The 49403-nt window shown below is 71.0% G+C and carries 44 protein-coding genes and 1 tRNA gene (1 of these 45 running past the window's edge); 20 read left to right on the forward strand and 25 right to left on the reverse strand.

The window, feature by feature from the left end; all coding sequences use genetic code 11:
- The 3 genes from lptE to IC63_RS01630 all read right to left on the reverse strand — a co-directional run.
- Positions 1-115, reverse strand: partial view of an LPS assembly lipoprotein LptE gene (gene lptE, locus IC63_RS01620; RefSeq protein WP_036716302.1) — the 5' end (the start) only. Its footprint begins 356 nt before the window's first position; only the first 115 of its 471 coding nucleotides appear in the window; its start codon is at positions 113-115; the stop codon falls past the left edge of the window.
- Positions 102-2645, reverse strand: coding sequence for a leucine--tRNA ligase (leuS, locus tag IC63_RS01625; RefSeq protein ID WP_036716303.1), 2544 nt, complete (start codon positions 2643-2645; stop codon positions 102-104). Before leuS ends, lptE begins: the two co-directional genes overlap by 14 nt.
- Positions 2646-2744: 99 nt before the next feature.
- Positions 2745-3278 carry a DUF3576 domain-containing protein gene (locus IC63_RS01630; RefSeq protein ID WP_052041780.1) on the reverse strand — a complete coding sequence of 178 codons (534 nt, stop codon included), beginning with the start codon at positions 3276-3278 and terminating at the stop codon, positions 2745-2747.
- 318 nt (positions 3279-3596) lie between these two features.
- Between IC63_RS01630 and IC63_RS01635 the strand changes: the two genes are divergently transcribed.
- From IC63_RS01635 to IC63_RS18335, 6 genes are all read left to right on the forward strand, one after another.
- Positions 3597-4682 (forward strand): porin, encoded by a 1086-nt coding sequence (locus IC63_RS01635; protein WP_036716304.1) that lies wholly within the window; start codon positions 3597-3599, stop codon positions 4680-4682.
- A 110-nt stretch (positions 4683-4792) separates the two neighbouring features.
- Positions 4793-5368 (forward strand): cupredoxin domain-containing protein, encoded by a 576-nt coding sequence (locus IC63_RS17815; protein ID WP_036716305.1) that lies wholly within the window; start codon positions 4793-4795, stop codon positions 5366-5368.
- Positions 5369-5422: 54 nt separating this feature from the next.
- Positions 5423-6148: an ABC transporter ATP-binding protein gene (locus IC63_RS01645; protein WP_036716306.1), complete on the forward strand. Its 726-nt coding sequence runs from the start codon at positions 5423-5425 to the stop codon at positions 6146-6148.
- A complete protein-coding gene (locus IC63_RS01650) occupies positions 6145-6942 on the forward strand; it encodes an ABC transporter permease (RefSeq protein ID WP_036716309.1) in 798 nt (265 codons plus the stop codon). Before IC63_RS01645 ends, IC63_RS01650 begins: the two co-directional genes overlap by 4 nt.
- On the forward strand, positions 6943-7533 hold the full coding sequence (locus tag IC63_RS01655) for a hypothetical protein (RefSeq protein ID WP_232222477.1): 591 nt from the start codon (positions 6943-6945) through the stop codon (positions 7531-7533).
- Positions 7534-7600: 67 nt separating this feature from the next.
- Positions 7601-8503, forward strand: a complete 903-nt coding sequence (locus tag IC63_RS18335; RefSeq protein WP_198026219.1) for a hypothetical protein — start codon at positions 7601-7603, stop codon at positions 8501-8503.
- Positions 8504-8557: 54 nt separating this feature from the next.
- Here the strand turns inward: IC63_RS18335 and IC63_RS01670 are convergent.
- The 9 genes from IC63_RS01670 to IC63_RS16790 all read right to left on the reverse strand — a co-directional run bounded on the left by IC63_RS01670 (position 8558) and on the right by IC63_RS16790 (position 19596).
- Positions 8558-8653, reverse strand: a tRNA-Sec gene (locus tag IC63_RS01670).
- A gap of 2 nt (positions 8654-8655) precedes the next feature.
- Positions 8656-10569: a selenocysteine-specific translation elongation factor gene (gene selB, locus IC63_RS01675; RefSeq protein ID WP_036716312.1), complete on the reverse strand. Its 1914-nt coding sequence runs from the start codon at positions 10567-10569 to the stop codon at positions 8656-8658.
- Complete coding sequence (gene selA, locus IC63_RS01680) at positions 10566-11927, reverse strand: L-seryl-tRNA(Sec) selenium transferase (RefSeq protein ID WP_036716314.1); 1362 nt, start codon at positions 11925-11927, stop codon at positions 10566-10568. Before selA ends, selB begins: the two co-directional genes overlap by 4 nt.
- A gap of 3 nt (positions 11928-11930) precedes the next feature.
- Positions 11931-12854: a formate dehydrogenase accessory protein FdhE gene (gene fdhE / locus IC63_RS01685; RefSeq protein WP_036716315.1), complete on the reverse strand. Its 924-nt coding sequence runs from the start codon at positions 12852-12854 to the stop codon at positions 11931-11933.
- A 36-nt stretch (positions 12855-12890) separates the two neighbouring features.
- Complete coding sequence (locus IC63_RS01690; RefSeq protein ID WP_036716316.1) at positions 12891-13577, reverse strand: formate dehydrogenase subunit gamma; 687 nt, start codon at positions 13575-13577, stop codon at positions 12891-12893.
- Positions 13577-14515, reverse strand: coding sequence for a formate dehydrogenase subunit beta (gene fdxH, locus IC63_RS01695; RefSeq protein WP_052041795.1), 939 nt, complete (start codon positions 14513-14515; stop codon positions 13577-13579). The genes IC63_RS01690 and fdxH overlap by 1 nt, the downstream gene beginning before the upstream one ends.
- Before the next feature lie 92 nt (positions 14516-14607).
- Entirely contained in the window at positions 14608-17685 is a 3078-nt protein-coding gene (gene fdnG, locus IC63_RS01700) for a formate dehydrogenase-N subunit alpha (RefSeq protein WP_084115357.1), read from the reverse strand.
- A gap of 121 nt (positions 17686-17806) precedes the next feature.
- Positions 17807-18823, reverse strand: coding sequence for a GlxA family transcriptional regulator (locus tag IC63_RS01710; RefSeq protein ID WP_052041781.1), 1017 nt, complete (start codon positions 18821-18823; stop codon positions 17807-17809).
- A complete protein-coding gene (locus IC63_RS16790; protein ID WP_156965313.1) occupies positions 18820-19596 on the reverse strand; it encodes a hypothetical protein in 777 nt (258 codons plus the stop codon). Before IC63_RS16790 ends, IC63_RS01710 begins: the two co-directional genes overlap by 4 nt.
- 159 nt (positions 19597-19755) lie before the next feature.
- Here IC63_RS16790 and selD point away from each other — a divergent pair, with 159 nt between their 5' ends.
- Positions 19756-20802 (forward strand): selenide, water dikinase SelD, encoded by a 1047-nt coding sequence (selD, locus tag IC63_RS01720; protein WP_036716319.1) that lies wholly within the window; start codon positions 19756-19758, stop codon positions 20800-20802.
- Positions 20803-20924: 122 nt separating this feature from the next.
- Here selD and efp read toward each other — a convergent pair whose 3' ends face one another.
- Entirely contained in the window at positions 20925-21491 is a 567-nt protein-coding gene (gene efp, locus IC63_RS01725) for an elongation factor P (RefSeq protein ID WP_036716320.1), read from the reverse strand.
- 74 nt (positions 21492-21565) lie between these two features.
- Here efp and epmA point away from each other — a divergent pair, with 74 nt between their 5' ends.
- Positions 21566-22615 (forward strand): EF-P lysine aminoacylase EpmA, encoded by a 1050-nt coding sequence (gene epmA, locus IC63_RS01730; protein ID WP_036716322.1) that lies wholly within the window; start codon positions 21566-21568, stop codon positions 22613-22615.
- A 3-nt stretch (positions 22616-22618) separates the two neighbouring features.
- Here epmA and IC63_RS01735 read toward each other — a convergent pair whose 3' ends face one another.
- Positions 22619-23269 carry a response regulator transcription factor gene (locus tag IC63_RS01735; RefSeq protein ID WP_052041783.1) on the reverse strand — a complete coding sequence of 217 codons (651 nt, stop codon included), beginning with the start codon at positions 23267-23269 and terminating at the stop codon, positions 22619-22621.
- A gap of 2 nt (positions 23270-23271) precedes the next feature.
- A complete protein-coding gene (locus IC63_RS01740) occupies positions 23272-24576 on the reverse strand; it encodes an ATP-binding protein (RefSeq protein WP_036716324.1) in 1305 nt (434 codons plus the stop codon).
- A gap of 153 nt (positions 24577-24729) precedes the next feature.
- Here IC63_RS01740 and IC63_RS01745 point away from each other — a divergent pair, with 153 nt between their 5' ends.
- The 6 genes from IC63_RS01745 to IC63_RS01770 all read left to right on the forward strand — a co-directional run bounded on the left by IC63_RS01745 (position 24730) and on the right by IC63_RS01770 (position 30666).
- Complete coding sequence (locus IC63_RS01745; RefSeq protein WP_036716325.1) at positions 24730-25935, forward strand: ABC transporter substrate-binding protein; 1206 nt, start codon at positions 24730-24732, stop codon at positions 25933-25935.
- 166 nt (positions 25936-26101) lie between these two features.
- A complete protein-coding gene (locus IC63_RS01750) occupies positions 26102-27301 on the forward strand; it encodes an ABC transporter substrate-binding protein (protein WP_036716327.1) in 1200 nt (399 codons plus the stop codon).
- A 4-nt stretch (positions 27302-27305) separates the two neighbouring features.
- Complete coding sequence (locus IC63_RS01755) at positions 27306-28079, forward strand: ABC transporter ATP-binding protein (protein WP_036716328.1); 774 nt, start codon at positions 27306-27308, stop codon at positions 28077-28079.
- A complete protein-coding gene (locus IC63_RS01760; protein WP_036716330.1) occupies positions 28076-28777 on the forward strand; it encodes an ABC transporter ATP-binding protein in 702 nt (233 codons plus the stop codon). The genes IC63_RS01755 and IC63_RS01760 overlap by 4 nt, the downstream gene beginning before the upstream one ends.
- 1 nt (position 28778) lies before the next feature.
- Positions 28779-29666, forward strand: coding sequence for a branched-chain amino acid ABC transporter permease (locus IC63_RS01765; RefSeq protein ID WP_036716332.1), 888 nt, complete (start codon positions 28779-28781; stop codon positions 29664-29666).
- 1 nt (position 29667) lies between these two features.
- Positions 29668-30666 carry a branched-chain amino acid ABC transporter permease gene (locus IC63_RS01770; RefSeq protein ID WP_036716334.1) on the forward strand — a complete coding sequence of 333 codons (999 nt, stop codon included), beginning with the start codon at positions 29668-29670 and terminating at the stop codon, positions 30664-30666.
- Between the two features lie 10 nt (positions 30667-30676).
- Here the strand turns inward: IC63_RS01770 and IC63_RS01775 are convergent, their stop codons facing one another.
- The 4 genes from IC63_RS01775 to IC63_RS17220 are packed head-to-tail and all read right to left on the reverse strand — an operon-like array spanning position 30677 to position 36321.
- A complete protein-coding gene (locus tag IC63_RS01775; protein ID WP_036716335.1) occupies positions 30677-31759 on the reverse strand; it encodes a c-type cytochrome in 1083 nt (360 codons plus the stop codon).
- On the reverse strand, positions 31746-32279 hold the full coding sequence (locus IC63_RS01780) for an SCO family protein (protein WP_052041784.1): 534 nt from the start codon (positions 32277-32279) through the stop codon (positions 31746-31748). The genes IC63_RS01775 and IC63_RS01780 overlap by 14 nt, the downstream gene beginning before the upstream one ends.
- A complete protein-coding gene (locus tag IC63_RS01785) occupies positions 32276-34069 on the reverse strand; it encodes a hypothetical protein (protein ID WP_036716336.1) in 1794 nt (597 codons plus the stop codon). The genes IC63_RS01780 and IC63_RS01785 overlap by 4 nt, the downstream gene beginning before the upstream one ends.
- Positions 34066-36321: a hypothetical protein gene (locus tag IC63_RS17220; RefSeq protein ID WP_036716337.1), complete on the reverse strand. Its 2256-nt coding sequence runs from the start codon at positions 36319-36321 to the stop codon at positions 34066-34068. The genes IC63_RS01785 and IC63_RS17220 overlap by 4 nt, the downstream gene beginning before the upstream one ends.
- Before the next feature lie 45 nt (positions 36322-36366).
- Between IC63_RS17220 and IC63_RS18340 the strand changes: the two genes are divergently transcribed.
- Positions 36367-37296: a sulfotransferase family protein gene (locus IC63_RS18340; protein WP_036716338.1), complete on the forward strand. Its 930-nt coding sequence runs from the start codon at positions 36367-36369 to the stop codon at positions 37294-37296.
- Here the strand turns inward: IC63_RS18340 and IC63_RS01800 are convergent.
- Complete coding sequence (locus IC63_RS01800; protein ID WP_036716340.1) at positions 37260-38504, reverse strand: O-antigen ligase family protein; 1245 nt, start codon at positions 38502-38504, stop codon at positions 37260-37262. The genes IC63_RS18340 and IC63_RS01800 overlap by 37 nt on opposite strands.
- Before the next feature lie 107 nt (positions 38505-38611).
- Between IC63_RS01800 and IC63_RS01805 the strand changes: the two genes are divergently transcribed.
- Entirely contained in the window at positions 38612-39778 is a 1167-nt protein-coding gene (locus IC63_RS01805) for a glycosyltransferase family 4 protein (RefSeq protein WP_084115365.1), read from the forward strand.
- On the opposite strand, the gene IC63_RS01810 is transcribed toward IC63_RS01805, so the two are convergent.
- From IC63_RS01810 to IC63_RS01830, 5 genes are read right to left on the reverse strand one after another with little or no spacing between them, the layout of a single operon-like run.
- The gene (locus IC63_RS01810) at positions 39754-40842 is read right to left on the reverse strand and encodes a DNA-binding response regulator (protein WP_036716342.1); all 1089 of its coding nucleotides are present in this window, start codon (positions 40840-40842) and stop codon (positions 39754-39756) included. The two genes, IC63_RS01805 and IC63_RS01810, sit on opposite strands and share 25 nt — an antisense overlap.
- Positions 40829-42001 (reverse strand): DegT/DnrJ/EryC1/StrS family aminotransferase, encoded by a 1173-nt coding sequence (locus tag IC63_RS01815; protein WP_036716344.1) that lies wholly within the window; start codon positions 41999-42001, stop codon positions 40829-40831. Before IC63_RS01815 ends, IC63_RS01810 begins: the two co-directional genes overlap by 14 nt.
- Before the next feature lie 3 nt (positions 42002-42004).
- Positions 42005-42691: a PIG-L deacetylase family protein gene (locus IC63_RS01820; protein WP_036716346.1), complete on the reverse strand. Its 687-nt coding sequence runs from the start codon at positions 42689-42691 to the stop codon at positions 42005-42007.
- On the reverse strand, positions 42675-43601 hold the full coding sequence (locus tag IC63_RS01825) for a methionyl-tRNA formyltransferase (RefSeq protein WP_036716348.1): 927 nt from the start codon (positions 43599-43601) through the stop codon (positions 42675-42677). The genes IC63_RS01820 and IC63_RS01825 overlap by 17 nt, the downstream gene beginning before the upstream one ends.
- Positions 43598-44233: a sugar transferase gene (locus IC63_RS01830; protein WP_332257712.1), complete on the reverse strand. Its 636-nt coding sequence runs from the start codon at positions 44231-44233 to the stop codon at positions 43598-43600. Before IC63_RS01830 ends, IC63_RS01825 begins: the two co-directional genes overlap by 4 nt.
- Positions 44234-44401: 168 nt before the next feature.
- Here IC63_RS01830 and IC63_RS01835 point away from each other — a divergent pair, with 168 nt between their 5' ends.
- The 4 genes from IC63_RS01835 to IC63_RS01850 all read left to right on the forward strand — a co-directional run.
- A complete protein-coding gene (locus IC63_RS01835; RefSeq protein WP_052041786.1) occupies positions 44402-45577 on the forward strand; it encodes a glycosyltransferase in 1176 nt (391 codons plus the stop codon).
- Positions 45574-47436 carry a GumC family protein gene (locus IC63_RS01840; protein WP_036716350.1) on the forward strand — a complete coding sequence of 621 codons (1863 nt, stop codon included), beginning with the start codon at positions 45574-45576 and terminating at the stop codon, positions 47434-47436. The genes IC63_RS01835 and IC63_RS01840 overlap by 4 nt, the downstream gene beginning before the upstream one ends.
- Entirely contained in the window at positions 47423-48820 is a 1398-nt protein-coding gene (locus tag IC63_RS01845; protein ID WP_036716352.1) for a hypothetical protein, read from the forward strand. Before IC63_RS01840 ends, IC63_RS01845 begins: the two co-directional genes overlap by 14 nt.
- On the forward strand, positions 48805-49403 hold a 599-nt coding region (locus IC63_RS01850; RefSeq protein WP_198026220.1), incomplete at its 3' end, for a polysaccharide biosynthesis/export family protein. The genes IC63_RS01845 and IC63_RS01850, both read left to right, overlap by 16 nt.

Genomic DNA, 49403 nt, shown 5'->3' on the forward strand with positions numbered 1-49403 from the left:
CCACCCGCACCTGCCCGTGCAGCCGGGTGCCCGCGCCGCCCGGCCCGTAGACCGGGGCAAAGCCGCAGCCCGCCGCCAGCAGGGCGACGGCGAGGGCCGCCCTACGCGACCACATTGACGATCCGCCCCGGCACGACGATCAGCTTCTTGGGCGGCTTGCCGTCCAGGAAGCGCTGGATGGCGGCGTCGGCCAGAACCAGCGCCTCGACCTCGGGCGCGGCCATGTCGCGGGGGACGGCGATCTCGCCCCGGCGCTTGCCGTTGATCTGGATCGGCAGGGTCACGGTGTCGTCGACCAGCATCGCCGGGTCGGCCTTGGGCCAGGGCGCGTCCACGACCAGGCCGATGCCGCCGGCCATCGCCCAGACCTCTTCGGCCAGGTGCGGCACCATCGGCGCCATCAGCTGCGCCATCGCCCGCAGCGCGGCGCGGCGCGGATGCCCCGCGGCGTCGGATTTCGCCAGCGCGTTGGCGAGCTCATACAGCTTGGCCACCGCCTTGTTGAACGCAAAGCCCTCGATGGCGCGGGTGATTTCGTCGATGGCGCGGTGGGTGGCGCGGGTCAGCGCCTCGTCCTCGCGGTCGCCCGCGTTGCCGGCGCCGCTGTCCTCGGCCAGCCGCCACAGCCGCCCGAGGAACTTCGAGGCCGCCTCGGCCCCCGCCGCGGTCCATTCCACGTCGCGTTCGGGCGGGCTGTCCGACAGCATGAACCAGCGCGCGGTGTCGGCGCCGAAGCGGGTCACGATGTCCACCGGGTCGACGACGTTCTTCTTGGACTTGGACATCTTGGCCGAGGGGATGATCTCGACGGCGCGCCCGTCGGCCAGCTTGCCGTCGGTGACGTCCTCGGGCAGGTGATAGACGGGCCGCCCGCGGTCGTCGCGGGTCAGATAGATCTCGTGCGTCACCATGCCTTGCGTGAACAGCGCATCGAACGGCTCCTTCGCGGTCTCGGGCAGGTGCCCGGTCTTGACCATCGCGCGGGCGAAGAAGCGCGAATACAGCAGGTGCAGGATCGCGTGCTCGATGCCGCCGATATACTGGTCGACGTTCATCCAGTAGTCCGCCTCGGCCCGGTCGGTCGGGGTCGGCGCGTGGGGCGCGGTGAAGCGGGCGTAATACCAGGACGAATCGACGAAAGTGTCCATCGTGTCAGTCTCGCGCCGCGCCGGAGCGCCGCAGGACGGGCAGGTCGCCTGCCGCCAGGTCGGGTGCCGGTCCAGCGGGTTGCCGGGCTGGGCGAACGACACGTCCCGCGGCAGCAGGATCGGCAGGTTCTCCTTGCGCTCGGGCACGGTTCCGCAGCTTTCGCAATGCACGACCGGGATCGGGCAGCCCCAATAGCGCTGGCGCGAGATGCCCCAGTCGCGCAGGCGGAACTTGGTGACGCCCTCGCCATAGCCCTGCGCCTCGGCATGGGCGATGGCGGCGGTCACGGCCTCGTCGCCGGTCTGGTCGCGGTCGCCGGCAAAGCCGCGGACATAGCTGACCGTTTCGGATTTCAGCAGCACGAAGGGCTCCGTGGCGACCAGCGCGTCGGCCTCGGCCTCGGTCATGCCGGGCTTGCCGAAGGTGGCGCGGATCGGCAGGCCGTATTTCACCGCAAATTCGTGGTCGCGCTCGTCATGGGCGGGCGAGCCGAAGATCGCGCCGGTGCCGTAATCCATCAGCACGAAGTTGGCGATCCACACCGGCAGCTCCCACGCGGGGTCAAGCGGGTGGCGCACGGTGATGCCGGTGTCGAACCCCAGCTTTTCCGCGGTCTCGATGGCTTCCTCGGTGGTGCCGCCCTTGCGGCAGGCCTCGAGGAAGGCGGCCACGCGCGGGTCGCCGGCCAGCGACTTCGCCAGCGGATGATCGGGCGAGATCGCCAGGAACGAGGCGCCCAGCAGCGTGTCGGGGCGGGTGGTATAGACCTCGATCTGCGGGAAATCCGGCGCGTTCACGGTGTCAAAGCGGAACTGCAGCCCGCGCGAGCGGCCGATCCAGTTGGCCTGCATCAGCCGGACCTTCTCCGGCCAGCCCTTGAGCCCGTCCAGCGCCTCCAGCAATTCCTCGGCGTAATCCGAAATGCGGAAGAACCACTGGGTCAGCTCGCGCCGCTCGACCGGGGCGCCGGACCGCCAGCCCTTGCCGTCGATCACCTGTTCGTTGGCCAGCACGGTCATGTCCACCGGGTCCCAGTTCACGACCGCCGCCTTGCGATAGATTAGCCCGGCATCGAGGAAATCGAGGAACAGCGCCTGCTGCCGGGCGACGTAATCGTCGTCGCAGGTGGCGAACTCGCGGCTCCAGTCGATGGACAGGCCCAGCGGCTTCAGCTGGTCGCGCATCGTGGCGATGTTGGCATAGGTCCAGTCGCGCGGATGGCCGCCGTTTTCCATCGCGGCGTTCTCGGCCGGCATGCCGAAGGCGTCCCAGCCCATCGGGTGCAGCACCGAAAACCCCTGCGCGCGTTTATAGCGCGCCACCACGTCGCCCATCGTGTAGTTGCGGACATGTCCCATGTGGATGCGCCCCGAGGGATAGGGGAACATTTCCAGCACGTAATACTTGGGCCGCTCGTCGCGGACGGCGCGAAAGCTGCCGGCCTTGTCCCACGCCGCGCGCCAGCGGGGTTCGCTGTGGGAAGGATCATAGGGCATGGCAGCGCTCCGCTCGGTCGATGACCGGGCGGGTTTAGCCGCCCGGCGTCATGCCGTCCAGATTGCGGGGGGCAAAGCGCCGGTTACAGCCGGGCCGCCTTACAGCTGCCCGTCGCGGACCCGCAGCTGGCGGGCGCGGGTCAGGATCGCGTCCTCGACCGCGCGCACCGTGTCGGGGGCCACGGCCGACCCGCCGGCGCCCTGCAGCGACAGCTTGAGGCTGCGCGCGTCCAGCGCCGGGTCGCTGATCCGGACCGTGGCGCGATAGGACCGCCCACCGCCCGGAGGCGTGCCGTAGCCGGTGACGATGACGCCGGTAAAGGGATCGACCGACTGGATCGGCAGGAAGTTCAGCACGTCTAGGCTGGCATTCCACAGGTAGCGGTTCACCGCGACCTGCTGGTTGCTGGTGTCGCGGTTCGAGAACAGGTCCCAGATGGTCGATTCGCGCCGCTCGTTCACGGGCCGCTTGTCGTGTTCCGACGGTCCCAGCCCGAACAGCCCGCCCTTTCCCCCGCTTCCGCCGCAGGCGGCGACCGACAGGGCCAGGCCGGCGACGAGGATCGGGCGCGCGGCGCGGCGTGCGGCGGCGCCGAGGGCCAGGGTGCAGACGGTCTTGGCGCTAGGGGTCATGGCGGGGGCTTTCCACGATGCTTCGACGAGGCTTCCGTTCCGGAAGGGCGCACCTGACGCCGGACCGAGGCATAGCGCGGATATGCGGCGCGCGACAAGCGTTACCGCCTGTATTCGCGCCACTTCCCGCGCAAGCGTGACGTCCGCGGTCCGCCGTAAGCCGGGCTGCAACGGACTGTGGCGCATGTGCATCACAGCGTCGCCATCCATCCGCGATCCGGGGCACCATCGTTGCAATGCAGGGGGGAAAGCGCGACTTATGCCCCATACCCAAGCCGGACCAACCGGCAGGGGTGACAGAGAGACAAGAGGGAAGCCATGAAAAAGGTTCTTTTCGCCACCAGCGCCCTGGTCGCCTTTACCGGCGCCGCCGCTGCTGAAGTCGCCGTCTCGGGCGACGCCCGGATCGGTATGCGCTATGACAGCGATCTGTGCGCCACCGCTGCCTGCACCACCACCGACTCGGCCTGGAACGTCGTGAACCGCGCCCGCGTCAAGTTCACCATGACCGGCACCAGCGATTCGGGCCTGGAATTCGGCGCCGAAGTCCGTGCCGAAGAAGCGCAGCGCGCCCGCTACGGCAGCCAGATCTCCATCGACGAGACCGATGGCACGGTCACCCGCAGCTACGCGGTCCGCAACAACCTGTCGGCTGACAAGGGCCTGGTGTGGGTGTCGGGTTCCTACGGCAAGCTGACCGCCGGGGACATCGACTCGGGCATGGAAAACGCCCTGGGCGACCTGCCGGAAATCGGGATGTCGGGCCTCGATTACCTGAACGAATTCGGCTACTCGTCGTCGGACTTTGACGACAGCGTCTACAGCGAAGCCGGCCTGCTGTACGAATACAGCTTCAACGGCGTCAAGCTGTTCGCCTCGTTCATGGACCAGAACGTCGGCTACTCGGCGATCGACCGCGACAACAACGCCTACTCGCTGGGCGCCAAGTACGAGATGGCGGGCTACGAGTTCGGCTTCGGCTATGAAAAGTCGGACTTCTACATCGACCCGGTGGGCTTCGAAGGCGGCGCCTACGAAAACACCAGCTGGGGTATCTCGGCCGCGACCGTCTTCAACGAAGTCAAGGTCAAGGGCATCTACATGACCACCACGGTCGAGGACATCCCGACCCTGACCGGCGATCTGGACGTCGACCAGTTCGGCGTGGGCGCCGAATACACCATGGCGAACGGTGTCGGCCTGGCCGGCTACTGGCGCCGGGTGGCCTTCGACACCCCGGCCGACGAATTCTCGGCTGACGTCGTTGGTCTGGGCGCGTCCTACGACCTGGGTGGCGGCGCGACCCTGAAGGGTGGCGTGGTCAACGTCTCGGGCGACGACGCGCTGGGCGACAGCGTGGCCGACCGCACGATGGCCGACTTCGGTCTGGTCTTCAAATTCTGATCCAGCCGATCAGACTTTCGACAGAAAAGGAAAGAGCGGGCCTTGCGCCCGCTCTTTTCTTTTGGTCCGGTTGGTCCCCGACCTGAACGGCCATTCGAGGGGGAGACAGGATGATGAAGCTGGTTCTTGCGGCGCTGCTGGGGGCAGCCTTCACCATGCCGGCCGCCGCGCAGACCGCGCCCGCGGCAACCGCGCCGGCCACCACAGCGCCCGCGGCGACGCCCGCGCCGGCCGCGGCAGAGGATGACGCGGATGACGACGCCCCGGCTGCGACCCCGACTGCCGCTCCGGCCGCCGCAGCGTCGGTCCAGCATCACGACTTCGGCCCCTCGGGCATCATGGTCCGGTCCAACCGCGAGGATCTCGCGCCGCTGACGCTTGCCTCGGGCAAGCCGGTCGCCGAGGCCGAATATTTGCTGAAATCTGGCGGCTATTACCGCATCAGGATCAAGGCCGATGGCAGCCAGGAACTGGCGCTGTCGGGCGGCGACTTCTTCCGCGCCGTCTGGGTCAACGAGGTGATCGTCAACGACATCGAGATCCGCCCGATGGGCGTCCACTCGATCGAGTTCGACGCGGCGGGCGAGGCCGAGATCAGCTTCGTCGCCATCGTCCCTGGCCGATATACCCTGTCGGTCCCCGGGTCGTCCGGCGCAACCCAGCAGGCGGTTTTCACCATCCAGTAAGGACACGGGCAAGCGGGCCACGCCCAAGCGCCGCCTGCCCGACCCACAGCTCTCATGCCCGATCCCGCGCTCGACATTCAGCATCTAAGCCATGATTTCGGCAGCTTCCGGGCGCTGGACGACGTGTCGCTGAGCGTGCCGCATGGCGGCTTCACCGCGCTGCTGGGGGTGAACGGAGCGGGGAAATCCACGCTCTTCAATCTGGTGACGCGGCTTTACAACAGCCGCAGCGGCACCATCCGGGTGGCCGGGCACGACATGCGCACCGACCCCGGCGCGGCCCTGCGCCGGCTGGGCGTGGTGTTTCAAAGCCGCGCGCTGGATGCCGACCTGACCGTGGCGCAGAACCTGATGTATCACGCGGCGCTGCACGGCATGCCCCGCGCCGCGGCCCGCGCGCGGCTGGCCGAGGTGCTGGCGCAGGTCGATCTGGCCGACCGCGCCGGGGCGCGGGTGTCGGCGCTGTCCGGCGGGCAGGTGCGCCGGGCCGAGATCGCCCGCGCCCTCATCCACCGACCGCAGCTGATGCTGCTGGACGAACCGACCGTCGGGCTGGACGTGAAATCGCGCGCCGAGGTGCTGGCGCTGACCCGCCGCCTGATCGCCGATCAGGGCGTCTCGGCGCTGTGGGCCACGCATATCCTCGACGAGATCCAGCCCTCGGACGGGCTGGTGATCCTGCATCGCGGCCGGGTGCTGTTCGACGGCACCGCCGCCACCGCCGCGCCCGACGGCGACCTGACCCGCGCCTTCCTCGACCTCACCGGGGTGCAGGCATGACCGGCTGGCTGACCGTCTTCTCGGGCATCGCCCGGCGCGAGGCGCTGCGCTTCGTCAATCAGCGCGGCCGGTTCCTCGCCGCGCTGGTCCGGCCGCTGGTCTGGCTGTTCATCTTCGCGGCGGGCTTTCGCGCCGTGCTGGGCCTGTCGATCACGCCGCCCTACCAGACCTACGTGCTGTACGAGGTCTACGTGACCCCCGGCCTTTGCGCGATGATCCAGCTGTTCAACGGCATGCAGTCCTCGCTGTCGATGGTCTATGACCGCGAGACCGGCGCCATGCGCACCCTGCTGGTCAGCCCGTGGCCGCGCTGGTTCCTGCTGGCCTCAAAGCTGGTCGCGGGGGTGCTGGTGTCGATCCTGCAGGTCTATGCCTTCCTCGCCATCGCCTGGTTCTGGGACGTGCGCCCGCCGGCCTGGGGCTATGTCACCGTGCTGCCGGCGCTGGTCCTGTCGGGGCTGATGCTGGGGGCGCTGGGGCTGTTCCTGTCCTCGGCGATCCGGCAGCTGGAGAACTTCGCGGGGGTGATGAACTTCGTCATCTTCCCGATGTTCTTCGCCTCGTCGGCGCTGTATCCGCTGTGGCGGATGGCGGAATCCTCGACGCTGCTGCACGACATCTGCGCGATGAACCCCTTCACCCACGCGGTGGAGCTGATCCGGTTTGCCCTTTACCAGCAGGTCAACTGGCTGTCCCTTGGGGTCGTGCTGGGCTGCCTGGCGGTGTTCTTCGCCGGGGCGGTCTTCATGTATGATCCGGCGCGCGGCCTGGGCGTCCGGCGAAAGGGGGGATAGATGCGAGCCTTGCTGATGACCACCGTGCTGACGGTGCTGGCGCTGCCGGCGCTGGCGGCGCAGCCGACCGCCGACTGGCCCTGCGTGCAGGTCCTGCAGCCGCACCTGTCGCTGGGGCAGGTCTGGTCCGGGCCGGCACCCGATCCCAATTCCCAGCCGGCGCCCGAGGTCGCCGCCCTCGCCGACCGCATCGTGGAACGGCGGATGACCCTCGCCGAGGCCGAGGCCGAGATTGCCGCCTTCGCCGGCACCCACGACGCCGCCGGGCTGACGGCGCTGATGCAGGCCGCGTTCGACCGCATCGACCGGCATCGGTCGCTGCTGATCGCCGGCATTTCGCGCTATGGCCACAAGCAGGTGGCGCTGGCCGCGCAGGTGGAACAGCGGCGCGAGCGCATGGCCGAGCTGGAAAAGGCCGACAAGCCCGACTTCGACGCCATCGACGCCGCAGAGGCGGCGCTGGACTGGGACACCCGCGTGTTCACCGAACGCCAGCAGAGCCTTACCTATGTCTGCGAGACCCCGGTGATCCTGGAACAGCGGCTGTTCGCGCTGGCCCGCGCCATCTCGGCGCATCTGCCGCAGCAATAGTGACGCGGGGAACGGGCCGCGCTATCCTGCGTTCGAACTCATGTCAGGAACCGCAAAGGGGGGACCGATGCCCAGACTAGCCATGCCGCTGGCCGCGCTGCTGCTTGCGGCCGCATCGCCGGCATTCGCGCAAGTGAAGACGATCACCGTGCCCCTGCAACAGCCCGGCGCGACGGCCCCTGCGGTGACCTCCGCCGCAACGCCTGCGGCGGTCGAGCCTGCTGCGACGACTGCCGAGCCGCAGCCCCCGGCAACCGAACGTGCGCCGGCCACGGCGGCAGCCGAGCCTGCCGCGACAGAGCCAGCCGCGACGACCGCCGCCGCCGCCCCGCCTGTGGCCACTGACACGGCCCCCGCGGCCGGCAGCGGCGCGACCCAACCCGGCGTGACCGCCGAAGGCGTGCCGACCGAACCCGCGCAGACCGCGACGCCGCAAAGCACGCAAGAGGCGCTCGCCGCCCCGCTGCCCGCGGCCGCCGCGCCCGGCGGAACCGATTCCGTCCACCCCGGCCCGCAGGCCGCCGGGACGGATCCCGCGACCGGCGCCCCCGCGACCGCAAACACGACGACCGCGAACACGACGACCGCCACCGCGACGGCCGGCACCACGGCCACCCCCACCACGACGACCGCCGCCGCACCGGACACGCCGGCAGTGACCACCCCCTCGGGCGAAACCGCGGCCGCGGGCTCTCAGGCAGCCGCGGCGATCGAGCCTGCCTCGAACCAGGCGACGGCCGGGCAGGAGCAGCAGGACGCCACCGCGACCGCCGCGGCCTCGGGCGTCGCCACCCCGGCCACCGCCCCGCAGCAGGGCGCGGCGGACGGCACCGCGCCTGGCAATGCCGGCTCCACCGGCTGGACCGGGGGCTTGGGCGGATCGCAGATCGGCACCAACGCGGCCGGCGCGGTCCCCGAATCCAAGACCTGGCAGCCGCCCACCGCGCGCGGGCTGGACCTGCGCGGCTGATCCCGCCCACCGGACATGAAAACGCCCCGCCATCGCGCGGGGCGTTCGCATCTCTGGCGGAGGAGAATGGGAGTCGAACCCACCCGAGACAGGCTCGCTGCCTCAACCGGATTTGAAGTCCGGCCGCCCCACCGGGGACGATTCTCCTCCTCTCAGCCGCCGAACAGGTCGGCGCGATGGGGATTGATGCGCCGCAAATCGCCCCGGCGCAAGGTAACCCCGTGGCGGTCGTAGAAATCGAGGATCTCGATCGCCACCTTGCGCCCGTTCTGCACACGGTCGCGAAACGCCGCCGCGGTGACCCAGCCATCGGGCGCCGCCGCCTGCACCTCGGCGATGATGCGGACCATCTCGGCGGTGGTGGCGCGCAGGAAGAAATGGTCCTGCCGAATCTGGTCCACCCGGCCCTGCCGCGCGGCCATGCGCAGCACGCGGCGGATGTAGGTTTCGGGGACGTCCCATTCGGTCGCCATGTCGCGGACCCGCGGCGGGCGGAACCGCGCTTCGCCGGTCAGCTCGGGCAGGATCCGGGCATACAGCGCCTCGTCAGCCTCGGACATCCGCACCACGTGGCCGGGCAGGCGCAGGAAGGCGCCCTCGGCCACCGCCGCACCGGCGGCGATGCGGGCGGCGGCAAAGGCGGCGAAGCCGTCCTTGGGCAGCCGCGGCGACAAAGCGAGACGCAGACGCTCGTGGCCCATGCCCTGCATCTCGGGGTTGTCCTCGTGGAACCGCGCGAGCGTGTCGGCAAAGCCCGCCACCAGCCCGCGATGGGCGGTCTGTGACAGGGCCAGCCGGCTGCCGGCAACCAGCACCACGGCGCCCTCGGCCAGCGCCCCGGCGGCCTGCGCCGACAGACCGCGGTCGCGGGCAAAGCCGTCCAGATCGACGACATGCGGCGGCACCTCCAGCATCGCGGCCAGCGCCGCCGCCGGGTCGGGGCGGGCGGCTGCGTCCAGCAGGGCCAGCCGTTCCGGCGTCTGCCGCCGCCGCGCCGGGGCCCGCAGGTCCAGGAACCGCCCGCCGCCGATGGTCCGCCGGGCCGAGACGTCGCGCAGGATATAGCGGTCCCCCACCGCCGCGGCGACCGGCTGGTCCAGCACCAGCTGCACCATGCCGCGCGCCCCCGCCGCGATCGGCCCGCCCAGCGGCACGATCCGCGCCCCGGTCTCGGCCGCGCCGACATGCAGCCGGGCCGGGAACCAGGTCGAGATCGGCTTCGGCTCTCCGCCCAGCACGGTCAGTTCGGCGTCGATCCGGGCGGTGGGCGCGTGCAGCGCCGGGTCCAGCACGACGTCGCCGCGGTGGATCGCCTCGCGGGTGATGCCGTCGCCGGCGAGGTTCAGGGCGCAGCGCTGCCCCGCCACACCGACCTCGGCAGGCAGGTTCTGGGCGTGGATGGCGCGCACCCGGGCAGTCAGCCCCGAGGGCGAGACGGTCACGCCGTCCCCGACCGCCACCCGCCCCGACTGCACCGTGCCGGTGACCACCGTGCCCGCGCCCTTCAGCGTAAAGCTGCGGTCCACGGTCAGGCGGAACCTCGCATCGGTCGCCCGCGCCGTCGTTTCCGCCTCGGCCACTGCCAGCAGGTCGCGCAGGGTCGCGATGCCCTCGCCGGTCAGCGACGACACCGGGATTACCGCCGCCCCGGCCAGACCCGTCCCGGCAAGGGTGGCCGCGATCTGGGCCGTGACCTCTGCCCGGCGGGCGTCGTCCGCCAGGTCCGCCTTGGTCAGCGCCACGATGCCGCGATGGACGCCCAGCAGGTCGAGGATCGCCAGATGTTCCCGCGTCTGCGGCATGACCCCGTCATCGGCGGCGACCACCAGCAGCGCGAGGTCGATGCCGCCGGCGCCGGCCAGCATCGTGTGGACAAAACGTTCGTGGCCCGGCACGTCCACGAACCCCGTGACCCCGCCGCCGCCCAGGTCGGCATAGGCAAAACCCAGCTCGATGGTGATGCCGCGCGATTTCTCCTCGGCCAAGCGGTCGCCGTCGATGCCGGTCAGGGCGCGGACGAGCGCCGTCTTGCCGTGGTCGATATGCCCGGCCGTCCCGACGATCATGCGAGCGCGGCCAGCAGCGCGCCGTCATCCTCTAGCGCCCGCAGGTCGAGGATAAGCGCGCCGTCGCGGATGCGCCCGATCACCGGCGTCCGGGCCGCGCGCAGCCGCTCGGCCAGCCGCTCTGGCGCGTCCCCGCTGTCGCCCGAGATCGCCAGACCCGCCGAGGGCAGGGTTTCCACCGGCAGCGCCCCCGACCCGATCTGGCTGGCGCAGTCGATCACCGCGACCCGGTAACCGGGCAGCAGCCGCGCCATCGCCGGTGCCAGCCGCGCCGCCTGGGCGGCGATGTCGGCCTGCGGCCGGGTCAGCATCCGCAGCGTCGGCAGGCGGTCGGCCAGCCGGTCGGGGTCGCGATACAGGCGCAGCGTCGCCTCGATGGCGGCGAGGCGGATCTTGTCCAGCCGCAGCGCGCGCTTCAGGGGGTTGCGGTTGATCCGCGCGATCAGATGGGCGCGGCCGACGATGAAGCCCGCCTGCGGGCCGCCCAGCAGTTTGTCGCCCGAAAACGTCACCATGTCGGCGCCCTCGGCCACCGACTGCCGCACCGTGGGTTCGGCCGGCAGCCCCCAGCGGGTCATGTCGATCAGCGTCCCCGACCCCAGGTCGTTCATCAGCGGCACCCCCGCCGCGGCCGCGATGGCGGCGAGTTCGGGGGCGGCGACGCTGCGGGTAAAGCCCTCGATCCGGTAGTTCGAGGGGTGGACCTTCATCATCAGCCCGGTCGCGGGCGTCACCGCGTCGCGGTAATCGCGCGGGTGTGTCCGGTTGGTGGTGCCGACCTCGACCAGGCGGACCCCGGCGCGGGCCATGATGTCGGGGATACGGAAGGCGCCGCCGATTTCCACAAGCTCGCCGCGCGACACGATCGCCTCGCGCCCCTCGGCGAGGGTGTTCAGGGTGATGAGCACGGCGGCGGCATTGTTGTTCACGACCGTCGCCGCCTCGGCCCCGGTCAGCTCGCAGATCAGCGGCGCGATGTGGTCGTCGCGCTCGCCCCTGCTGCCGGTGGCCAGGTCATATTCCAGCGCCGCCGGATGGCGCATGGCGTCGGTCGCTGCGGCGATGGCGGCTTCGGCCAGCAACGCGCGGCCGAGATTGGTGTGCAGGATGGTCCCGGTCAGGTTTAGGACCGGGCGCAGCGCGGAGGCGGCGTCGGCGCTCAGCCGTTCGGCCGCCGCCGCGCAGATCGCCGCCGCATCGGGGGCGGGCGCGCCGCCCCGCACCGCCGCCCGCGCGGCGTCCAGCGCGGCGCGCAGCGCCTCGGTCGCGGCCTGCCGGCCATGCGTATCGACCAGGTCGGCGCCGGGACCCGAGGACAGCAGCCGGTCCACCGACGGCAGCGCGCGCAGCGCCTGCATCGCTCAGTACCCGATCAGGAACGGATCGAAGCCCGCCCGCCGCCACTTTTCGCCCTTCATCAGCGCGTCCAGCCCCAGCGAGGCGACATCGTCGGCCACCGGGTCCAGCGTGGGGTTCTTGTGCTGATCCATCTGCTTGACCCAGGACCCGCAGCCGTCGCAGGTCTCGGCCTTGATCTGGGCGCCGGTGTTGCCGGTCGCGGCATCCTCGACGGCGCGAAAGCCGATGCCCTTGGTGGTTCCGCAGGCGAGGCAGGTCAGCCGGACCTCGTTCCACAGCGTCTGGCACCCGGCGCAGGCGGCATAGCGCGCCCCCTCGGCCCCCATGACCCCGGTCACGACCGAGGCCGCGGGCTTGCCGCCGCAGCACGGGCAGACCCCGGTGCGGATCGGGACCAGCCGGCCCGCGTCCAGCGTCGCCGCCAGCCGCGCCAGGTGGACCTGCACGGCGGCGGCCACGAACAGATGCGGCGCGGCGCTGTCGGCGGGGATCGAGTCGTCCAGCACGTTGCCGATCAGCCAGCGCCGATCCTCGGTCGTCGCCGCCTGCAGCGCGTCCAGCGCGAGCCGGGCGGGGGCGGGCATGTCGATCGCGCGCGCCTCGGCCAGCAGGGCGTCCAGCGTCGCCCCCAGCAGCGGATCGTCCACCAGCGCGTCGCGGTCGATGGGCGGCATCGCCGCGGTGCGGGCGCGGTCCACCACGGCGGAGTCGACGGGAGCCACCGCCGGCAGCGCCGCGGCCAGCCCGGCCTGCACCCGGCACAAGGCGGCCAGGAACGTCAGATAGGGCGCCAGCGTCGCGGTCTGGGCCAGGAACTCGAAGCGCTCGGCGCGCATCCGGAACAGGCGTTCGGGGCGGGGCAGAACGGCAAGCGGCGGCGTCGGGACGCCGCCGATCATGTCGGGCTGGGGCTGGATATCCGTCATTGTGTCCTCTCGGGGGCCGGACCGGCCACCAAGGGGTTACTCTGCCGGTTTCGAGCTTTGCCGTCTAGCCAGCTCGCGCAGCCACTTGCGATGGTGGCGCCAGGACCAGCCGCCGGTGACGGTGCCGCGGGTCATCGCCCGCAGCGTGCCCTGCGTCCAGACCGCGGCGAAGATGTGCAGGATCAGAACCAGCACGATCAGCACCGCCGACACGGAATGGACAAAAATCGCGATGCGCCGGGTTTCCACCGACACCAGGTCGGGGAAATACTGGTACCACATCATGATGCCGGAAATCAGCAGCGCGAGGATCAGCCAGAACATCCCCCAGAAGACGCTCTTCTGGCCGAAGTTGTACTTGCCCAGCTCGGGCAGGCGTTCCTCGTGCCCCGCGATCACGTCGCCGATCTGGGCGGTCCAGACCAGGTCCTCGCGGCGCAGGATGTTCAGATGCACCAGCTGCACGAACATCCCCAGGAAGCTGACCGACAGCGCGATGCCGATGAAGGGATGCAGCCAGCGCGTCGTCTGCCCGCCGCCGAACAGGGCGGTCAGTCCGAACAGCGCCGGATGGAACAGCGCAAAGCCCGACAGCATCAGAAGGATGAAGCACAGCGCCGTGAACCAGTGGTTGATCCGGGTGAAGGTCACATAGCGCCGCACCTCGACCGGGCGCAGGCTGAGGATCTCGTCGGTGGATTCGGAAAACTGCCGTCCCGCCATCAGACATCCCTTCCCGTGCTGCCCGGCACGCTGTCCATCTCGTCGCGGACGAGCAGCTGGGCCTCGCGCTCATCCTCGACCGTGACCCGGTTGCCGCGGCTGAATAGCGCCATCGCGGCAGCGCCGGCAGCGGCCAGGCCGACCGCGGCCAGCCCGACCGGCTTGGTCGCGCCCTTCCAGTTGGCCACCACGCCCGAGATGCTGGGATCGTCGGGCAGGTCGTTGTACAGCGACGGCTTGTCGGCATGCTGCAGCACATACATCACATGCGTGCCGCCGACGCCCTGCGGATCGTACAGCCCGGCATTGGCATAGCCGCGGCCCTTGAGATCCTCGATCCGCTCGGCGGCGAGCGTGGTCATGTCGTCCTTGCTGCCGAAGGTGATCGCCTGGGTCGGGCAGGCCTTGGCGCAGGCCGGGCCCTGGCCCACGGCCACCCGGTCCGAACACAGGGTGCATTTGTAGACCTTGTGCTCGACCGGGTTCATCCGCGGGATGTCGAACGGACAGCCCGAGATGCAATAGCCGCAGCCGATGCAGTTCTCGTGGATGAAATCGACGATGCCGTTGGAATACTGCACGATGGCGCCGGGCGCAGGGCAGGCCTTGAGACAGCCCGGATCCTCGCAATGCATGCAGCCGTCCTTGCGGATCAGCCACTCGAAATCGCCGGTGTCGGGGTTGTCGTATTCGGCGAACCGCATCAGCGTGAACATCTGGTCGGTCAGGTCGTGCGGGTTCTCGTAAAGGCCGACATTTTCGCCGATGGCGGGATGGGTGTCGTTCCATTCGATGCACGCCGACTGGCAGGCCTTGCAGCCGATGCATTTCGAGATGTCGATCAGCTTGGCGACCTTGGTCAGGGCGGTCGGCTGTTCGGCCACCGGGCCGCCGGCCGAGGACCGGACGACGGCCGCCTGGCCCAGGTTGGACGCCATCGGCTGCACCGGCGGGTTGGAAACCGCCGTGCGCGGGCTGTCGGTGGCAGCCGCGACGGCGGTCGCGGCGGTGGCTTGAGTGACGGGGATGTTCACGACACGGCCTCCCCGACGGCGGGTTCGATGTTGACGAGGAACGCCTTGTATTCCGGCGTCTCGATGTTGGCGTCGCCGACATAGGGCGTCAGGCTGTTCGGCCCCCAGCCCTTCTTCGCGGCGCCGACAAAGCCCCAATGCAGCGGGATGCCGATGACATGGACGGGCTTGCCGTCACAGATCATCGGCTTGATCCGCCGCGTCACCACCGCCTTGGCGCGGATTTCGCCGCGCTTGGACCACACCCGGACCCAGCCGCCGTTGGTGATGCCCTTTTCCTCGGCCAGCTGGACGCTGAGCTCTACGAAACCCTGCGGCTGCAGGGCGGCGTTCACCACGTTGTTCTTGGTCCAGTAGTGGAAGTGCTCGGTCAGGCGATAGCTGGTGGCGACATAGGGGAACTCGGACGCGTCGCCGAAGGTCTCGACGTCCGATTCGAACACCCGGGCGACCGGGTTGCCCCGCATCCGCGCGTTGAAGACGTTCTGCACCGGGCTTTCAAACGGCTCCATATGCGTCGGGAACGGCCCGTCGCGCATCATCCCCCGGCTGAACAGGCGGCTGACGCCTTCCGGGTTCATGATGAACGGCATCACCTCGCCGGGCTTGGCGGTGGGGGAAATGTCGGGCACGTCGTTGCCTTCCCATTTCTCGCCCGTCCACTGGATGATCGGACGTTCCGGGTCCCAGGGCTGGCCGTTCAGGTCCGCCGAGGCGCGGTTGTACAGCGTCCGGCGGTTCAGCGGCCAGCTCCACGCCCATTTGGGATGGACGCCAAGCCCCGAGGGGTCGGCGTTGTCGCGCCGGGCCATATTGTTGCCGTCCTCGTTGAAGCAGCCGGAATAGATCCAGCAGCCGCAGGCGGTGGACCCGTCGTCGCGCAGTTCGGCGAAGGATTTCACCTGCTTGCCCGCCGCGGTCAGCATCTTGGCCGCGTCCTTGGGGTCGAACACGTCGCCCAGAGCCGTCCCGTTCATCTCGCGGGCCAACTCGTCGGGCTTGGGCTCGTTGGGATCGGCATAGCCCCAGGCCAGGTTCAGGATCGGATCGGGGAAGACCCCGCCCTCGGTCTGGTACAGCGCTTTCACCCGGTTGAAGATCTGCGCCATGATCCAGGTGTCCAGCTTGGCGTCGCCCGGAGGCTCGGCCGCCGCCCAGTGCCACTGCAGCCAGCGGCCCGAGTTGACCAGCGCGCCCTCGTCCTCGGCAAAGCAGGACGACGGCAGCTGGATGACCTCGGTCTGGATCGCGGCGCTGTCCACGGGGTTGTATTCGCCGTGGTTTTCCCAGAACCGCGCGGTCTCGGTTTCCAGCGGGTCCATGATGACCATCAGCTTCAGCTTGCTGAAGGCGCGGGTCAGCTTGCCCCGGTTGGGCGCGGCCAGCAGCGGGTTGAAACCCTGGCAGAAGTAGATGTTGACCCGGTCCTGGTCCATCAGCTCGAACATGCGCAGCATGTCGTACGCCGGCACGTCCAGCTTGGGCAGATAGTGGAAGGCCCAGTCGTTGTCCTTTTGGGCCGCCTCGCCCCACATGGCTTTCATGAAGGAAACCATGAACTTGGGATAGTTCTGCCAATAGCTGGTCTGTCCCGGCATCAGCGGCTTGAACGCCCGCGACTTGAGATAGGTGGCCCAGTCGGGCTCTTTCTCGGTCGGGATGTTCAGATAGCCGGGGATCAGGTTCGACATCAGCCCCAGGTCGGTCAGGCCCTGGATGTTGGAATGCCCGCGCAGCGCGTTCATCCCGCCCCCCGGCACGCCGATATTGCCCAGGATCAGCTGCAGCATCGCCATGCCGCGGATGTTCTGGGCACCCTTGGAATGCTGCGTCCAGCCCAGCGCGTACATCGAGGTCATGGTCTTCGTCTTGGACGAACACTCGCCGATCATCTCGGCGATCTTCAGGAAGCGGTCCTTGGGCGTGCCGCAGACGCGTTCGACCATCTCGGGCGTATAGGCGTCGACATGGGCCTTGAGCAGGTTCCACACGCAGCGCGGGTTCTGCAGCGTCGGATCGGTGACAGCGAACCCGTCATCGCCGACGACGTAATCCCAGCTCGAGCGGTCAAAGTCGCGCTTCTGCTCGTCATAGCCGGTGAACAGGCCATCGGACCAGCCGAACTCGTCCTTGACGATGAAGGAGGCGTTGGTGAACGCCTTGACGTAGTCCCACTGGACCTTGTCGTTCTCGATCATCCAGCGGATCAGCGCCATCAGGAACACGATGTCGCTGCCCGGACGGATCGGGGCATAGTAATCGGACACCGCTGCCGTGCGCGTGAACCGCGGGTCCACGACGATCAGTTTCGCACCGCGATGGTGCTTGGCTTCAGTGACCCACTTGAACCCGCAGGGGTGGGCTTCGGCGGCATTGCCGCCCATCACGACCACCAGGTCGGTGTTCTTGATGTCGGTCCAGGAGTTCGTCATCGCTCCGCGGCCAAAGGTCGGGCCCAAACTGGACACCGTGGGGCCGTGTCAAACGCGCGCCTGGTTATCGAAACCGACAATACCCATCGACCGGACGACCTTGTAGGTCAGGTATGCCGTCTCGTTGGTGGTGGCAGAGGCCGCGAGGAAACCAGTCGTGGTCCAGCGGTTGACCGGCACGCCGGCCTCGTTGGTCTGCAGGAAGTTCGCGTCGCGGTCGTCCTTGAGCGCGCGGGCGATGCGGTCCAGCGCGTCTTCCCAGGTGATCGGCTCGAACGCGGTGGCGCCGGGCTTGCGGATCATCGGCTGGGTCAGCCGGTTCTCGGCGTTGACGAAGTCCTTCAACGCCGCGCCCTTGGGGCACAGCGTGCCGCGGTTCACCGGGTGGTCGGCGTCGCCCTCGATATGGGTGACGCGCCGCTTTCCATCGTCGCCGGGCTTGGCATAGATGATGATGCCGCAGGCCACCGAGCAATAGGGACAGGTGTTGCGCGTCTCGGTCGTGGCGACCAGCTTGAAGTCGCGCACATGCGCGAGTTCCGCCGCCTCGGCCTCGCCGAAGCCCAGGGCCCCCAGCGATGTCGCCGCAACCCCCGCGCCCGCGAGTTTCAAGAACCCGCGCCGTGAGAGGTCGATGTTCATCCGATCCTCCTTTTGCCTGTCCACCAAGATAGGTTCGACCATAGTGGGACAAGGCCGGGGTCACGTCAACAGAACTGCGGCCAACAAACAGCAGGCGATGACGGGCGCCGCGCAGCTGTGATCACATGCCGGCGGCGGGCGCGGGGGGTGGTCCGGCGGCGGGGCCACCCTCGCGCGGCTGGCTGCGCCGCCAGCGATCCGGGGTCTCGCCATAGCTTTCCCGAAACGCCCGGATCAGGTGGCTCGCGTCGCAGAAGCCGGTATCGTCGGCGATCCGGGCGATGCTGTGGTCGCTGCGTTGCAGCAGCATCCGCGCGTGCCCCAGCCGCAGCCGCATCAGCGCCTCGGCCGGGGTCAGCGCCAGCGTCGCCGCAAAGCGCCGCTCCAGCCGCCGCCGCCCGACCCCCAGCATCTGGGCCAGCGTCCCGATGGTCGGCGGGCTGTCCAGCCGCTGCTGCATCGCGGCCAGGGCGCGGCGGACCAGCGGGTCCGAGGTGGTCAGGTCCAGCGGCTGCCCCGGCTGCGGCGCGTCCGCCGCCTGCGGGCCGTCGATCATCATGATCGCCAGCGCCTTGCGCGCCGCGGCCCGGCCGATATGGCGGTCGACCAGAAACGCCGCCAGATGCGCGGCGCTGACCCCGCCGGAGCAGGACAGCCGGTCGCGGTCGACGACGAAGATGCGGTCGCTGACCGGGGTCTCGGCCGGGAACTCGGCCCGGAAATCGTCGTGGTGGAACCAGCTGACGCAGCATTGCCGCCCCGCCATCAGCCCGGCGCGGGCCAGCAGGAACACCCCCGTGCAGACCCCGACCAGCGGGACCTCGGCCGCCGCTGCGCGCTGCAGGAAGGCGGTCAGCGCCGGGTCCAGCGGCTGCGGCGCGCCGATCAGCCCGCCGATCACCACCACATAGTCGTATTGCGCCGGGTCCTCGGGCGGGGCGTCAGCCTCGATCCGGGTGCCGCAACTGGCGGCGATCGGCGCGCCGCGATTGCCGATCACCGCCCAGCGGCACAGGATCGGGCGCGAGCGGTCGCCCTCGTCGGCCGCCAGCCGCAGCACGTCGACGAAATTGGCATAGGCCGACAGGGTAAAGCGACGGGCAAGCACGAAGGCGATGTTCAGCCGCGGCCCGCTCATCCCTGTTGCGGCTCCGCCAGCGGGTCGGTGCCGTCGAAGGACAGGGTGTACAGGCGGCGGTCGCGGAACGCCGGCAGGTGGCGCAGCTCGTCGGTGCGCCGGAAGATGGTGTCGCCGTCGCGCACGATCTCCATCAGCCGCAGCAGCACCCGGCCGGCGGGGCCGCCGTCCAGCGCGGCGTCATAGGCCAGCACGTTGATGTTCGCCAGCACGTCGTCGCCGGGCTTGAAGCCGCCCATCCCCTCCACCGCCCGCAGCTGCGGCGAATAGGGATAGGGCGAGTCCGGCGGCCGCGGCCGCGAGGCGGCGCGTTCGGTTTCATAGACCTTGATGAGGTTGCCATACATGAACCCCACCCCGCCCGCGGTGCGTTCGCCGGGGGTCGCCGGGTGGTCATAGAAGGTCTGCAGCGTGGACACGAGCCAGCGCGCCGGCAGCCGCTCCAGCAGGAAATCGGCTTCCTCGGCCCAGATCCGGTGAAACAGCGCCCGCGCCTTGGCGGTCTGCGGGGTCGCGCGCCGCAGATACGAGATGCAGGCGGCGTGCAGCAGTTCCAGTTCGCTGCGGCCGGCGAAGATCTGCGACAGCTGGACCATCTGCACGGACAGGTCCTTGCGGGCCTCGTCGGTCGGGCCGTCGATGGTTTCCACCACCATGTGCTTCAGCGGCGCCAGCGCGGCGTCGGGCTCCGGCAGCAGGTCCATCTGCCGGCGCTGCCGCCGAAAGCGAAAGCGGTGGCGATGGGCCAGCGCGGCAAAGCGACCCCCCGTCAAGATTGCCGTTCCCCGCCCATGCACCCCCCGATCCGGTTCCGCGCCACAGGCTACCAGCGGCGCCCGCCCCTGTCACCGGGGCGCGCGGCGCCTCAAGGCTTTCACCCCCGGCTTGGCGATGCTACCCCTGTCCGGCCCGACGCGAGAGGATGCCCCGAGATGACCACCGACTCCCCGATCCGCCTGTCGCAACTGTCCCACGGCGGCGGCTGCGGCTGCAAGCTGGCCCCGTCCGTCCTGCGCGAGCTGCTCGCCGGCCAGCCCGTGGCACAGGCGTTTCCCGACCTGCTGGTGGGGACCGAGACCGCCGACGACGCGGCGGTCTATCGGGTGTCGGACGATCTGGCGGTGATCGCCACGACGGATTTCTTCATGCCGATGGTGGACGACCCGCACGCCTTCGGCCGGATCGCCGCGACCAACGCGATTTCGGACGTCTATGCGATGGGCGGGCGGCCGATCATGGCGCTGGCGATCCTGGGAATGCCGATCGACAAGCTGCCGCCCGAGATGATCCGCGAGATCCTCGACGGCGGCCGTTCGATCTGCGCCGAAGCGGGGATTCCGGTCGCCGGCGGCCATTCTATCGACAGCCTCGAGCCGATCTATGGGCTGGCCGTGATCGGCGTGGTCCATCCCGACAAGCTGCGCCGCAACGCCGATGCGCGGCCCGGCGACGTGCTGATCCTGACCAAGGGGCTGGGCGTCGGCATCTATTCGGCGGCGATCAAGAAATCGGCGCTGGACGAGGCGGGGATCGCCGAGATGATCGGATCGACCACGCTGCTGAACCGGATCGGCGCGGATCTCGCCGACGATCCGGCCGTCCACGCGATCACCGACGTGACCGGCTTCGGCATCCTCGGCCACGGGCTCGAGGTCGCCCGCGGGTCCGGCGCCCGGGTGGTGATCGACCGCGCCACGCTGCCGCTGCTGACCCGCGCCGAGGAGTTGGCCGAGGCCGGTTTCGTCACCGGGGCCTCGCACCGCAACTGGGCCGCCTACGGCGCCGAGGTGACGCTGCCCGAGGGCCTGGCCGACTGGCAGCGCCACCTGCTGACCGACCCGCAGACCTCGGGCGGGCTGCTGGTCGCGGTCGCGCCCGAGGCCGCCGAGGCGACGCTGGCCCGCATCCGCGCGGCCGGCTATCCGCTCGCCGCCATCGTCGGCCAGATCGAAGAAGGCGACGGAATCACCGTCGCCTGAAGTTCTTCTTTGCGAAAGTATCCTGGAGGCTTCCGAGCGCCCGGAAAACAGTCCGGCGGACTGTTTTCAGCGAGGAAGGCCAGCGGCAGCTGGCCCCATAGGGCGATGGGGGCAAAGCCCCCTCAGTCCTTCGCCCGCTCGACGTAGGAGTTGTCCTCGGTGTTGATCACGATCCGCGTGCCGACGCCGATATGCGGCGGCACCATCACCCGCAGCCCGTTGTCGCAGGTCGCCGGCTTGTAGGAGGACGAGGCCGTCTGCCCCTTCACCACCGGCTCGGTCTCGGTGACCTCGACGGTCATCTTCTGCGGCAGCTCCATCGCGATCGGCGCACCGTCATAGACCTGCAGGAACACCCGCATCCCTTCCTGCAGATAGGCCTTCTGGTCGCCCACCATCTCGGCCGGGGCGACGACCTGCTCGTAAGTCTCGGGCTCCATGAAGTGGAAACCCTCGCCGTCCTCGTAGAGGAAGTCATAGCCGCGCTCGTCGACATGGGCGCGTTCGACCTGTTCGGTGGTGCGCCAGCGTTCCGACACCTTCACCCCGTCGGCGATGCGGCGCATGTCGACCTGGGTCACGGGGGTGCCCTTGCCGGGGTGGAAGTTCTGGGCGGTCAGCACGACATACAGCTTGCCGTCCAGTTCGACGACGTTGCCCTTGCGAAGCGAGGAGGCGATGACTTTCACGGTCAGTCTTTCTTGCGATCTGAGGATGCGTTATCGGCGCGGTCTCTAGCGCAATCGCAGGGTTTTCGCCAGCCATGACCGACACGACGCGGGACACCCCCTGGTGGGACGCGGCCCGCCACGCCGACCGCCGCCCGATCCTGCTGGGCCGCAACCGCATCCAGCGGGCGGTCCGCGGCTGGCTGGACGATCAGGGCTTCACCGAGGTCGACCCCGCGGCGCTGGCGATCAGCCCTGGCAACGAGGCGCATCTGCACGGCTTTGCCACCGACGCGATCGGCAATGATGGCGTGCCGCGGCGGATGTACCTGCACACCTCGCCCGAGTTCGCGCTGAAGAAGCTGCTGGCGGCGGGCGAGACCGGGATCGCCGCCTTTTCCCATGTCTGGCGCAACCGCGAACGCGGCCCGCTGCACGCGCCCGAATTCACCATGCTGGAATGGTATCGAGCGGGCGAACCCTATCAGACGCTGATGGACGACTGCGCGGCCCTGCTGACAGTTTCTGTCAGGGCGGCCGGTGCGACGGTGCTGCGGTTCCGCGATGTGGAATGCGACCCCTTCGCCGCGCCCGAGCGGCTGTCGGTCGCCGACGCCTTCGCGCGCCATGCGGGCATCGACCTGCTGGGAACCATCCACCCGGATGGCGGGACCGACCGCGACGGGTTGGCGCGACAGGCGCAGCAGGCCGGGCTGCGGGTCGCCCCGGACGACACCTGGTCGGACATCCTCAGCCGCATCCTGACGGCGCGGGTCGAGCCGCATCTGGGTCACGGCCGCGCCACGATCCTCGACCGCTATCCCGCGCCCGAGGCAGCGCTGGCCCGCCGGACCGCCGACGATCCGCGCGTGGCGGAGCGGTTCGAGCTGTATGCCTGCGGGGTGGAGCTCGCCAACGGCTTCGGCGAGCTGACCGACCCCGCCGAACAGCGCCGCCGCTTCACGGCCGAGATGGACGAAAAGCAGCGGGTCTACGGGGAAACCTATCCGCTGGACGAGGATTTCCTGGCCGCGCTGGCGCAGATGCCCCCGGCCAGCGGCATCGCGCTGGGCTTTGACCGGCTGGTGATGCTGGCCACCGGCGCGCCGCGCATCGACGACGTGCAGTGGACTCCGGTGCCCTGAAAGCTAGACGTCGCGGTCCATCGCCTGCCGGATCAGGCCGGTCATGCCCGTCACCCCCAGCTTGCGCTTGAGCGTCGAGGAGGTGTTGGCGACGGTCTTGTAGCTGACCCCGATCTCGTCGGCGATCTCCTGCAGGGTGCGGCCCTGGCCGATCAGCGACAGCACCTGCTCCTCGCGCGTGGTCAGCGCGGTGGCGTCGCCCGCGGCCCCCACCTGCCGCACCGCCAGCGCCAAGGCGTGTCCGGGGGACAGGTAGAACTCGCCCGCCTCGAGCGCCCGGATGGCGGCCGAGAACTCGTCGGGGGCGGCGTTCTTGGACAGGAAGCCCTGCGCGCCCTCGGCCAGCGCCTTGGCGGCGAAGCCGGGCTGGTCGTTCATCGAAAACACCAGGATCGCGGCCTCTGGCGCGCGGTCGCGGATCGGGGCGATCAGCGACAGGCCGGGCGTGTCGGGCAGGGCGATGTCCAGCACCACCACGGCGGGAGTCTCGGCCTCCAGCACCGCCAGCGCCTCGGCCCCCGACATCGCCTTGACCACCCGCCCATAGCCCAGATCCGCCAGCAGCCGGCCGCAGCCCAGATGGGTGATCGGATGATCGTCGACGACGAGCGCCGTACGGGTGGCCATAGGGGGGGCGGTGCGGGGTTCGGTCATTGTCAGCTCTCTGGCGGCAGCGTCGCGTGGATTGTGACACCCCGCGCGCTGTCCCGCATCCCGAAACTGCCGCCCAGCAGGGCGACGCGCTCGCGCATGCCTGACAGGCCGTTGCCCTCGGGCGCGCCGCCGAGGCCGCGGCCGTCATCGGACAGCGTGACCGACCAGCCGCCGGCATCGTGGGACACCGAGGCGGTCACCGCCGTGGCGCCGGAATGGCGCAGGGCGTTGGTCGTGCCCTCCTGCAGGATACGGTAGAGGGTCAGGGCGGTGGCTTCGTCGGGTTCGGGCAGGTCGGGCGGCAGGGTCAGGGTCCAGCGGATCGCGGGATGGCGGCGGGACAGGTCGTCGATCATGTCCGATAGCACCGTGGCGAGTGGCAGCTGCCCGACCGCCATCGGGCGCAGCCCGGACAGCAGGGCGGTGTTCACGCGCCGGATCTCGTCAGCGATGGCCAGGATGTTGCCGGCGTGGTCGCACGCCGCGGGGTCGGGGCTGCGGTCGCGGATCGCCTGCGCCTCGACCCGCAGCGCGAACAGGCAAGGGCCGTATTCGTCATGCAGGTCGCGGGCGATGGCCTGACGTTCCTGATCGCCGCGCCCGACCACCTGCCGCGAAAGTCGCGCTCGGTCGGCATGGGCCGCGGCCAGCGCCGCCCCCAGCCGGTCCAGATCGGCCGCCAGCGGGGCCAGGTCGGGGGTTGAGACCGGCCCGGCGCGGGTCGCCAGCTCGCCCCGGCTGAGCCGCCGCACCACGTCCGACAGCCGCGCCAGCGGCCGCAGCCCGCCGCGCAGGATCGCCGCGGTCAGGACCAGCTGGGCCGCCGCCCCCAGGCCGATCAGCGCCGCCAGCGCCCGCGCGTCGTGCCAGGCCTCGGCCGTCCCGGCGGCGGGATCGCCGGCGATCACCACCACGCCGCGGACGCGCCGGTTCTCGACCACCGGCAGTTCGGTGGCCTGGCCCTGCGGCGCGACCAGCCGCGCGAACCACGCCGGCGCCGGGTCTGGGCGCGGCGCGGCGGTGCCCGGCGCGAGCGTGCGGCCGCTGGCGCTGTCATAGACGGCGATCCGGGCGTGGCGGGGCTCTACCAGCCGTTCGGCCAGGGCCGCGGTCAGCCCTTCGCCCGGCACGGTCCCGGCCAGCGTGGCCAGCGTCGCCACGACCAGGTTGCGCGCCGCATGGACCGAGGCCGCGACTTCGGCGGCGACGGCGCGCTGGGCATTGGCGACCAGCACCGCCGCCGCGGCTCCGGCCAGCGCAAGCTGGGCGGCCAGCATCAGGGCGACGATCCTGGCGGTCAGTGTCATGGTCACGACCTGCCACGGGCGGGGGCGCCGGGCAATCGCCGGCATGCGCTTCAAGACGGGTTGCAACCGGCGTCGGCATTCAGCAACCTGAAGGCGGAGAACAGGCAGGGCGGGGCGCAAAGGCCCTCAAGCCCGGCCCAGGGAGGACGACGAATGACACGATACTGCGCCGCAGCGGCAGCCGCCGCCGCGATCATCGCCACGCCTGCGCTGTCCCAGAGCGTCTCGGACGGCAAGGTCAAGATCGGCATCCTGAACGACCAGTCCGGCGTCTATGCCGATTTCGGCGGTCTCGGCTCGGTCGAGGCGGCCAAGATGGCGGTCGAGGACTTCGGCGGCAAGGTGCTGGACGCGCCGATCGAGGTCGTCTCGGCCGACCACCAGAACAAGGCCGACATCGCCAGCAACATCGCCCGGCAGTGGTACGACACCGAACAGGTCGATTCGATCATGGAGCTGACCACCTCGTCGGTGGCGCTGGCCGTGCAGGCGCTGAGCCAGGAAAAGAAGAAGATCGACCTGGTGACCGGCGCCGCCACGACCGACCTGACCGGCAAGGCCTGTTCGCCCTATGGCTTCCACTGGGCCTATGACACCCATGCACTGGCTGTGGGCACCGGCGGCGCGCTGGTCGAGGCCGGGGGCGACAGCTGGTTCTTCCTGACCGCGGATTACGCCTTCGGCTATTCGCTGGAGGACAACACCGCCGGCATCGTCAAGGAAAAGGGCGGCACGGTCGTCGGCGCGGTCAAGCATCCGCTGGCGACGACGGACTTCTCGTCCTTCCTGCTGCAGGCGCAGTCCTCGGGCGCCAAGGTGGTGGGGCTGGCGAATGCCGGGCTGGACACCCAGAACGCGATCAAGCAGGCGGCCGAATTCGGCATCACTGCAGGCGGGCAGAAGCTGGCCGCGCTGCTGTTCACCCTGGCCGAGGTGCACGGGCTGGGGCTGGAAACCGCGCAGGGGCTGACGCTGACCGAAAGCTTCTACTGGGACCGCAACGACGCCAGCCGGGAATGGTCGAACCGCTACAGGGAACGCACCGGCAAGATGCCGAACATGATCCAGGCGGCGACCTATTCGGGCGTGCTGCACTATCTGAACGCGATCAAGGCCGCCGGGACGGATGAAACCGAAGCCGTCGCCGCCAAGATGAAGGAAACCCCGGTCAAGGACATGTTCGCCGAGAACGGCAAGGTCCTGGCGAACGGGCGGATGGTGTCGGACGTCTATCTGATGGAGGTCAAGGCGCCCGCCGACAGCAAGGGCGAGTGGGATTATTACACCGTCAAGGCGACGATCCCCGGCGACCAGGCCTATCTGGCCGCCGACAAGTCGGGCTGCCCGCTGGTCAAGTGATGCCGCAGCCTGGCCGCGGCTTCGCGTCCGCGGCCGGGCGTTCGTCCAGGGCGACCCGTGCGCCAGCCACATCGCGCAGGGCCGCTTGCCGCGACTGGCCGCGCGGCCCGTTCATTCGCCGAACCGGGCCCGGGCCCGGGAACGTCATCTTCTGGGGAGGAAGACCATGAAGAGCCTTTACCTGACCGCGGCCGCCGCGGCTCTGCTGGTCACGCCGGCCGCCGCCGAAATGACCGACGGCAAGATCAAGATCGGGGTGCTGAACGACCAGTCCGGCGTTTATTCGGCGCTGGGCGGCACCGGCTCGCTGGAAGCGGCGAAGATGGCGGCCGAGGAATTCGGCGGCAAGATCGGCGACGCACCGATCGAGGTCGTCGGCGCCGACCACCAGAACAAGGCCGATATCGGGTCGAACATCGCCCGGCAGTGGTACGACACCGAACAGGTGGACACGATCTTCGATCTGACCACCTCGTCGGTGGCGCTGGCGGTGCGCGCGATCAGCGACGAAAAGAAGAAGATCACCATGGTGACCGGCGGCGGCACCACCGAACTGACCGGCAAGGCCTGTTCGCCCTATGGGTTCCACTGGGCCTATGACACCCACGCCCTGGCCGTCAGCACCGGCGGCGCGCTGGTCAAGGCCGGCGGCGACAGCTGGTATTTCCTGACCGCCGACTATGCCTTCGGCTATTCGCTTGAGGAAAACACCACCAAGACCGTCGAAGGGGCCGGCGGCAAGGTGCTGGGCAATGTCCGCTTTCCGATCGGGGCGACCGACTATTCGGCCTTCCTGCTACAGGCGCAGGCGTCGGGGGCCAAGGTCGTGGGCCTCGCCAGCGCCGGCATGGACACCCAGAACCAGATCAAGCAGGCGGCCGAGTTCGGGATCACCGCCGGCGGGCAGAACCTCGCCGGCCTGCTGCTGATGATCACCGACGTGCACGGGCTGGGGCTGCAGGCCGCGCAGGGGCTGTATCTGACCGAGAGCTATTACTGGGACCGCAACGACGCCAGCCGCGCGTTCGCCCAGAAATACAAGGAACGCACCGGCGCGATGCCCTCGATGGTGCAGGCGGCGACCTATTCGGCGGCGCGCCAGTATCTCAAGGCGATCGAGGCCGCGGGCACCGACGAGACCGAGGCGGTGGCTGCCAAGCTGCACGAGATGCCGGTGCAGGACGCCTTCGCCGAGAACGGCAAGGTGCTGGCCAACGGCCGGATGGTGTCGGACGTGTACCTGTTCCAGGTCAAGAAGCCCGAGGAAAGCAAGGGCGAGTGGGACTATTACAACCTGATCGCCACGATCCCCGGCGAGGAAGCCTACATGAAGGCCGAGGATTCCGGCTGCGCGCTGGTCAAGTGAGCTGATGGACGCGCTTTCCCAGACGGCCGAACCGCGGGTGGTGCTGTCCGCCCGCGGTCTGGGCAAGGATTTTTCCGGGTTCACGGCGGTCAACAACGTGAACCTCGATGTCCGCCACGCCCGGATTCACGCGCTGATCGGCCCCAACGGGGCCGGCAAGACCACCGTCTTCAACCTGCTGACCAAGTTCCTGCAGCCGACCCGCGGCACCATCACGCTGATGGGCACGGACATCACCCGGATGGCGCCCGACGCCGTGGCGCGGATGGGGCTGGTCCGCTCGTTCCAGATCTCGGCCGTGTTCCCGCATCTGACGGTGCTGGAAAACGTCCGCGTCGCGCTGCAGCGCCCGGCCGAGCTGCACACGCAGTTCTGGCGCTCGCTCAAGGCGCTGGACGTGCTGAACGGCCGCGCCGAGGTGCTGCTGGACGAGCTGGGCCTGACCCCCTGGCGCGACACCCGCGCCGCCGACCTGTCCTATGGCCGCAAGCGGGTGCTGGAAATCGCCACCACCCTTGCGCTGGACCCCGAGGTGCTGCTGCTGGACGAGCCGATGGCCGGCATGGGGCACGAGGACGTCCACACCGTCGCCGACATCATCCGCGAGGTCGCCAAGCACCGCGCCGTGCTGATGGTCGAACACAACCTGTCGGTGGTCGAGGACATCTGCGACCACGTCACCGTGCTGCAACGCGGGGAAATCCTGGCCGAGGGCGATTACGCCACCGTGTCGAACGACCCGCGCGTCCGCACCGCCTACATGGGGTCCGAGGCATGACCGCGCTGCTCGACGTCCGCGACCTCAACGCCTGGTACGGCGAAAGCCACGTGCTGCACGGGGTGAACCTGCAGGTGGACGAGGGCGAGACGGTCTGCATCCTCGGCCGCAACGGCATGGGCAAGACCACCACGCTGCGGTCGATCATGGGCCTGGTGCGCAAGCGCAGCGGCGCGATCGGCTTTGCCGGCCGCGACCTGATGACCATGCCGCTGCATCACGTCGCCCGCGCCGGGCTGGGCTTCGTCCCCGAAGAGCGTGGCATCTTCGCCACCCTGTCGGTGGACGAGAACCTGATGCTGCCCCCGGTCGTCGCCCCCGGCGGCATGACCCTGGACGAGATCCACGCGCTGTTCCCCAACCTCAAGGAACGCCGCAACTCGCCCGGTACCAAGCTGTCGGGCGGCGAACAGCAAATGCTGGCGATGGCCCGCATCCTGCGGACCGGGGCCCGTTGCCTGCTGCTGGACGAGCCGACAGAGGGCCTGGCCCCGGTCATCATCGAGGCGATCGGCAACGTCCTGCGGGAACTTAAGAAGCGCGGCATGACCGTGGTGCTGGTCGAACAGAACTTCCGATTCGCCTCGCGCGTGGCGGACCGGTTCTATGTCATGGACCACGGGGTGATGACGCACGAATTCCCGGTGGGCGAACTGGATGCCCGCATGGACATGCTGCACGAAACGCTGGGAGTCTGAGATGACGATGATCTTCGGAATCCCGATCCAGGCGTTCTTGGGACAGCTGCTGGTCGGGCTGATCAACGGGTCGTTCTATGCGCTGCTGTCGCTGGGGCTGGCGGTGATCTTCGGCCTGCTGCGGGTCATCAACTTCGCCCACGGCGCGCAATACATGCTGGGCGCCTTCGTGGCGTTCCTGGGGCTCAAGCACCTCGGCATCCCCTACTGGGCGGCGCTGGTGGTGGCGCCGCTGGTGGTCGGCGCCTTCGGGGCGCTGATCGAGCGGACGATGCTGTCGCGGCTCTACAACCTCGACCCGCTTTACGGGCTGCTGTTCACCTTCGGCCTGGCGCTGACGCTGGAGGGCACGATGCGCTGGTATTACGGCGCCTCGGGCCAGCCCTATTCGGCGCCCGCCGCGTTGACCGGGGCGATCAAGCTGCCCTTCATGGTGCTGCCGATCTATCGGGCCTGGGTGATCGTCGCCTCGCTGGTGGTCTGCCTGGCGGTCTGGGCGCTGATCGAGAAGACGCGGCTGGGCGCGACCCTGCGGGCAGCGACGGAAAACCCCTCGCTGGTGCAGAGCTTCGGGATCAACGTGCCGATGCTGCTGACCCTGACCTATGCGCTGGGCGCGGGGCTGGCGGCGCTGGCCGGGGTGCTGGCCGCGCCGATCTACCAGGTGTCGCCGCTGATGGGGTCCAACATCATCATCGTGGTCTTTGCCGTCGTCGTGGTCGGCGGCATGGGGTCGATCCTGGGCGCCATCGTCACCGGCTATCTGCTGGGCGTGGCCGAGGGGCTGACCAAGGTGTTCTATCCCGAGGCGTCCAACATCGTGATCTTCGTCATCATGGCGATCGTGCTGATTCTGCGGCCCGCGGGCCTGTTCGGAAAGGAGGGCTGACATGGCCAGAGGTTCCGACACCGCGCCCGCCGAGGCGACGCCGGTCCGCGAGATGGGCCGCGGCACCCGGACGCTGCTGCTGGTCCTGGCGCTGGCGGCGCTGATCGCGGCGCCGTTCTACGTCTATCCGGTCTTCCTGATGACGCTGCTGTGCTTTGGCCTGTTCGCGGCGGCCTTCAACCTGCTGCTGGGCTATACGGGCCTGCTGTCCTTCGGCCACGCGGCGTTCTTTGGCGGGGCGGCCTATTTCACCGCCCATGCCGCCAAGGTCTGGGGCTGGCCGCCCGAGTTCGCGCTGCTGCTGGGGGTGATCGGCGCGGCCGGGCTGGGCGTCGTCATGGGCGCCATCGCCATCCGCCGGCAGGGCATCTATTTCGCCATGATCACGCTGGCGCTGTCGCAGATGTTCTTTTTCGCGTGCCTGCAGATGCCCTTCACCCACGGCGAGGACGGCATCCAGTCGGTCCCGCGCGGCCGCCTGTTCGGGCTGATCGACCTGAACCAGACGCTGAACATGTATTTCTTCGTGCTGGCGGTGTTCCTGCTGGGGCTGCTGATCATCTGGCGCTTCGTCAATTCGCCCTTCGGCATGATCCTCAAGGCAATCCGCGAGAACGAGCAGCGGGCGGTGTCGCTGGGCTATGCCGTCCCGGCCTTCAAGCTGGGGGCCTTCGTGATGTCGGCGGCGCTGGCGGGGCTGGCCGGCGGGCTCAAGGCGCTGGTGCTGCAATTCGCCACGCTGACCGACGTGGCGTGGCAGATGTCGGGCGAGGTGATCCTGATGACGCTCATCGGCGGCATCGGCACCATGCTGGGGCCGATCCTGGGGTCCAGCATCGTGATCGCGCTGCAGCAGCGGCTGGCGACGTCGGACTTTCCGGTGACGATCATCACCGGGCTGGTGTTCATGGTCTGCGTGCTGCTGTTCCGCCGCGGCCTGATCGGAGAGCTGGCCCATTCCCGCATCGGCCGTGCGATGGGGCTGCGGCCGCCGGGCTGAGCGGGGCCGGTCAATGGGTCCGCAGCCCGACCTCGCGCGTGCCGGTCAGCGGCGCGCGGCGGTAATCCAGCCCCAGCGCGGTCATGTCGGCCGCCGTCATCGCCGCCAGAAAGCGGGTGCGGGTCAGGTCGCGGCCGGCCGCGCGCAGCGCGGCGGCGATGATCTCGGCGGCGATCTCGGCATGGGCCGTGTGGGCCGGGATGTGCCGCGCCATCATCCGGTCCAGCAGCGGCCCGCCGGGGACCACGCGGATCGCGTCCCGGCGTTCGGTCTGCGCCCCCGGCAGCGCATAAAGACGGGCTGGCGGCGGCGGGCTGTCGGCATTGCGGCCAAGCACCAGCGCGGCGGGGCCACTGGCGGGCGGGCGCAGCACTGCGGCGATCGCAGGATCGACCTCGCCGCGCGGCTCCACCCCGGCGAAGCCCGCCCGGCGGGCATCGGCCATGATCGCGTCGCCGATGTCCTCTGCGGCCGCCGACAGGCCGCGGGTGATCGAGGCGTCCTCGGTCCCGCGCAACGTCTGGCGCGGGAACAGCACCGGCACCCCGGCATCGGTCCAGGGCTGCAGCGGGGCGCGCAGCCCCACCACCGCCAGCACCTGCGGCGTGCCCGGCGCCTCGACCGCCACGACCTGCGGCCGCCGGCCAAAGAGCCGCGGCGCGGTCCGGTCCAGCGCGGCCTGCAGGGCGAGGGCATAGGCCGAGTCGGCCGCGACCCCCAGCCGGACCAGCGCCGGCTCGACCCCCAGCCGGTCGCGTATCGGCAGATCGCCGAGATAGGCCAGCAGGTCCGCCGCCATCCGGTCGTCCAGCCCCGGATAGCGCGGCATCAGCCGCGACAGCGGCCGGCCGTCGGCGCCGATGCCTTCGACCAGCGCCCGGCGCAGGCTGGCGGCGTCGTGGCCCGCGGCGGCTGCGACCAGGTCGGGGGCGCCGCCCTCGGTCCCGCCGCGGCCGTCGCGCATGTGGCAGCGGTGGCAGGCCGGCCGTGCCGCGGCCAGCTGGCCGGTAAAGGCCGCGTGGCCAAGCTCGTCGGCCTGGGCGGCGGCTGCCAACAGCGACAGCAGCGCGGCGGCAAGCCTAGCGCGCGGCATCGTCGAGCAGGGACAGGATTTCCTCGGCGCGGGGCAGCGCGGTGGTCCGGCGGAACCGCCGCCCGTCGCGGTCGGTGACCACGAAGATCGGATCGTGCAGCTCGATCGGGCCGGCCGGCGCATCGACGGCGTCCAGCACCCGGCGGATGTCGCGCGGATCGCCGGTCAGCCACAGCCAGCGCGGCGAGGCCCCGAATTCGGCCGCCGCTCGGGCCATGCGCGCCGGGGTGTCGGTCATCGGGTCGATGGTGATGGTGACCAGCGTCACCGCCGGCTCGCTCGCCGCGTCGAGTTCGGCCATGACCGCGTTCCCCAGCGGGCAGATCGACTCGCAGGTCGTATAGGCGAAGGTCATCACCAGCGGCTGCAGCGCGGCCAGCTCGCGCAGGTTCTGCGGCTGGCCCTGCTGGTCGATCAGCTCGACGGCGGGCAGCCGCATCCGACCGGTTTCGATCTCGGCCGCCGCAGCCGGTGCGGCGAGCGCAAGCGCCAGCGCCAGCAGGGCGGGGCGCGGGGTCATTCCTCGACCTCGAACACCAGCGCCGCGCGCAGGCTGTAGCCGGGGGGCAGCGACAGCGGCTGCAGCGCGAAGGGGCCGGCATGGGGCGCGGTCACGGCCAGGCTCAGCCCGCCATCGGGGTCGGGGTCGGCGCGGACCGTCATCTGCCAGGACGAGCCGAGCGCCGGGACCAGGATGTCGGTCGCGGGCAGCGCCACCTGGGCGCCGGTGGGGTCGCGGAAGCGCAGGGTGATCCGCGCGGGCGTAGTCGCGCTGATCCGGGCCGGGTCGGCCTCGACCGTCAGCGGGACGGTGGCGGGCCGGTCGGGCGGGCCTGCGACGGTGAACGGCAGGCAATCGGCAAAGCCGCCCGGCCCCGAGGTCAGGACCAGCTGCCACGGACCGGCGGTGAAGGCCCAGGTCGCCTCGAACCGGCCCGAGGCGGTCTCGGTCAGGCGCCGGTCATACAGCGCCAGGCTGGCCGGCACTCCGCCGCGCAGCTGGGTGCCGTCCATCGGCGGCTGCCCGTTCAGCGCCATCGCCGGGTCGATCAGGAAGGCGCGCCCGATCGAGGGCGCCAGCGCCAGCACCTGCCGCCCGTCGCCCGCGCCGACCAGCAGCCCCGGCCCGGCGGGCGGGTCAGGCTGGGTGACGCCCAGCACCACCCGGATCATCTGCAGCGCCGCGCCGCGGCGGACGGTGGGCAGCTCGACCACCCCGACCAGCCCGCCATCGAGGCTGAGAAGGAACGCCCGGTCCCCGGTCAGCAGCACGTCGCTGAGCGTGCCCTCGCTGAGCGCGCCCGCCTGCGCGACCTCGGCCGTGGCAAGGTCGATCAGCACGAAGGCGGCCTCACGCGGGGTCCAGGCGAGCCCGAACCGGCCCGCCGGGTCCGCCGCGATGCGCCGGAACGCCCGCCCCAGCGGGATCCGGGCCGGCTGGTCCAGCGCGTCGAGATAGGCGATCGCCGCCGTCTCGCCCCCGTCATCGAGGCCGAGCATCGTCCCCGCCCCGGCGGCCGTGGCGTCGCCCAGCCGCCGGCCGGTGCGGTGCAGACGCCCGTCGGCCCGGATCGCGCCGTCGGGGGAATAGGCGATCGGCGGCGCGTCCGGGCGGTCCAGCAGGCGGACGCTGCCCGCCCCGACCGGGTGCGCCGCGCGCCGGGTGCCGCGCAGGTCCAGCTCGACCACCTGGCCGCCGCTGGCGACGAACAGCGCCTGGTCGTGCAGGACGATCTGCCGCGGCGCGTCCAGGTCGCGGGCCAGCACCTCGTGCGGGCCGCCCGAGATGGGGATCGCGACCAGCTCTTTGCGCCCGGGAAGGGTGGCGAGGATGCGCGCCCGCGCCGGGTCGGGCAGCACGAAGGCCGGAGGTTCGGGCAGGCGGGCGGCGGCCAGCATGTTGGCGCTTTGCAGGTTCAGCTGCGGATCGACCACGCCCAGCGCGCCGTCCCCGGTCGTCACGACCAGCGCCGGGCCGCCGAAGGGCACCGCGCCGGCCGGGGCGCGGCCGGTGGTCAGAAAGCCCCGCGCGGCCTGGTCGCAACTGGACATCCCCGGCTGCACCGGGCGCGCGAAGCCCGCCAGCATCAGCCCCCGCGGCGCGGTGCCGGTCACCACGTCGGTCAGCTCGACCGACAGCCGGGCGCCGCGCCCTGCGGCGGGCTGGGTCGGGGCGCCAGTCCAGATGTCGCGGGTCGTCAGCCGCGCGGCCAAGTCCTGGGGATCGCCCTCGGCCGCCGCCGCGGGCAGGACAAGCGCTGGCAGGGCGAGCGTGGCCAGCGCCCGCCAGGCGCGCGCGCGCCGCCTCATCTTTCCCACCGCCGGCACGAGGTCTGGTCCGGGTTCTCCCACGTGGCACGATCGGGCAGCACGTCGAACAGCCCCCAGGTGCCGCCCGCGCGCAGATGCGTCGGTCCGTCGAACCACAGCCAGCACCGCGGCTGGGCGAGTTGCAGCAGCTGGGCGGTCATCGCCTTGCCGGGCGCCAGCAGCGCCGCGCGCGGAAAGCCGAAGCCGTGGAACAGGTCGTCGTAATCCTGCGAGATGGTGGCAAAGGCGCGCTGCCGCGCCCGCCCGCCGGCGTGGACGATGTGGACGGTGATCTGCTCGCCGGCGATGGCGCGCAGCACCGGCATCGGCGGATCGGCGGACTCGGCGGCGCGGGTGCGGAAGAACTGCGGGCCAAAGCTGAGGCCGTTCAGGTCGTAGTGGCTTTCCGTCCATCGCCCTCCCTCGCGCAGCCGCAGCGCGAACGGGGCGCTGCGATAGCCGGTTCCCTTCTCGCCCCAGTCATAGCTGTCGTCGCAGATCCGGCAATTGGCGACCAGCCGATGGTCGGTGCCCTGCCTCAGGTGACGATCGCGGGTGGCGTGGTCGGTCAGGTTCAGGCCGTCCTGCCAGAACAGCGTGAACTGCCGCACGTCATACAGCCGGCCGGACGGGCCGGGGGTCTTCAGCAACGCTCCGCTCATCAGCCGGGTCCGGTCCATGGGCGGCTGCGGGACCAGCACGAAGCTGCGGCAGCCCCGCGCCGGGTCGACCGGCGGGCTGGCGAGATAGGGCAGCGTTGGCCAGTCGGCGCGGTCGAGACGGGGTAGCCGCCGGACCAGGCAGCCGGTCAGGGGCAGGCCCAGCGGAAGGCGGCTGACCCGGGTATCCTCGATCCGGGCGCGTTGCGGCACGACGTTGATCGACCCGATCAGGCCGTGGCTTGCGTGGCCGATGATGTCGCCCACCGGTTTGACCGGCAGCGCGCCGAAGGCATAGGGCACGAAGATCGTGTTCCGGTCGGTCAGCATCGCCGCCACGTGCGCGGCGGCTCGTTGGCGCTGATCCTCGGCCTGCCGTTCCTGGTCTGCAGCCTGCACTTCCGCCAGGAGCTCGGCCGCCGGCGTTCCCTGAAGCTCGGCGATCGCGCGGTCGCGGGGCAGGCTGCGGCGCCCGGTCGACAGGTCGAGGCCGGGGCCATCGGGGCGCGGCACAAGCTGCGGTCGGGCGATGAGCGGGGGCCCGCCGGGCGGAGGCAGATCCGGCAATTCGGCGGCGTCGCCCGCCCCCGGTTCCGCCTGCACGCCGCGCAGCGAGGCCGCGGTCGCGCGCCTGGTCGTCTCGTCCAGCAGCGGACGCAGCGGCGCGTCCGGCGCGTCCACCAGCTGATCCAGCAGGTCGGTCAGCGGATCGGCGGCAGTGGGCTCGGGGATGGCCGCCGTCAGGCCGCTGCGCCGCGGCACGAAGCGCGACGCGGGGTCGAACCGAGAGATCACCAGGTCCCGGACCAGCGGCGATTCCTCGGGATCGGGCGGGGTGCCATAGGCGAGGCCGGCATAGAACTCGGTCAGCTCTATCTGGGCGCTGCGCTCGCCATACAGGTCGCTGGGCGTTGCGTCGGCGCCCAGCAGCGTCGCGTCGCTGGCATGGGGCGGCAGGCCCCGCAGGGCGCCAAAGGGGTTGATGCCATAGGGCCGCGCCAGCAGAAACTGCTGGGTGATCAGCGGCAGCGGAAAGCTGACCGCGAGGCGGTTCGAGGGCACCACGTCGGCCCGGTCGGCGGCATGGAAATCGACCGGCTGGTTCGGCGTTTCGGCGCCGTGCCAGTCCATGTCGACGTTGATCGAGGTGATCCGCGGCATCTGCGCGTCGCCCGGCCGATCGGGAAGCCGGCCGCCCCCGGCATCGGGCAGCGCATTCAGCCAGGCCACATGCACGCAGTCCCCGGCATTGACGTTCATCACCAGCGGCTCGGGACGGGTGTAGGTGCGCCGGATCTCGGCCCGGATCGACCCCAGCGACACCGCGGCCCAGCTGTCCGGCTCGTCGAGGCGGGTGGGGGTGCGGTTCTCGGGCGCGACCAGCTTGCGGGGATCGACCAGCGGCAGGAACAGACCATCCGGGTCGGACAGGGTGCCCCCGTACGGGGCGTCGCCGAACACCGACCGCGCGTCGATGGCGACCACCGCGGCATAGACCTGCGGCGCGGCCGAGTCGCACGAGAGCCGGCGGCCGATCTTGTCCGGCGGCCGGGTCGGCAGACCGGCAGGTCGCCGCCGCGGGGCGTGCCGCAACAATCGCTTGCCTTGCGGGCTGCCGATGGCGAGGGTCGGACTGACATGCGGGGGGCGGTGATGCTGGACCGGATCATCTATGTCACAGGCTATGGGCGCAGCGGATCGACGCTGCTCGACATGATGCTGGGCGCCCATCCGCAGGTGTTCGGCGCCGGCGAGATGTCCACGATCTGCCGCCATGTCTGGCCCAACGACGAATATTGCGCCTGTCACGCCCGCGTCCGCGCCTGCCCGCTGTGGTCGGACGCGGTGACCGAATGGCAGGCTTCGGGCATCGATCTTGACCGCCACGCGATGCTGCAGCGGCGGATCGAGCCGATCCTGTCGCACGCCCGCAGGGGCGCGGCGCTGCGCGATTATTGCGACCAGACGCTGGCGCTGTACCGGATCGTCGCCCGGCGGACCGGGCGGCCGGTGCTGCTGGACAGCTCCAAGTCCCCCGGCCGGGCGCTGGCCCTGGCGCGCGCGGGGGTGGATCTGCGGCTGATCCACCTGGTCCGCGATCCCCGCGCGGTGGCCCATTCCATGTCCGTCCCGATGCAGGTCGACACCGAGGCCGGGGTGCAGAAGACCCTGCCCGCCCATCCCGTCGCCCGCACCGCGCTGCGCTGGAGCTTTGTCAATGCCGGGGCCGAGGCCGCCCTGCGCCGGATTGCGCCCGCGCACGGGCTGCGGCTGCGCTATGAGGACCTGGTCGCGGACCCGCAGGGCGCGCTGGCGCGGATCGGCGCGACGGTGGGGCTTGACCTCGACGCGGTGGGCGCGGCGATCGCGGCTGGCGGCACCATCGCGGCCGAGCACCAGGTCGCGGGCAGCCGCATCCGCATGACCGGCGCCATGACGCTGCGCCCGGACATGGGCTGGCAGCGGCGGATGAGCCCCCGGGCGCAGGCCGTGGTCGCCGGGCTGTGCGGCGCGCGGATGCGGCGCTATGGCTATGCGGCGGGCGGCACGGGGTCGGCGTCGGCCTGAAGGCTCGCCGCCAGGGCAAGGCACCACGGCACCGCCCAGAACCGGGCATAGAAATGCGCCAGCCCGTTCTGGACCAGCGCCAGCAGCACCACGATCGTCACCGTCAGCACCCCGAACCAGCGCCCCCGCCGCGACACCATCGCCGCCCACCCCATCATCAGCCCCAGGATGATCAGCCCGACATGGCCGGTCAGGCTCAGCAGCCCGCCCTCGGCCAGCAGCAGCAGATAGGTGTTGTGCACCGGCGCGCCATGCGCGCTGATCAGGCGGTACTGGTCGGCGCCCAGCCCGACGATGATCGTGTGCCGGGTCAGGTCATAGGCCTCGCGGATCAGGAACATCCGGTCCGAGAACGTCCCCGCCTCGTCCATGTTGCCGGTGGACAGCGCCCCGAAGACGCGCTTGAGGAAGATGTCGGGCAGGAACAGCTCGCCCCAGCCGAGGATCACGAAGGCCAGCCCGGCCAGCATCGCCAGCATGCCCAGCATGATCCGCCCCGATCCGCTCAGCGCCACCAGCGCCACCACGCCGATCGCGGTCAGGAAGAACCCGGTGTTCGAGCCGGTCAGCAGCAGCCCATAGCCCAGCGGGGCCAGCAGGCACAGCAGCAGCACAATCCCCAGTTCGCGGATGAAATACAGCCACAGCGCAAAGGTGATCGCCAGCGCGGCCAAGGACGCCGCGGCGTTCTCGCGTTCCACCAGCGTCGCCAGTCGCCCGCTGGGGGTGACGAAGCGGGCGTCGCCGGGGTCGAACTCGATCACCCAGATCCCGTGCGCCATCACGAAGACCATGCCCAGCACGAAGACCTTGATGAGCAGCAGCACCTCGGCGCGGGGCCGCTGCATCAGCACCATCGGCAGCACCAGGAGCGAGAACAGGTATTGCGAGGCGACGATCAGCCCGCTGACCAGGTCGCCGCGCAGCGCCGAGCCCAGCACCAGCCCGCCGGTCAGCATCAGCACGCAGCCGTACCAGGCGCGGGTCAGCGCACCGAAGGGCCGCAGCGGCAGCCCGTGGCCCAGCATCATCGCGCCCAGCGCCAGCACCGTGAACAGATCGCCCAGCGTCACATAGGCAAAGCTGGCGCGCAGGTAGTTCATCGGCGACACGAAGACCGCCGCGGCGACCAGCATCAGTTCGGCCCGACCGGCGGCGACCGGGCGGGGCAGCGGCAGGGCGGCGGCCGCGGGGGACAGGGGCGTCACGGCCGGCCGCCCCGGTGATGCGGCGCCCGGCCGGCGGGAAGATGCAGCAAGGGCTTTGGCGCTGCGGTCAGCCGTGCTAGCCTTGGCGCAGTCAACGCCGAGGCTGCATGCCGCCGATCCGTATCCTCTTTCCCTTCGCCGGCGATACCGGCCTGGGGGGCAGCCATGTCTCGGCCCTGGACCTGGTTGCGATGCTGGACCGCGCCCGCTACGAGCCGCGGATCCTGCTGCACGGGCAGGCCGGCAAGGTGGGCGATCACGCCCGCGCGCTGGGGCTGGGCTTCGAGGTGGTCGAGGACATCCCCCTGCTGCGCTCGCCCGGCCACCCGCGACCCGGCGACGTGGGGCCGGCGCGGTACCTGGCGCACAGCCTGCCGCGCCTGATGCGCCTGATCCGCCGCATCGACCCCGCCATCGTGCACAGCAACGAAGGCCGCATCCACACCAGCTGGGCGCTGCCGACCCGCCTGACGGGCCGCAAGCACCTGTGGCACCACCGGCAGGACCCCACCGCCTTCGGCGTCAACCGGATGGCGCCGATCCTGTCCCACGCCATCGTCGGCGTGTCGCATTTCGCCCGCCCGGCACGCCCGGTGCGGCCGATCGGCGACCGCTTCAGCGTGGTGCGCAGCCCGTTCGATTTCTCGGAACCGGCCCCCGACCGCGCCGCAGCCCGGCAGGCGATCCTGGCCGAGCTGTCCCTGCCGGGGGATGCGGTGCTGCTGGGCTGGTTCGGGACGCTGACGCCGCGCAAGCGGCCGGTGCATTTCGTCCAGGCCGTCGCCGACATCCAGCGCCAGCTGCCCTGCCGGCCGGTCCACGGGCTGCTGTTCGGCGGCGCGCTGGGCCCGCAAAGCAGCCTGGGCGAGGACTGCGCCCGCGCCGCCGACGCCTGCGGCATGGCCGGGGCGATTCACGTGATGGGCTTTCGCAGCCCCATCGCGCCCTACATGGCCGGGGTCGACGTCAAGCTGGTCACGGCGCTGGACGAACCCTTCGGCCGCACCCTGATCGAGGCGATGCATCTGGGCACCCCGGTCGTCGCCACCCGCCACGGCGGCAATGTCGAGGCGATCGACGACGGCCAGAACGGGTTTCTGGTCGACCCCGACGATCCGGCCGCGTTCACCGCGCCGGTGCTGCGCCTGCTGGCCGACCCCGCCCTGCGCGACCGGATCACCGGCGCCGCCCGGCAGGGGCTGGAACCGCTTTACGGCCGGGCCACGCATCTTGCCGCGATCTCGGCCATCTATGACCGCCTGGCCGGGGTCTGAGGCCCGGCCAGCGGCACCGAACGCAGCAGCCGCACCGTGTCCGATTGCCGCGAGGTGCCGCTTTTGAGATAGATGTTGCGCAGGTGATAGTTGACCGTCGTCAGCGTGACCGAGACGAGATGCGCGATCTCTTCGGGCTTGCGCCCGGTCGCCAGGTGGCCCGCGACCACGGTTTCCGCGGGCGTGAGGCCCAGCGCCCGGGCCATCAGGTCGGTGCCGTGGCTGGGCAGGTCCGAGGGAAACAGCAGCGTGGCAAAGCAGTCCGACCCGAACTCGGTCGGGCCCAGGTTCATGTGGACGACGAACATCGCGGTATCGGGCGCGCCGGGCGAGCTGCCCGGCGACAGGACCCGGAAGCCGGTGATCTCGTCGTCGGATTCGGATTCCGCGGCGCGCATCCAGGACCGGGATTCGGTGCGCGCCCAGTCGACCAGCCGGACGCCGGCGTGCTGGGCCAGCTTGCGGGCGGCGGCGTTGGCGAACAGGACGTGGCCTTCGGCGGCCATGATGAGCCCGAAGGACAGCCGGTTCATCAGCCGTTCCCAGCTGGCGCTGGTGACCGCCTCGCTGGCGTGGCCCTCGGGCCCCGCCCGCGCGCCGCTGGCCGCCGGCCGCGCCTCGGCGGCGCGCAGGCGGTCGGCCAGCGCCAGCCGCGACCGTATGGTCATCTCGACGGTCTCGGGGTCGGCCGGCTTGACCAGGATGTCATCGACCCCCGCCAGGCGCAGCGCCTTGAGCCATTCCGGGTGGTCCGAGGACGACAGCGCCAGCACCGGCACCGGCGCCCCGCCCAGCCCGCCCGCCTGCAGCCGGGCCAGCAGGCGTTGCGTTCCAAGCTCCGCGGTCTCGCTGTCCTCGCACAGCAGCAGGTCGGCGCCGCCCAGCATCACCGCCGCGACGGCCTCGGGGATCGACAACACGGTGCGGACCAGGTAGCCGCGCTCGGCCAGATAGGCGCCCAGGGTTTCGATGCCGTCGGGGTCGTCCGAACAGCAGACGACGCGGCGCCCGGTGGCCTGGGCCAGGACGCGCGGCAGGCTGGCGGCAAGTTCAGCGAACGGCATTGCGGGTCACCTCGGTGATGGCGGCGGCGATCTGGTCGATCTCGGGGTCGCTCCATGTCGGATCGACCAGGAAGGCGAGGCTGGTCTCGCCCAGCGCGCGCGCCGTGGGCAGGGGTTCGGCGGGATGGAGGCCCTCGGCGGCAAAGCAGCCTTCGCGGTAGATTTCCGAACAACTGCCGGAAAACGCCGGAAAGCCGCGCGCGCCGATCTCGGCCAGGATGCGGTCGCGGTCCCAGCCCGGCGCCAGCCGGTCGGGCCGCACGAAGGCATACAGGCGGTACCAGGCATGGGTGATGCCGGGCGGCGGCAGCGGCACCCGCAGGACCTCGGCTTCGGCCAGCGCAGCGGCCAGCCGCAGGGCGTTGCGGGTGCGGATGCGGTGCCATTCGGGCAGCCGGCGCAACTGCACCCGCCCCAGCGCCGCCGACAGCCCGGTCATCCGCAGGTTGGTCCCCGGACCACGCCCGTGAAGCCAGCGGAACCCCGGCGGGTGGTCCGTGGCGTAGACCAGCGCGCGGTCCTTGCCGTGGTCCTTGAAGCTCCAGATCCGGTCGTACAGGGCGGCGTCGTCGGTCACGATCATGCCGCCTTCGCCGCCGGTGGTCATGATCTTGTCCTGGCAGAAGGAATACGACCCCAGCGTGCCGAAGCCGCCGACCACGCGCGCGCCGATCATCGCGCCGTGGGCCTGCGCGCAATCTTCGATCACCCACAGCCCGTGGCGCGCGGCCAGGTCCATGATCGCGCCCATCTCGCAGGGCCAGCCGGCCAGATGGACCGGGATGATGCCGACCGTGCGCGGGGTGATGGCGGCGGCGATGGTGTCGGGGGTGATGTTCTGGCTGTCGGGATCGACATCGACAAAGACCGGGATGCCGCCCGCCAGCAGCACGCACGAGGCCGAGGCCACAAAGCTGCGCGGCGAGACGATCACCTCGTCCCCGGGCGCGAGATCCAGCGCCCGCAGCGCCGCGTCCAGGGTCACGGTGCCGTTGGCCATGGCGATGGCAAAGCGGGTTCCGGCATGGGCCGCGAACTCGGTTTCAAAGGCGGTCACGTCCGGGCCGGTCCACGCGTTGACCTTGCCCGAGCGCAGCACATCGGTCACCGCCGCCACCTGTTCGTCGTCGAATTCGGGCCAGTTCCGCGTGCGGCGCATGGGCTATTCCACCATCCTGATCGTTACAAAAGCTTCCGCGGCCGCGCGATGGACCGTCGCGCCACGCAGTGTCGCCAGCGCCCGCAGGGTGGCCACCGAGCGTTCGTGCGGCGCCGGGCGCTGCTGGCTGGCAAAACAGGCGAACGCCTTCAGCTTGCGGTCCAGCGTCGCGGTGATGTCGATGAAATGGTTGGGCAGGAACCCGGGCGTCAGGTAGGGCGCGTTCCAGTTCGTCTCGGACAGCGTCTCATAGGCCAGGATCTGCGGCGGGTAGTCCTGCTGGTGCGGGCGCGCGGCGACCAGAGCCGACAGGAAGCTCAGCTGGTGATCCATGTGGATGTCGCCCGGATGCGGCACGAACAGGGTCTGCGGCGCGATCCGGCGCACCGCGTCCGAGATCGCCGCATTCAGGTCGGCATGGCCGTATTCGGTCAGCTGCGCCGCCGGGCAATCGAGGTAATGGGTCTGTGCGACCCCCAGCATGGCGTGGGCGGCGGCGGCCTCGGCCCGCACGGTGGCGATCTGGGTTTCGTCGAAGCGCGGGGCGCGCCCGGTGGTGACGATGGCGACATGGGTCTCGATGCCCGCCTGGGCCAGCCGGGCGAGCGTGCCGCCGACGCCCAGCACCTCGTCATCGGGATGCGGGGCGATCACGAGCACCGGGCCGGGGCGGTCAGCCGACGGGAACATCGTCGCCCCCCCCAAGCATCGCGTGGCGGGTGATCCGGCCCTCGGTCGTCCAGTCGAGCAGGTCCAGACAGGCGCCGTCGCCGCACATCACCGTCGCCACCCCGTCCTCGACCTGCTGGACCTGGCCGGGCAGGCCGACGAAATAGCCCTCGCGCGGGTGCAGGCGGGCGCGGTTGACCCGGACCGGCGTGCCGTCGGCCAGGGTCGTGGTGGCGCCGGGATAGGGTTCGCCGACGGCGCGGACCAGGCGTTCGATCCGCGTGCCCGCCGCGGTCCAGTCGATGCGGCCGTCCTGGGGGCGGCGGCGGGCGCACATCGTCGCCTGGTCGTGGTCCTGCACGGCGGCCGGCATCCGCCCCGCGGCCAGGTCGGCCAGCAGCGGCGGCAGCAGCGCCGCCATCTCGGCCACGGCGCGGTCGTACAGGGCGCGCGCGGTGATCTCGTCGGGGTCGATCGGGAACACCGCCTGCGCGGCGATCGGGCCGTCGTCGATGCCCTCGCCGATCCAGAACAGGGTGGCGCCGCCCTGACGCTGGCCGGTGAGGATCTGCCAGGGAATCACCGCCCGCCCCCGCATCCGCGGCAGCGGCGCCGGGTGAAAGCCCAGCACGCCCAGCCGGGGGATGGCCCGCAGTTCGGGTCCCAGCAGCTGCGACCAGCCGATCGCCATCACCAGGTCGGGGGCAAGCTCGCGCAGCGCTGCCAGCAGCGCCGGGTCGTCGCTGCGCGCGACCCGCAGGACCCGCGCGCCGGCCGCGCCCGCCAGCGGCCCGAGATCGGCGAAATCGGAATGGGCGGCAGCGCGGTCCAGCGGCAGCGTCACCACCAGCGCCGGCGGCATCCCCGCGTCCATCATCGCCCGCAGCGCCACCGCCGAGCCCTCGACCGCCCCGATCAGCACCGTCCTCATGCGACCTCCGCCCCCGGGCCGCGCTGCCAGCCGCCCAGCCAGTCCTGCGCGCGGCGCAGCCGCGGCTCGCTGCGGATCTCGCCGCGCAGCGGGACAAGGGCGGTCTCGGCCAGGATGCGAAGATCCAGCGCGAGGCTGCGATGGGCGACATACCACAGGTCCAGCGCCAGCTTTTCCTGGTCGTCGAGATGGGTGTTGCCGCTGATCTGCGCCCAGCCGGTCAGCCCCGGCGGGACCGAGTTGCGCAGCTCGCCCAGCCGCCCGAACCCGGCCACCGTCGCCGGCAGCAGCGGGCGCGGACCGACCAGCGCCATCCGGCCCCGCACCACCGCCAGCAGCTGCGGCAGCTCGTCCAGCCGCAGGCGGCGGATCAGCCGGGTCACGCGGGTTTCGCGCTGGGCGTCGGGCAGCAGTGCCCCGCGGGCGTCGCGCGCGTCGGTCATGGTGCGGAACTTGGGCACGACGATGACGCGGCCACCTTGCCCGGCGCGGGCCTGGCGGAACATGACCGGCGCGCCCAGCTGCCGGAACAGGACGATTGCAGTCACCAGCTGGACCGGCGCCGAAAGTACCAGAAGAATCAATGCCGCAATGAAATTGCAAACCCGGTGCACAATGGGCTCCCCCCCCACGATTCCGTAATGCTCGCTTATGACTGCAAGCCTACCACGGAAATTTCAGGCGCAGACCTAGCTTTTCTGATAGGTCGGAGCGTGCCGCAATTCACTACCCAAAAAGCCTGAAATCCCGTCGCCGGGCGAACGCTGCATTGTTCTTTCCGGTCAACCGCGCGAGCCGTAATGCCGAAAGGCACGATTCTTCATGTCATTACCGGAACCGCCATCGGCGGCGCCGAAATGATGCTGCTGCGATATTTGCGCAGCTGTGATCCGGGCCGGCACCTGGTGGCCACGCTGATGCCCCGCGGCCCGGTCGCGGACATGCTCGAGACAGCGGGAATCGGCGTGGTCGATCTGCACGGACGGCGGGCGGCCGACCTGCCGGCGGTGGTGGCGCGGCTGGCCCGGCTCACCCGCCGCCATCGCCCCGCGGTGGTGCATGGCTGGATGTATCACGGCTGTCTCGCGGCGACGCTGGCGCTGATCGCCGCGCGCGCGACGCGCACCGGGCTGGTCTGGGGCATCCACCACTCGCTGGCCGATCCGGGGCACGAGAAACGCTCGACCCGTGCGGTCCTGGCCGCGCTGCGCCGGCTGGCGCCGCGGGCGGACGCGATCACCTATTGCTCGCGCGAGGCGGCGCGCCAGCACCAGGCAGCGGGGTTCCCCGAGGGGCTGGCCCGGTTCGTCCCGAACGCCATCCCGCTGGACGAGTTTCGCCCCGACCCCGCGGCGCGCGCCCGGCTTCAGGCGCTGGCCGGCCTGCCCCCCGGCCGCTGGATCATCGGCGGCGTCGGGCGGGCGCACCCGATGAAGGATCACGCCGCCTTCGCCCGGGCGCTGGCGCTGCTGGCCGGGCGCGGTATCAACGTCCACGGCGTCCTGATCGGCGCCGGACAGTCCGACGGAGTGGCCGTCCGCATCGCCGCCGAATCCGGCATTGCCGACCGTCTGGCGGCGTTCGAGGCGCGCGACGACATCGCCGCGCTGGTCCCTGGGTTCGACCTGTATCTGCTGTCGTCGGCCTGGGGCGAGGCGCTGCCGCTGGCCGTGGCCGAGGCGATGGCGGCGGGGGTGCCGGCGGTGGTCACCGATGTCGGCGATTGCGGCTGGCTGGTCGGCGAGACCGGCCGCGTCTGCCCCCCGCGCCGCCCTGACCTGCTGGCCGACGCCTGCGAGGCGATGCTGGCGATGCGCGGCAGCGACCGGCCGGCGCGGGCCCTGGCCTGCCGGCACCGGGTCGCGCAGCTCATGTCGATGAACGCCTATGCCGACCGCCACGCCGCGCTTTATGCCGCCGCCGCCGCCCGCCGCGGCGCCCCCGCAGGCGCCGCCCTGATGGGACGCGCGGTATGACCGGCCCGCTGGCCGCGCGCAGCTTTACCCCCGTCCCCGACCCGGGGCGCAGCGACCGGCTGGACGGCGAACACCTGGCCCGGCTCGTTTCCCGCAACTGGCGCCTGATCCTCGCCGTGGTGGTGGCGGTGGTCGGCGCGGTGGCGGTGTTCCTGACCCAGCAGGTCCCGGTCTATCGCGCCGTCGCCGCGATGGCGCTGATGAATTCCGAGGTGCGGGTCAGCCAGGTCGACACCCAGCTGGAAAGCTATGAGCTGACCCGCGCCCGGGTCGAGACCGAACTGGACCGCCTGCGGTCGCGCACCTTCGCCAGCCGGGTCGCCGACAAGCTGGACCTGTTCAAGGACACGACCTATCTGCCGGTCGGCGAAAAGGGCCCCCCCGTGGGCACGCCGGAACGGCGGCGCGCCGTGGTCGACAAGCTGCTGGCGAGCTATATGCCGCGGCGGACCGGCGAAAGCCTGGTGATCTATATCGAGGCCGAGGCGAGCGCGCCCGAGATGGCCGCCCGGATCGCCAACGGGGTCGTCGAGGCGTTCATCCGCCAGTCTGTCGACGACCAGCGCGAGACCATCGAGCAGTCCAGCAAGTATCTGCGCGGCCAGATCGAGCTGCTGGGCGACCAGCTGACCGCCAGCCAGGTCGAGATGGCGACCCTGATCCGCGAGAACGTGCTCGACGACGAGGATCTTGACGAGCGGCTGCGCCGGCAGCGCAGCCACCTCGTCGCGGTGCTCGAGGTGTCCGGGCAGCGGGGCGGCAGCGGCGGCAGCGGCAATCTTCGGGCCGAGCTGGACCAGATCGAGGCGCAGCTGGCTGACCGCACCCGCAGCAAGATGCATCTGAGCCGCCTGGAACGCAGCGTCGACCTGTTGGGGCAGCGCCTGCAGACGATGGTCGAGCGGCTGGGGCAGATCGAGCCGCAGCTGGACCAGGTGCAGCCCGATGCCCGCCAGGTCACCATCGCCGAAACCCCCTTCGAGCCGTCCTGGCCCAACATCCCCACCACCCTGGCGCTGGCGGTGCCAGGCGGGCTGATGCTGGGTTTCCTGATCGCGCTTATAAAAAGCGGGATGGACCGGCAGGTCTGGACCGGGGCGCAGGCCGGGCTGGCCGGGCGGGTGCCCAACCTGGGGCAGCTGCCCCGCATCCGCCCGCGCGGCATCCTGCGCCGCAGGCACCAGCCGGGCTGGTTCCTGCGCCGCTTTCCGCGCGCCGTGTTCAGCGAGGAACTGCGCGCGCTGCTGACGATCTGCGGCGCGTTGCAGGCGGGCGGATCGCCGCCGCAGGTCATCATGATCACCTCGGCCCGCGACGGCGAGGGCAAGTCGACGCTGGCCGCGGCGATGGCGACTACCGCCGCGCAAGAAGGGATGCGCGTGCTTCTGCTGGATTTCGACGGCACCGCGGCGGGGGCGGGTCACCTGCTGGGCGCGCGCGAGGCGCCGCTGCTGCGGATCGACGACGTGCTGGCGGACCCGGCGCTGGCCGCCTCGCCGGTGCCGGTCCCCGACCAGCCGGGCCTTGCGCTCCTGCGCTTTGACCCGCGCGCGCGGCTGGCCTCGGCGCGGGTGGCGGCCTTCGGCAGCGACGTCCTGCCCGGGCTGCGGGCGCAGCACGACCTGATCATCCTCGACACCCCGGCGGCGCTGGGCGCATCGGACGCCGCGCGGCTGGGCGCGCTGGCCGACGCGACCCTGGTGGTCGCGCGCGCCGGCCGGACCCCGGAACACGAACTGCGCCAGTGCGTCGCGCGCCTGCAGGACAGCGGTGTGCAGGTCGCCGGAACGATCGTCAACGACATGGACCTGCGCCTGCTGCAAGGCGGGGGCCGCGGCCGGCGTCATGCCGCGCGCTGAGGGTGCGGGGGTCCTGAAACGCCTGATGGCGCCGCTGGCGACGGCGCTGCTGGCGGCCGCGCCCGCCGGCGGCACGACCGCGACGCCCGAGGCGTTTCCCTGCGCGCAGGGCTATGGCGCCGCCGCCGGCGGCTGGACCGGGGGCCGGCTGATCGCGGTGACCAGCCTTGCCGACCGCGGCGAGGGCAGCCTGCGCCATTGCGTCGAGGCGCGGGGCCCCCGGATCTGCGTGTTTCGCGTCGCCGGCACGATCCACCTGGAAACTCCGCTGCGGCCGCGCTCGGCGCTGTATGTCGCGGGACAGACCGCGCCGGGGGGCGGCGTGCAGCTGCGCATGGCCGGATCGCGCCACGGCCCGCTGGTCATCGATGGCGTCCGCGATGTCGTCGTGCGATTCCTCAAGCTGCGGCCGGGCGCCGTCGCCCGCGAATCGTCCAACGTGGACGGGGTCACGGTGCAGAACGCCTCGCGCGTGTTCCTGGGGAACCTGTCGGTGATGTTCGCCTCGGACGAGACGGTGAACATCCATGTGGACCGCGGCACCGCCACCGACATCACCCTGGCCGATAGCATCCTCGCCTATAGCCTTGATCGCGCCAACCATCCCGACGGGCGGCATTCCAAGGGCGCGCTGGTCTGTTCGGGTGACGGCACGGACAACCAGTGCGGCCGGATCACCCTGCTGCGCAACCTGCTGGCCCATCACCGCGACCGCAACCCGGACATCAAGGGCACCGCGGCCGGCCCCGTCGAGGTGATCAACAACGTGTTCTATGACCCGCTGAGCCAGCTGGGCGAATTCTATGACCTGCAGGGCGACACCCGCATCGCCTATGTCGGCAACCTGGCGATGACCGGGCCGTCCTCGTCAGAGCGGGTCGCGGCGGCGGTGCAGGTCTTCGACTGGACGCAGGGCCACGCGATCGGCGTCTGGGCGGACGACAACGTCGCGCGCGACTGCGCCAGCGGCAGGCCCCTGCCGGTGCTGGACCCCGAGGCCGCCGCGCGGCCGCTGAAGCCCTTTGCCCTGTCCGTCACCCCGGCCCCCGCCGCCCGCCTGCCCGGGCTGCTGGAGCCCCGCGTCGGGGACGTGCTGCCCGGCGGCGGGCACCGCGACGCGCTGGACGACCGCGTGCTGGCCGATGTCGGCGCCTGCGCGGGCCGGATCATCGACGACCCCGACGAGGTCGGCGGCTGGCCCGATCCCGACCCGGGCCTGGCGCCGCTGGACCGCGACGGCGACCTGCTGCCCGACCTGTGGGAGGCAGCGAACGGGCTGGACCCCGGCGCCGCCACCGACCCGTGGACCCCGACGGGCGCGGGAGCCCCGGCCGCCGCGGCGTGGCTGGCCGAACTCGCCGGTGACACATGCGACGCTCGCTGATCGCCGCGGCCTGCCTGGCGCTGTGCGCCCCCGCGCTGCTGCGCGCCGAGCCCTATCGGCTGCATCCCCAGGACCGGCTGCTGATCCGGGTGCTGACCTGGGATTTCCGGCAGAACAGCCTGGTCGGCTGGCAGGACCTGTCGGGCGAATACAGCCTCAGCCCCGAGGGCGACCTGCAGCTGCCGCTGGCCGGCACCGTCGCCGCCGCGGGCCTGACCCAGGCGGAACTGGCCGACGCGGTGTCCGTCCTGCTGCGCCGCCGCGCCGGCCTGACCGAGCCGCCGCTGCTGTCGATCGAGCTGGTCTCCAGCGTGCCTGTCTATGTGCTGGGCGCGGTCGAGACGCGCGGCGCGGTGCCGTTCCGGCCGGGGCTGAGCGCCCGCCAGGCGCTGGCGCTGGCGGGCGGCGTCTATCGCCCCGCGGGCGGTGCCGACCCGCTGCGCGCGGCCGCGGTCGCAGCGGATCTGCGGCTGGCAGGCGACCGGCTGGCCCGGCTGCGGGCCGAACGCGCCGCGCTGGACGCGGAACTGACCCGGCTGCGCGCGGAAACCACGGGGGCCGCGCCGCCGCCCGCCGTTCCCCC

It is taken from the genome of Paracoccus sphaerophysae (genome assembly GCF_000763805.1).
Taxonomy (GTDB): Bacteria; Pseudomonadota; Alphaproteobacteria; order Rhodobacterales; family Rhodobacteraceae; genus Paracoccus; species Paracoccus sphaerophysae.

Bases quoted from the DNA above. Each gene is read 5' to 3' on its own strand.
- IC63_RS01825 (WP_036716348.1), bottom strand. From the start codon at position 43,601: ATGAGGACGGTGCTGATCGGGGCGGTCGAGGGCTCGGCGGTGGCGCTG.
- fdhE (WP_036716315.1), bottom strand. From the start codon at position 12,854: ATGACGGATATCCAGCCCCAGCCCGACATGATCGGCGGCGTCCCGACG.
- IC63_RS01835 (WP_052041786.1), top strand. From the start codon at position 44,402: ATGCCGAAAGGCACGATTCTTCATGTCATTACCGGAACCGCCATCGGC.
- fdxH (WP_052041795.1), bottom strand. From the start codon at position 14,515: ATGGCGTCCAACCTGGGCCAGGCGGCCGTCGTCCGGTCCTCGGCCGGC.
- selA (WP_036716314.1), bottom strand. From the start codon at position 11,927: ATGCAGGCGCTGCGCGCGCTGCCGTCGGTGGACCGGCTGCTGTCCTCG.
- IC63_RS01710 (WP_052041781.1), bottom strand. From the start codon at position 18,823: ATGAGCGGGCCGCGGCTGAACATCGCCTTCGTGCTTGCCCGTCGCTTT.
- selD (WP_036716319.1), top strand. From the start codon at position 19,756: ATGACCACCGACTCCCCGATCCGCCTGTCGCAACTGTCCCACGGCGGC.
- IC63_RS01810 (WP_036716342.1), bottom strand. From the start codon at position 40,842: ATGCCGTTCGCTGAACTTGCCGCCAGCCTGCCGCGCGTCCTGGCCCAG.
- IC63_RS01655 (WP_232222477.1), top strand. From the start codon at position 6,943: ATGCGAGCCTTGCTGATGACCACCGTGCTGACGGTGCTGGCGCTGCCG.
- IC63_RS01780 (WP_052041784.1), bottom strand. From the start codon at position 32,279: ATGACCCCGCGCCCCGCCCTGCTGGCGCTGGCGCTTGCGCTCGCCGCA.
- IC63_RS01820 (WP_036716346.1), bottom strand. From the start codon at position 42,691: ATGTTCCCGTCGGCTGACCGCCCCGGCCCGGTGCTCGTGATCGCCCCG.
- IC63_RS01785 (WP_036716336.1), bottom strand. From the start codon at position 34,069: ATGAGGCGGCGCGCGCGCGCCTGGCGGGCGCTGGCCACGCTCGCCCTG.
- IC63_RS01630 (WP_052041780.1), bottom strand. From the start codon at position 3,278: ATGACCCCTAGCGCCAAGACCGTCTGCACCCTGGCCCTCGGCGCCGCC.
- IC63_RS18340 (WP_036716338.1), top strand. From the start codon at position 36,367: ATGCGGGGGGCGGTGATGCTGGACCGGATCATCTATGTCACAGGCTAT.
- IC63_RS01840 (WP_036716350.1), top strand. From the start codon at position 45,574: ATGACCGGCCCGCTGGCCGCGCGCAGCTTTACCCCCGTCCCCGACCCG.
- IC63_RS01845 (WP_036716352.1), top strand. From the start codon at position 47,423: ATGCCGCGCGCTGAGGGTGCGGGGGTCCTGAAACGCCTGATGGCGCCG.
- IC63_RS01650 (WP_036716309.1), top strand. From the start codon at position 6,145: ATGACCGGCTGGCTGACCGTCTTCTCGGGCATCGCCCGGCGCGAGGCG.
- IC63_RS01690 (WP_036716316.1), bottom strand. From the start codon at position 13,577: ATGGCGGGACGGCAGTTTTCCGAATCCACCGACGAGATCCTCAGCCTG.
- IC63_RS01745 (WP_036716325.1), top strand. From the start codon at position 24,730: ATGACACGATACTGCGCCGCAGCGGCAGCCGCCGCCGCGATCATCGCC.
- IC63_RS01645 (WP_036716306.1), top strand. From the start codon at position 5,423: ATGCCCGATCCCGCGCTCGACATTCAGCATCTAAGCCATGATTTCGGC.
- IC63_RS01775 (WP_036716335.1), bottom strand. From the start codon at position 31,759: ATGCCGCGCGCTAGGCTTGCCGCCGCGCTGCTGTCGCTGTTGGCAGCC.
- IC63_RS01635 (WP_036716304.1), top strand. From the start codon at position 3,597: ATGAAAAAGGTTCTTTTCGCCACCAGCGCCCTGGTCGCCTTTACCGGC.
- IC63_RS01805 (WP_084115365.1), top strand. From the start codon at position 38,612: ATGCCGCCGATCCGTATCCTCTTTCCCTTCGCCGGCGATACCGGCCTG.
- IC63_RS01770 (WP_036716334.1), top strand. From the start codon at position 29,668: ATGGCCAGAGGTTCCGACACCGCGCCCGCCGAGGCGACGCCGGTCCGC.
- epmA (WP_036716322.1), top strand. From the start codon at position 21,566: ATGACCGACACGACGCGGGACACCCCCTGGTGGGACGCGGCCCGCCAC.
- IC63_RS01755 (WP_036716328.1), top strand. From the start codon at position 27,306: ATGGACGCGCTTTCCCAGACGGCCGAACCGCGGGTGGTGCTGTCCGCC.
- IC63_RS01815 (WP_036716344.1), bottom strand. From the start codon at position 42,001: ATGCGCCGCACGCGGAACTGGCCCGAATTCGACGACGAACAGGTGGCG.
- selB (WP_036716312.1), bottom strand. From the start codon at position 10,569: ATGATCGTCGGGACGGCCGGGCATATCGACCACGGCAAGACGGCGCTC.
- IC63_RS01740 (WP_036716324.1), bottom strand. From the start codon at position 24,576: ATGACACTGACCGCCAGGATCGTCGCCCTGATGCTGGCCGCCCAGCTT.
- IC63_RS01750 (WP_036716327.1), top strand. From the start codon at position 26,102: ATGAAGAGCCTTTACCTGACCGCGGCCGCCGCGGCTCTGCTGGTCACG.
- IC63_RS17815 (WP_036716305.1), top strand. From the start codon at position 4,793: ATGATGAAGCTGGTTCTTGCGGCGCTGCTGGGGGCAGCCTTCACCATG.
- IC63_RS01735 (WP_052041783.1), bottom strand. From the start codon at position 23,269: ATGACCGAACCCCGCACCGCCCCCCCTATGGCCACCCGTACGGCGCTC.
- IC63_RS01760 (WP_036716330.1), top strand. From the start codon at position 28,076: ATGACCGCGCTGCTCGACGTCCGCGACCTCAACGCCTGGTACGGCGAA.
- IC63_RS18335 (WP_198026219.1), top strand. From the start codon at position 7,601: ATGCCCAGACTAGCCATGCCGCTGGCCGCGCTGCTGCTTGCGGCCGCA.
- leuS (WP_036716303.1), bottom strand. From the start codon at position 2,645: ATGCCCTATGATCCTTCCCACAGCGAACCCCGCTGGCGCGCGGCGTGG.
- IC63_RS01765 (WP_036716332.1), top strand. From the start codon at position 28,779: ATGACGATGATCTTCGGAATCCCGATCCAGGCGTTCTTGGGACAGCTG.